Consider the following 55,860-nt stretch of genomic DNA (forward strand, 5'->3'; position numbering starts at 1 on the left):
TCCGGCTCTGTACGCCCGGCGCCCCCGGCGTACCAACTCCGCGCCAACTTCGCGCCCCCGGTTCCGGACTCGAATTTCGCGCGAAATTCGACGACGACGTCCCTGGTCGGGTGACGGTCAGAGGGGGCGCGGGAGTCGTTCCTCGACCGGGGCCAGGGTGACCGGCAGGGCCGGGAGGGTCTGGTACCAGTAGGCCGTCGACGAGACGTCGTCGGAGCGCTTGTTGGCGTGGCCGTGCTCGATGGTGGCCTTGATGGAGCGGTCGAAGACGATCGGGTCCTCGATGTGGAAGCGGTAGTAGGACACCTGCCCGCTCCAGTTCTCCCCGCCCGGCATCGTGATCCCGTGGTAGGGCCCGTGGAACTCCTGGTTCGGGCACCACGCGGTGTTGAAGTAGTCCTCGGTGCCGGTGCCGTGCAGCCGCGGCGGCCAGGGCTCGCCGTCGATGAAGAACATGTCGTCGCCCTCGCCGTACCAGTTCCAGTCGCTGGTCTCGCGCAGGTTGTGCACGTTGAGGACGGTGCCAACGTAGTGCCCGCGCCCCTCGGCCTCCAGCATCACGAAGTTGCCCGCGCCGTCGGTGTTGTGGCCGCCGAAGAGGAACTCCTCGTTGGTCTGGTCGCCCTGCGGGACGCCGTCGGTGGGGTTCTGCCGCCGCCACTGCGCGTGGAAGTAGGCCAGTTCCGGGTCGGCTTCGCCGTAGCTCTCATAGTCGACGTAGAAGTAGAACGTCACCGGCTTGACGCTCATCTCGCTGATCAGCTCGACCCGGGCGCGGCCGGCGAAGGGCATCGCGAACCAGCAGTTGAAGCCCTTGCCGTCCTGCGGGCTCATCTGCAGCGGCGCGGAGGAGAAGTTGGTGCTGTGCGCGTGCCCGACGCCGAAGAAGTCGCCGAGCGGCACCAGCACCGCCGGGTGCGGCTGGTCGTCCCAGGTGATGCGCAGGACCAGCCGCCGCAGGTAGTCGGCCTCCAGCTCGACGGGCTCACCGACGTGGTCGAGCGCGACGGTGCACCAGATGTGGGTGATCACGCCCGGCCCGGTGACGTCGGCGAGCAGCCGGGTCTCGCCCGGCATCACCCGCACGTTGTCCTGGTTGCCTCCGGAGGTGTCCCAGCTGGACACCCGGCCGCGGCGCGTGGCGCGCAGCCTCGGCAGGTCCCGCAGGCTGCTCCCGAAATCCCCGTAACCGGCCACGACGGCCTCCCCAGTCGGCAGACGACAGTGTCGATCATCACTGTCTACCATCCCGGGCGGTCGCGCAGGCGGGGTTCCAGCGCGCCGGAGCGCGAAATGTCACCGGGCGGGCGGGGTGTAGTTCTCGATGCGCCGCAACAGGTTCCGGATGCGGGCGCCGTAGATCGGCGAGAGCGCGTAGCCCGGGTAGCTGGCGAACCAGCTGGCGCTGCCGAGGCTGACGGCGTCGGCCCCGGCCCAGAAGTACTCGCGGCAGTCGTCGAAGCTGCGGATGCCGCCGGTGGCGATGATCGGCAGCGTCACGTCGGCGTCGCGCAGCTCCTTGACCACCCGCAGCCCGATCGGCTTGATCGCGCGGCCGGACAGACCGCCGAATCCGTTCTTCAGCAGCGGCGTGCCGGTCTCCGGGTCCAGCCGCAGGCCCTTGACGGTGTTGATCGCGGTCAGCGCGGACACGCCGTGCTTGGCGGCGAGGCGGGCGTGCGCGACGTAGTCGTAGTCGGGCGAGAGCTTGAGGATCACCGGGTGGTCGCTGCGCGGCACGGCCTCGGCCAGCACGCCCTCGATGATCTGGTTGAAGTCGAAGTTGACGTTATGGCAGGAGACGTTGAACTCCAGCGCGGCGATCTCGCCGGCCGGCACGGCGGCGTTGACCTTGTCGACGAGCGTCACGAACTCCTCGGCGGAGAAGCCGCCGACGGACATGATCGTGTTCTGCGCGCGGGTGCGCGGGTAGTAGTCGCGCAGGTAGGCGTCGATGCCGACGTTGCACCAGCCGAAGGCGTTGAGCCAGCCGCCGTCGACCTGCCGCAGGGCCTGGCCGTAGCGCTTGAGCAGGCCGGGCAGCTCGCGCAGCTCCCAGTCGTCCTTGGTGGTGAAGTGACCTTCGCGGGGTTCGACGGTGACCGTGCGGGTGGTGACGGCGCCGAAGCGCTCCAGCGGCACGAAGTTCGAAATCGGGCTCATGCCGTAGGCCATGACCTTGGCGTTGGCCACGCCGTAGCCGAGCAGGCTCGACGAGGTGACCAGGCGGTTGCGGAGCCGGATGTCACCGAGCCGCACGCCGCGCTCGGCGCTCTCGTCCCGCACCAGATGAAGGTTGCGCTCCTGGGCCACGCTCACGTTCTCCTCCTACCCGCGTCGACGACCTGCGCATCGCAGCGTCGAGGCCCATTGTCCCCCATTCTCAGCGCCCCACCCCAGCGGCCTCGATCACATCGCCTGTTCGCTCCCTTGCGTTCCGCACAGCATTCATGTTCGATCGCAACCGTGGAGAGTTCACAACGCACGGCGGCGATCGTCGAGCGGCTGCGGTTGGCCGAGCGCGTCACGGTCGCCGAGCTTGCCGAGGCGACCGGCTGCTCGGAGATGACCATCCGCCGAGACCTCGACCAGCTCGCCGAGCAGGGCGTCCTGCGCCGGGTGCGGGGCGGCGCGGTGAGCTTCCTGCGCGGCCACTCGGCGCCGTTCCCGCTCCGCGAGCGCGACGAGGTGGCGACCAAGCAGCGGCTGGCGGCCGCGGTCGACGAGCTGATCACCGATGGCGAATCGGTGATCCTCGACTCCGGCACCACGACGCTGGAGGTCGCCAAGCGGCTCGCAGAACGCCAGCTGACCGCGATCCCGCTGGACATGCACTCGGCGAACGCGCTGAGCAACGTGCCGCAGGTGGACCTGCTGCTGCCGGGCGGGCGCGCGAAGCCCGGCGAGCTGTCGTTCATCGGGCACCTGGCGGAGGCGTCGCTGCGCGCGCTGCGGGTGGACACCACGGTCCTCGGCGTGTGCGGGTTGTCCGCCAAGCACGGGCTGACCGCGCACGACTTGGAGGAGGTCCCGGTGAAGCGGGCCGCGGCGGAGGCCGCCCAGCGCGTCGTCGCCGTCTGCCACGGCGCGAAGTTCGCCCGCACCGGCCTGGGCCTGGTCTGCCCCGTCACCGAGATCGACGTCGTCGTCACCGACGCCTCCGCACCGGAGGAAGCGCGTGCCGAGCTCGCCGCGGCCGGGGTGGAGGTCCGCGTTGTCTGAGACCACCACCGTCGCCGTCCCGCAGCGGGCGCGCTGGGCCGTCACGGCCTACTTCGTCAGCACCGGCGCGGCGCTGGGCACCTGGACCGCGCGGATCCCGGCGATCAAGCAGGACCTCGGCCTCGACGACGGGCAGGTGACGCTGGCGCTGTTCGCGGTGGCGGCCGGGTCGGTGCTGGCGATGCAGGCCGTCGGGCACCTCGCCGACCGGTTCGGCAGCGCCCGGGTGCTGGGCCCGACCGGGCTGGCGATGGCCGCGAGCCTGCTGCTGCCGGGCTTCGCCGGGAGCCTGCCGGCGCTGCTCGTGGGCCTGCTGGTGTTCGGTGCCGGGCACGGGACCGTGGACGTGGCCATGAACACCCACTCGATGCAGGTGCAGCGCAGCTACGGCCGTCCGATCGTGAGCACCTTCCACGCGATGTTCAGCGTCGGCGGCCTGCTCGGTGCCGGGGTCGGGGCGCTGGCCGCCCACGCTTCGATCGGCGTGGGAGCGCACTTCGCGTTCGTCGCGGCAGCGCTCGCCGCGGCGCTGCTGCTGGCACGGCGCGAGCTGCTCCCGCCGGAGGTGCGCGCACCGAGCGGCTCTTCGCCGCGGCAGCGCGGGATTTCGCCGGGGATCCTGTGCCTGGGCGTGCTGGCGTTCTTCTGCTCGGTCGGCGAGGGTTCGATGGCGGACTGGTCACCGCTGTACCTGCACGACGTGCTGGAGACCAGCCCGGCGATCGCGGCGGTGGGCTACGCGGTGTTCTCCGCGATGATGGCCGTCTTCCGCTTCCTGGGCGACTTCCTGGTGGCCCGGCTCGGGCCGGTGCTGCTGGTCCGCTGCTGCGGCGCGATCGCGGGCACCGGCCTGGGAACCGCCCTGCTGCTGCGCCACCCGGTGGCGGCGATCATCGGGTTCGCGCTGTTCGGGATCGGCCTGTCGTGCATCATCCCGCAGGTGTTCAACGCGGCGGGCAACCGCGACCCGAACCGCAGCGGCCGGGACCTGGCGCAGGTCAGCACCCTCGGCTACGGCGGACTGCTGGCGGGCCCGGTGGTGATCGGCCTGATCTCCAGCTGGACCGACCTGAGCGTCGGCCTGGCCGTCCCCGCCGCCCTCGCGCTGCTGGTCGCCCTGTCCGCGCCCGCTGTCCGGCCCCGCTGACTGGCTACTCGGCGCCCTCCGGGTAGCCCTGCTTCTCCTTCCACAGCTGGGGCCGGTCGCTGCCCGCGAACTCGTGCACGTACCCGCACAGGTCGCAGATCAGCCCCGTGGCGGAGGCGTTCGCCCACGCCATGTCGAAGAACTCGGCGCCGGTCGAGTTCAGCTTGACCTCCCGGGACCAGAACCAGGGGTGGCCGCACACCAGGCACCGGAACGCCTTCCCCAGCACGGTCGCGAGCTTCGGCTTCGTCTCGAACAGCCCCATGAGAACGATCATGGCACCGAGACGGCCCCGCCCGCTGGCGAGCGCGGAAACCGACCGGAATCGGTTTCCGCACTCGCGAGCACCGTCAGCGGGCTGCCGACACCGCCGCCTCGCAGCGGGCCTGCGCCTCGTCCACCGCCGCGACCAGGCAATCCGGGGCCAGCCCGGCGATCACCTGGTCCACGTCGCGCAGTCCCGCCCTGGCGAGCAGGCGCTTCTCGTTGGTCACCCACTCCCCTCGCGCGGCCAGGACCGCGTGGGCCGACTGGCAGGCCGCCTGGGCGATCGCCCCCGCCGTTTCCGCGAGCCGACCGCGCGGCGCGTGGTTCGCCCGGGCGTAGGCGAGACCGAGCGATGCCTGCTGCCACCAGACCTCCGGTGCGGCGTCGCGCAGCGCCCGCGGGTACTCCGGCCGCGGCAGATCCCCGCGCAGCACGCGGTTGATCGCCAGCTCGGCCAGCAGCAGGTAGCTCGGGATGCCGGCCAGGTGGAACATCAACGGCTGCCACTCGAAGCGTCCGGCGCGGGCTTCGGCGAGCACGTGCTCGACCACGTCGAGATCGCGGTAGTGCACGTCCACCGGGCGGTCGTCGATCCGCAGCCAGGCGCCGCCGTTGAACACGCCGCCGCCCCAGGCGCCGAGCTCGGACACCTCCCCCGGCCAGCCGACGTCGCGCAGGTGCTGCGGCTCGAACCGGCCGCGGTAGTAGATCGCGAAGTCCCAGTCGCTGTCGGCGCGGTGCGTGCCCTGGGCGCGCGACCCGCCGAGGCTCACCGCGCGCACGCCGGGCAGGGCGGCGAGCCGGTCGGCGACGTGGGTTTCGAACTCTGCTTCTTCCAGCACAACGGCTCCTCCAGCGTAGTGCGAACCGGCGCGACCGCGGAACGCGTCGCGCCGTCAGCGGGTGGTGATCACTGCGCGGAGCCCATGCCGCGGAGGTTATCAGCGCTCGCCGACGAAGGTCGGCCAGTGCCGGGAGCGCTCGTCCGCGCCGGTCACCGCGGCGCGGATGGCTCGAAGTCCCCGGGAACGCGGGGTTTCCGCTGAAACCTCGGTCCCTCCACTCGCGCGCGGCACGCCCGCGACCTGGGGTCGTGGTGCTTCGGCCGGGGTGAGCGACGACAATGGCCGGTGAACGTTTCCGAACTTAGGAGCACTTCCGTGAGCAACGAGAAGCCCGTCGTCGAGGCGCCGACCGGCGAGCCGCCGGCGGATCTGGTGATCGAGGACCTCGTCGTCGGCGACGGCGCGGAGGCCAAGGCCGGCGACAAGGTCGCCGCGCACTACGTGGGCATTTCGCACAGCACCGGCGAGGAGTTCGACGCCAGCTGGAACCGCGGCACGCCGCTGGAGCTGCAGCTGGGCGCCGGCATGGTCATCGAGGGCTGGGACAAGGGCCTGCAGGGCATGAAGGTCGGCGGCCGCCGTCGCCTCTCCATCCCGCCGCACATGGGCTACGGCCCCCGAGGCGTCCCCGGCGTCATCGCCCCCAACGAAACCCTCATCTTCGTCTGCGACCTCGTCTCCGCAGGCTGACCTCCCCCAACCCGGAATACGCCGGTAATCAGGACCCCGATTACGCCGGTAATCAGGGTCTGCCACCGAATACCGCCGTAATCGGGTCACTGAGAACGGCCGTAATCGGGGTCGAAGGCCTCGGTTGGGGTTCCGGTTGCGGGTGGGATGCGAAGAACCCCGGTGATCGCTGTCGCGGTCGCCGGGGTTCTTCGTGGTTTCGGGGTGGTCAGGCGTCGATGGTGCGGCGGAGTTCTCGCAGCTCGCGCATGGCGGTGACCGCGTGGTCGCCGTCGGTGGCCTGGATGGCCATGATCGGGACGTACTCGTCCTCCGGGAGCTCCACTCGGGCCCACGGGGCGCCGTCGGGGAAGGTGAGCCCCTGCACCAGCTGCCACGAGATGCGCTGGGACCCGATGACGTTGCGGACCTCCAGCCCCTCCGCGTCGGCGCGCAGCCGGGGCCGGGTCAGCAGCAGCACGCCGGCGGCCAGCAGCACCCCCAGGAAACCCATCGCGATCTGGTCGGCGACGGTGAACACCGCCCCGGTCGGGGTGTCCCGCAGCAGCGTTCCGACCACCGCGAACACCACGACGAGCACGACGGCGATCGGGATCGCCACCCGCCGCACCTTGCGCGGGCGCACCTCCACGGTCCGGGCGCTCACAGGAATCCCCGTTCGCCGTCCCAGCCGCCGCGCAGCTCGCGCAGCACCAGCGCCGTCTCCAGCGCCGCCGCGGTCGCCTCGAAGCCCTTGTCCTCGACCGAGTCGGCGAACCCGGCGCGCGCCTCGGCCTGCTCCAGGGAGTCGCAGGTCAGCACGCCGTTCCCGACGGCCGTGGACTCGTCCAGCGACACCCGGGTCAGCCCCTGGGTGACCGAGTCGCACACGTACTCGAAGTGCGGGGTCCCGCCGCGGATGACCACGCCCAGCGCCACCACCGCGTCGTGCGAGTGCGCCAGCTGCTGGCACACCACCGGCAGCTCGACCGAGCCGGGCACGCGGACCACGGTCGGCTCGGCGATCCCGGCTTCCTTGGCCGCCTCGACCGCGCGGTCGAGCATCTGGTCCACCAGGCGCTCGTGCCAGCGGATCGCCGCGATCCCCAGCTTCAGCTCACCGGCCTGCGGCACCCCGACCCGCGGCCGACCTTCCCCACTCATGAGCGCTCCGCCTCTCCCTGTTCCGCCTCTTCGACAATCCTCATGCCGTCACGCCTGCGTCGCCGTTGATCGAGGAGTCCTCGCCGTCGTCGAGATTGTCCAGGACGTGGCCCATGCGGTCGCGCTTGGTGCGCAGGTAGCGGATGTTCTCCGGGTTGGGGCGGATCGGCAGCGGAACGCGGTCGACGATCCGCAGGCCGTAGCCCTCCAGCCCGATCCGCTTGGCGGGGTTGTTGGTCAGCAGCCGCATGGATTTGATGCCCAGGTCGCACAGGATCTGGGCGCCCTGCCCGTAGTCGCGGCTGTCCACCGGCAGGTCCAGCGCGACGTTGGCGTCGACGGTGTCGGCGCCGTCGTCCTGCAGCTGGTAGGCCTGCAGCTTGTGGATCAGCCCGATGCCGCGTCCCTCGTGGCCGCGCATGTAGAGCACCACGCCGCGCCCGGCCTCGGCGACCTTGGCCATCGCCGCGTCCAGCTGCGGGCCGCAGTCGCAGCGCAGCGAGCCGATGACGTCACCGGTCAGGCACTCGGAGTGCACCCGGACCAGGATGTCCTCGCCGTCGCCGATGTCGCCGTAGACCATCGCCAGGTGCTCGATGCCGTCGAGCGTGCTGTCGTAGCCGACGGTCCGGAACGTGCCGTGCACGGTCGGGATGCGGGCCTCGGCCACCCGCACCACCTGCTTCTCGAAGCGGCGTCGGTAGGTGATCAGGTCGGCGATGGTGATCAGCGCCAGGTCGTGCTCGTCGGCGAAGACCTCCAGCTCGTCGCGGCGGGCCATGTCGCCCTCGGACTTCTGGCTGACGATCTCGCACAGCGCGCCCGCGGGCCGCAGCCCGGCCAGTCGCGCCAGGTCCACCGACGCCTCGGTGTGCCCGGGACGCCGCAGCACACCGCCGTCGCGGGCGCGCAGCGGAACCACGTGACCGGGCCGGGTCAGGTCCTTGGCGGTGGCCTTCGCGTCGGCGAGCACCTGCAGCGTCTTGGCGCGGTCAGCGGCCGAGATGCCGGTGGTCACGCCCTCGGCGGCGTCCACCGTGACCGTGTAGGCGGTGCCCTTGCGGTCCTGGTTGGAGTGGTACATCGGCGGCAGGTCGAGCCGGTCGCAGTCCTCGGCGGGCATGCCGACGCAGATGTAGCCCGACGTGTAGCGGACCATGAAGGCCACCAGCTCCGGCGTGGCCTTCTCCGCGGCGAAGATCAGGTCGCCTTCGTTCTCGCGGTCCTCGTCGTCCACCACGACCACCGGCTTGCCGGCCGCGATGTCGGCCAGCGCCCGCTCGATGGTGTCGAACTTCGTCGTGCTCACCGTTTCCGAAACCTCGTCCTCGGGGTTCATCGCGCCTCCCTGCTGCCGCCATTGTCCCCCGTCACCGCGGGTGCACCAGCGTTCTGACCGGCCAGCTGAGCAGCGGAGAGCCGCTCCAGGTGCTTGGCCAGCACATCCACTTCGATGTTCACTTCGTCACCTGCGGCGCGTCGGCCGAGGGTGGTCAGCTCCTTGGTGGTGGGGATCAGCGCGACGGAGAACCGCGCGGACTCCCCGTCGACGACCTCGACGACGGTCAGGGACACGCCGTCGACGGTGATCGAACCCTTCTCCACCAGGTAGCGCGCGAGCTCCCCGGGCAGGTCGAAGGAGGTCAGCCCGGTGGCCTCGTCGGTGTCGCGGAGCCGGGCGGTGCCGTCCACGTGCCCCTGCACGATGTGCCCGCCGAGGCGCTCGCCCAGCGCCATCGCCCGCTCCAGGTTGACGCGCTCACCTGCGGCGATGTGCTTGAGCGAGGATCGGCGCAACGTCTCGGAGACCACGTCGGTGGTGAACTTCCCGGACTCGGTGGTGACCACGGTCAGGCACACGCCGTTGACCGCGATCGAGTCGCCGTGCTTGGCGTCCTGGGTGACCACCGGACCGCTGATGGTCAGCCGCGAGCCGTCCTCAAGGGGCTCCACGGACTCGATGGTGCCGAGTTCCTCGACGATCCCGGTGAACACTGCTGCCTCCTGCCTGCCCTGCGAGCCCCGCTGCCCGCCGCCCCGGACCTCAGTCCTGCGGGACCGCGCTGATGCGGACGTCCGGGCCACTCATCGTCGTCTCTTCGATTCGCAACCGCCATGCTTGCGAGATGCTTCCCACGCCCGCATCTGCCAGCGCCGCCGGTCCCGCTCCCAGCAGGGCCGGGGCGATGTAGGCCAGCACGCGGTCGACCAGGCCGGCCTGCCAGAAGGCCCCGGCCAGGGTGGGCCCGCCTTCCAGCAGCACGTCGACCACGCCGCGCCCGGCCAAGTCGGCCAGGGCCGCTGCGGGGTCGCCGCCGGGCAGCCGGAGGGTCTCGGCGGCGTCGTCGAGGACCCGCGCCTGCGGTGGGACGTCGCGGTCGCCGATGACCACCCGCAGCGGTTGCCGGCCCAGCAGAGCGCCGCCCGGGTCGCGGGCGGTCAGCTGCGCGTCGTCGGCGAGGATCGTGCCGGTGCCGGCGATGATCGCGTCCATCGCCGCGCGCACCCGGCCCACCTCGGCCCGGGACTCGGCGGAGCTGATCCACTTGCTGGTGCCGTCCGCGGCCGCCGAACGTCCGTCCAATGTGGCCGCGTACTTCCAGGTTACATGGGGCCGTCCGGTGTGGACGAAGTGCAACCACGCCCGCAGCGGGCCTTTCGCGACCTCGTCGGCGAGCAGACCACTGTGGACGTCGATGCCCGCGGCTCGCAGCACGTCGGCGCCACCGGCGGCCGACGGGTTCGGGTCGGAGACGGCGTGCACGACGCGGACCACCCCGGCCGACCGCAGCGCCTCGGCGCACGGCGGGGTGCGGCCGGTGTGCGCGCAGGGTTCGAGGGTGACCACGGCGGTGCCGCCCTCGGCTCGGGATCCGGCCTCGCGCAGGGCGTTGACCTCGGCGTGCGGGCCACCGGGCGGGCTGGTGGCGCCGGTGCCGACGACCTCGCCGCGCGCGTCGAGGATCACGCAGCCGACCGGCGGGTTCGGGCTGGTGGTGCCGCGAACCCGCTCGCTGGCCACGATCGCGGCGCGCATCGCCCGCTGCTCGACCTCAGGGGTCATGGCGTGCTCCTCGGGCGATGCGCGGCGGTGGTGATCAGGCCCGGGCGCGGTCGAACGCCGGGGCGGCGGTGGCGCGCAGGGCCTCGATGGCCTTGGCCGGGTCCTCGGCGTTGTAGACGGCCGAGCCCGCGACGAAGCAGTCCACGCCGGCCTCGGCGGCCTGCTCGATGGTGTCGGCGTTGATGCCGCCGTCGATCTCGACCAGCAGCTTCAGGTGCCCGGTGTCGACGAGCTCGCGGGCCCTGCGCGCCTTGCCGAGGACCTCGGCCATGAACTTCTGGCCGCCGAAGCCCGGCTCCACCGACATCACCAGCAGCGTGTCGTAGTGCTTGAGGACCTCGACGTAGTCGTCGAAGTTGGTGCCCGGCTTGATGGCCAGACCGGCCTTGGCGCCGGCGGCGCGCAGGTCCTTGGCGAGGTTGATCGGGTCCTTGGCGGCCTCGACGTGCACGGTGACGTTGTGCGCGCCCGCCTCGGCGTAGCCGGGTGCCCAGCGGTCCGGGTCCTCGATCATCAGGTGGCAGTCGATCGGGATGTCGGTGGTCTTGAGGATCGACTCCACGACCGGCAGGCCCAGCGTGAGGTTCGGCACGAAGTGCGCGTCCATCACGTCGACGTGGAGCCAGTCGGCCCGCTTGCCGGGCTCCCCGCCGACGGCGGAGATCTCATCGGCGAGCCGGGCGAAATCTGCGGAGAGGATGGAAGGCGCGATCATCGGCTGGTTCGACACATGCGCGAGTTTAAATGCCCACCGACCACAGCGGACCCACGCCCTCCTCCGATGAGGACGTCCCCGGAGCAGGAGGGCTCCCGGGACGCGCCTTTCTCGGTCAAGCCCGCTGCTTGCGGTTGATCACGCAGTAAGCGACCGAGAGCATGACCAGGAAGGGGACGCCTGCCTTCCACGCGGTGTTGAACTGCTCGGTGAACGGGGTCGTCAGCAGCACCGCGGCGACGAACAGCATCGCCAGCACGGTGGTCACCGGCGCGCCCGGCAGCTGCACCGGCGAGGGCTCCAGGCCCTCGGCGGCGCGGCGACGGCGGAACACCAGGTGCGAGCCGAAGATCATCAGCCACACCAGCAGGGCCGCGAACAGCGCCAGGCCGATGAGCAGCGGGAACGCGCTCTCCTCGGTGAACACCGCGAGCGCGGCGGCCAGCGCCAGGCCCGCCGCCGACAGCACCAGCGCGCGGCGCGGCACGCCGTTGGCGCTGACCCCGGCGAACCACTTGGGCGCGTAGCCGTCGAGCGCCAGCGAGTGGGTCATCCGCGCGGTCAGGTAGAGGTTGGTGTTCATCGCCGACAGGGCCGCGGTGAGCACCACGAAGTTCATGATCCCGGCCGCGGCTGGGATGCCGACCATGCTGAACAGGCGCACGAACGGGCTCTGGGTGACGTCCTCGGAGGAGGAGACCTCGTTCCACGGCAGGATCGAGACGACCACGAGCATGCCCATCACGTAGAACAGCGCGAGCCGCAGCACGGTGCTGCGCGCGGCGCGCGGCACGTCGCGGCTCGGGTCCCGGGACTCGGCTGCGGTCATCGACACCGCTTCGGTGCCCAGGTAGGAGAAGGTGACCACGGTCAGCGCGAGCCACACCGCGCCGAGGCCGTTGGGCAGGAACCCGCCGTGCTCGGTCAGCGCGCCCACGCCCGCGGGTGCTTGCCCGGGCAGGCCGAACAGGATGTAGACGATGCCGAGGCCCACGAACACCACGATGGTGACGACCTTGATCATGGCGAACCAGTACTCGAACTCGCCGAAGAAGCGCACGGCGGCGAGGTTGATCGCCAGCATCAGCACCGAGAAGCCCACCACCGGCACCCACAGCGGCAGCTGCGGGTACCAGAACTGCAGGTAGAGGCCGGCGGCGATGACCTCGCTGCCGATGTTGACCACCTGCGCGGCCCAGTACATCCAGCGCGAGATGAAGCCCGGCAGGCCACCCAGGTACTCGCGGATGACGGCGCCGAAGCCACCGGCCTCGGGGTGCACGACGACCATCTCGGCCAGCGCGTAGGCCAGCGCCAGCGCGGCGAAGGCGGCCACGGCGTAGGCGATGATCACCGCGGGTCCGGCGATGGAGATCGCCAGGCCGGAACCGAGGAACAGCCCCGTCCCGATCGCGCCGCCGATGGCGATCATGCCGACCTGGCGCCCGGAGAGCGCCCGGCGCAACCCGGACCGCTGGGCCGCTGCGGTGTCCTCAACCACCTGAACTGCCTCCTGCTCGTCGCCGACCTGTTCGGACGTCCGAGCACCTTACGACGCGCACCGCGCCTGCCACGCCGCGGTTGCCGAAGCGTTGCCTAGCGCGGGAGGTTGAAGGTGATGGGGGTGGACTCCTCGACCGAGCGGCTGACGGTGCAGTACTTCTCGATGGCCCGCTGGACCGCGTCGAGGAGCTTGTCGCGGTCCTCCACGCCGTCGAGGTCCGCCTCCAGCGACACCTGGATCTCGGCGAACTTGTGCTTGTCCTCGGGGTTCTTCGTCCGGTCGGCGTGCGCGACGAGCTCGGCGTCCTCGCCGATCCGCCGGACGAAGAGGTTCTCGCTGGTCACCGCGGAGCACGCGGCGACGGCCGCGAGCAGCAGCTCACCGGGGGTGAACGCGCCGGGCGCTCCGTCGCGACCCACGGCGACCTGGGCGCCGCGCGAGTTGGTCGCGGTGAACGTGTGCTCGCCGGTGCGGGTCACTTCGACCGGAGTGGAGGACATTCGAACCACCTGTCGTCGGATTTCGGGGCCGCCCAACCTTCATCGAGCGGACCTGTCCCGGTCAACCGAGCCGCACCGGCCGATGTTCCCCCTGAGACGACGATCTCAGTCCTCGCCGATGTCCTCGTTCCACAGCCGGGGGTGGGCGGCGATGAAGTCGGCCATCATCCGGGTGCAGCCGGGGTCGTCGAGGACGACCACGTCGACACCGTGCTCGGCGAGCCAGTCGTGGCCGCCGTGGAAGTTGCGCGCCTCCCCGATGACGACCCGGCCGATGCCGAACTGCCTGATCAGGCCGCTGCAGTACCAGCACGGCGAGAGCGTGGTGACCATCGTCGTGCCGCCGTAGGAGCGCTGGCGCCCGGCGTTGCGGAAGGCCGCCGTCTCGCCGTGCACCGACGGGTCGTCGTCCTGCACCCGCCGGTTGTGCCCGCGCCCCAGCACCTGCCCGTCCGGGCCGATCAGCGCCGCCCCGATGGGGATGCCGCCGGAGGCCAGGCCCGCTTCGGCTTCCGCGACGGCGACCTGCAACCACTCCCGGTAGTCCACTTCGGACATCCCTTCGTCAGACCCGGAACAGGGCGCAGAACATCGCGTCCGTGCCGTGCTTGTGCGGCCACAACTGCACGCCGGGGCCGTCGCCGAGGTCCGGCACGTCCGGGAAGTGCTCGCGCGCGTCGAGCTGGGTCACCCCGGTGCGGCGCACTACGTCGGCCACCACGCCCTCGGTTTCGGGCAGGTGCGGCGAGCACACGACGTAGCCGACGATCCCGCCGGGCCGGGTGAGCTCGATGGCCGAGGTGAGCAGTTCGCGCTGCAGCTTGGTGAGCTCGCCGACGTCGCCGGGCTGCCGCCGCCAGCGCGCCTCCGGGCGTCGCCGCAGCGCGCCGAGGCCGGTGCACGGCGCGTCCACCAACACCCGGTCGAAGCCGGACTCCAGGCCCGGCGACCGGCCGTCGGCGGTGTGCACGGTCACCGACAGGCCCTCGGTGGTCTTGCGCACCAGGTCGGCGCGGTGCGGAGCCTGCTCGACGGCGTCGAGCGCGCCGCCGTCGAGGGTGACCAGCGCGCCCAGCAGCCCGGCCTTGCCGCCGGGCCCGGCGCACAGGTCGAGCCAGCGCAGGTCGGAGCCGTCGACCTCGGGCTTGGTGACGGCGAGGCTGACCAGCTGGCTGCCCTCGTCCTGGACGACGGCGAAACCTTCCTGCACCGGCTCCAGGTCGCCCGGGTCACCGGCGCCGGCTTCCAGCCGCACGCCGTAGGGCGAGTAGGGCGCGGGGTCGCCGCCGGTGATGGCGGCGAGCTCGTCGGCGCTGATCTCGCCGGGCCGCGCGGTCAGGTGCACCGCCGGGCGGGCGTCGTCCGCGGCCAGCGCGTCCTCGAGCTCGTCGAGCCCGAGGGCGTCGGCGAAGGCCTGCGCGATCCACTTCGGGTGCGCGTGCTTCATCGCCAGGTACCCGACGGGGTCCTTCGAGCGATCCGGGGCGAGCTTGTCGACCCACTCCTGCTCGTCCAGCTCAGCAGCCCGCCGCAGCACGGCGTTGGCGAAACCGGAGAGCTTGGAACCGTTCTCGAACCGCACGATGTCCACAGTGGAGGCAACAGCGGCGTGCGCGGGGATCCGGGTGCGCAGGATCTGGTACACCCCGACCCGCAGCGCGTCCAGCAGTTTCGGGTCCATTTCGGACAGCGGGCGAGTGCTGCAGTCGCCGATCACCGCGTCCAGCAGCCCCTGCGCCCGGCAGGCGCCGTAGGTGAGCTCGGTGGCCAGCGCCGCGTCCCGGCCGGTGATGCGGCGCTGCTTGAGCAGCGGCGGCAGCGCCAGGTTCGCGTAGGCGTCGCGCTCGCGGACCGCGCGCAGCGTCTCCACCGCCACCAGCCGCACCGGGTCGACGTCCACCGGTCGCGGGTTGGCCTTGCGCTGCGGCGGGCGGGCCTTCGACGGGCGGGAGGGCCGTCGGCGGCGTTCGTTCACTGGAGCTTTTCTCCTTGCTCGATGCGTGTGCCGCGCGCCCAGTCGGTGGCGGCCATGCGCTTCTTGCCCGCGGCCTGCACCTCGCCGAGCGCGACCGCGGTGCTGCCGGTGCCGACGAGGACCCGCCGCTTCTCGGCTTTGATCTCGCCCGGCGGCAGCTGCTCGTCGGTGACGGTGACGGGGCCGAGCTTGAAGCGCTCCTCCCCCAGCCACGCCCACGCCCCGGGGTCCGGGGTGACGGCGCGGATGAGCCGGTCGACGGCGGCGGCGGGCGCGGTGAAGTCGACCTTGGCGTCCTCGACGACGACCTTCGACGCGTAGCTGACGCCGTCGGCGGGCTGCTCCTCGGCGCGGACGGTGCCGTCCTCGATGCCGTCGAGGGTGGCGGTCAGCAGCCCCGCCCCCGAGATCGACAGGCGTTCCAGCAGCTCACCGGCCGTGTCGGTGGATCGGATCTCCTCGGTGACCACGCCGAAGACCGGGCCGGCGTCGAGCTCGCGCATGATCCGGAAGGTGCTGGCGCCGGTGATCTCGTCGCCGTGCCGGATCGCGGCCTGCACCGGCGCGGCACCTCGCCACGCGGGCAACAGCGAGAAGTGCAGGTTCACCCAGCCGTGCTGCGGGATCGACAGCGCCTCCTCGCGCAGCAGGGCGCCGTAGGCGACGACCGGGCAGCAGTCGGGGCCGATCTCGCGCAGCCGCGCCAGGAACTCCGGGTCGGAGGCCTTGGCGGGCGTGAGGACCTCGATGCCGTGCTCGTCGGCGAGCGCGCCGACCGGCGAGCGCACGAGCTTGCGACCCCGCCCGGCGGGCGCGTCGGGGCGGGTGACCACCGCAGCGACCTCGTGCCGGTCGGAGTCGATCAGCGCCTGCAGCGCCGGGACGGCGGGCGCGGGGGTTCCGGCGAAGACCACGCGCATGGTCAGCGGCCTCCGAACAGCGGGTGCGGGTTCTGCTTCATGACCGGGACGTTGCCGTCGAACCAGGAGGCCTGCCGGACCTCGCGCATGGCGGCCTTGCGGGTCTCCTCGTCGAGGCGGTCCAGGAACAGCACGCCGTCGAGGTGGTCGGTCTCGTGCTGGATGCAGCGCGCCAGCAGGTCGGTGCCCTCGACCTCGACGGGCTCGCCGTGCGCGTTCCAGCCGCGCGCGACGACGTGCTTGGAGCGCAGGCAGTCCCAGGACATGCCGGGGATGGACAGGCAGCCCTCGGGCCCGAGCTGGCCGTCGTCGCCGACGGCGGTCCAGGTCGGGTTGATGAGGTGCCCGGCGAAACCGTCGCAGTGGTAGGTGAACACGCGCAGGCTCACGCCCAGCTGCGGCGCGGCCAGTCCGGCGCCGCCCTGGTCCTCCATCGTGTCCCAGAGGTCCTTGACGAGGGTGCGCAGCTCCTTGTCGAAGTCGACCACCTCGTCGGCTTTGGTGCGCAGGACGGGGTCGCCGAAGAGTCTGATCGGCTGGACGGTCACCTGGTCTCCCTGAAACGTCGACTACGACCCGACGAGTCTAGTCGCCGACCCCCGTCCTCCGGCCCACCGCCGCACCCCGAGACGCCCACCACCACACACCGGGGGCGGCCACCGCCCGAACGCACCCCACCGGCGGCACGCGGCCCCGGGATTCGAATTTCGCGCGAAGTTCGAGTCCGGAAGTTCCCGGTCGAATTTCGCGCGAAATTCGAATCACCCACTGGGGTCCGCAGCGTTTCCGCTGGTCAGGGTGTGGGTAGGACGACTCCGGCTGATCCGCCGCCTCGGCGGTGGGGTTCTGCCGCGGCGATCCAGCGTCCGTCGGGGAGCAGTTCGACGCCGGTGGCGGCGCCGATCTCCTCGCTGGTCTTGAAGCGGTGGCCGAGGGCTTCGAGCTTGGCCGCTTCGGGCTGGGCGAGGAAGCCGGGCTCGGCGTCGGTGGTGGCGCTGTTGCGCTGCGAAGCGCGCGGTTCGGCGATCGCGTCGGCCAGCGACAGGCCCCGGTCGAGCCTGCCGGTGAGCGTCTGCAGCACGGTGGTGATGATCGTCGAGCCGCCCGGGCTTCCGACGGCCAGCACCGGCTTGCCGTCGCGCAGCACGATCGTCGGGCTCATCGAGCTGCGCGGCCGCTTGCTCGGCCCCGGCAGGTTCGGGTCCGGCACGCCGGGCGTGACGGGGGTGAAGCTGAAGTCGGTGAGCTCGTTGTTGAGCAGGAAGCCGCGGCCGGGCACGACGATGCCGCTGCCGCCGGTCTGCTCGATGGTCAGCGTGTAGGACACGATGTCGCCGCGCGCGTCGGCCACGGTCAGGTGCGTGGTGTTGGGGCCCTCGTAGGGCTCACCGCCGCCGCGTCCGCCGCCGCAGCCCTGCGGCGCAGCGGGATCACCGGGTGCGGCCGGCGCGGGGAGCACGGCGTCGTCGCTGATCAGGCACTCGCGGGAGGCCGCGAACTCGTCGCTGAGCAGCCCTTCGGTGGGCACGTCGGAGAAGGCGGGGTCGCCCACCCACCGGTTGCGGTCGGCGAAGCCGAGCTTGCTGGCCTCCAGGTACCGGTGCAGGTAGCCGGTCTTGTCGGCCGCGGCGAGGTCGCCGCGTTCCAGGATGTTGAGCGCCTCGCCGACGGTGGTGCCGCCGGAGCCGGAGGGCGCCATGCCGTAGACGTCGAGGCCGCGGTAGTCGGAGTGCGTCGGCTCCTGGTCGATGACCCGGTAGTCGTGCAGGTCGGAGGTGGTCATGGCACCGGGCCGGACCTGCCGCCCGGCGGCCGGGTCGACGGGTGGCTGGTTGACGGTCTTGACGACGTCGGCGCCGATGTCGCCGGAGTACAGCGCCTGCATGCCTTCGGTGCCGAGCCGCCGGTAGGTGTCGGCCAGGTCGGGGTTGCGGTGCACGCTGCCGACGGCGGGCGGCTGACCGCCGGGCAGGAACAGCTCGCGGGTGGCCGGGAACGCGCTGAAGCGCTCCTGGTTGTCGGCGGTCTGCGAGCGGAACGTCTCGTCGACGACGAAGCCCTCGCGCGCCAGCTTCTCGGCCGGGCGCAGGACCGCGCCGAGGTCCTGGCTGCCCCAACGCTCCAGCGCCCGCTGCCAGGTCTGCGGGGTGCCGGGCACGCCGACGCCGAGCCCGCTGGTCACGGCGTCGTCGAAGGGGATCGGCTGCCCGTTCTCCAGGAACAGGTCCTCGCGGGCCGATGCGGGCGCGGTCTCGCGGCCGTCGATGGTCTCGACCTGGCCGGTCGCGGCGTCGTAGTGCACGAAGTAACCGCCGCCGCCGATGCCCGCCGAGTAGGGCTCGGTGACGCCGAGCGCGGCTGCGGTGGCCACGGCCGCGTCAGCAGCCGTGCCACCCCGGCGCAGCACGTCGAGCCCGGCTCGAGTGGCGTTCGGGTCGACGCTGGAGACCGCACCACCGAAACCGACGGCCTCGGCCTGCTTCGGCGGTTCCGGCGGCGCTGCGGACGCCGCCTGCGCCACCGGCACCACCAGCGCGCACACCCCGAGCACGCTCAAGCCCACCCGGGCACTCGATCGCATCTGTTCCGTACCTCCTGCAGTTCAACCGCGAACGAGCTGCGAGGCGTGGAGCACCTCGCAGCGCGCGCCGAGCAAGACGCCCGCTCGAACTCCTTCTAACCCCTCGGCACCAGGGCAGCGTCGTGGTAGCGGCAGTTCGGTGCCCAGAGCAGGAACGAGTTCATCCCGTTGCTGCGCGCGGCGTCGATCTGCGCGGCCACCTCCCCTGGACCGTAGGTCACCCCGAGGCTGAAGTCCTGCAACCACGGGATGATCTGCACGTCCGTGCCCTCGACGACCTTGGCGAACTCGGCCAGCGATCGCTGCACGATGTCGAAGGGCTGGCTGTTGGGGTTGCCGACCCCGAACTCGCCCGCCGCCCAGTGCGACGGGTAGACCATCGGCGCGATGTAGTCGACGTACTGCGACATCTGGCGGATGTCCTGGGCGATCTCGGTCGGCCGGTCGACGGCGATGCCGAACACCGATGCGCCCAGCAGCGCGCCACGCGAGCGGACCTCGGTCTGGGTCTGGCGCAGGAAGTCGGCGATGGCCGCTTCCGGGGTGCCGACCAGGTTCGGGATCCGCATCTGCTCCATGTGGCCGTCCGGCCGGCGCACGTAGTCGTAGAGCACGTCGTCGAAGCCGAGCTGGGCGGCTTCGGCGGCGATGTCGACGTTGTACTGGCGCACCACCGGGTCGGCGAAGTTGGTGAAGGCGAACTGCCCGTACCCGCTGGACCAGGGGGAACCGCCCGAGGTCTGCACGACGCGCTCGGGGTGGCCGCCGTTCCAGGAGGCCGCGCCGAGGACCGGGTCCTTGAACGCCACGAGCCTGCCGACGACCCGCACACCCATCCCGTGCAGCTGGTCGAGGACCTGGCGGGCGTTGTAGTAGCCCTTGACGGCACCGATCTGGTGGGCCATCGGGACCGCGGAGTCGTAGACGACCTCGCCGCTCTCGTCCTTGAGGTCGAGCTCGACGGTGTCGATCTTGCCCTGGCGGGCCATTTCCAGGATCGGCTCGCGCAGCGAGTCGCTGGTCCAGGCCATTCCGGTGACGTGCACGGCTCGCATGCCCGGGTGTTTGATGTGGACGGTCATGGCCCGCTCGGTCCTGTTGCCCGCCACGTCGGTGGCGACGACCTCGACGTCGCGGTCCGGCTTGTCGACCACGACGCTGAACGCGCCCCGCGGATCGGGTGTGACCTGCTTGCCCGCCACTTCGACGCGGTCGGCGCCGTGCGCCTGGCCGGTGACGGTGACCGGCCGGTTGGGCCCGTCGGGCCGCAGCGAGTCGTCGACCCGGAGGTCCGGTGGCGTGTTGTCCACAGTGAACTCGTGACTCGTGGTGTCTGAACCGAGCCAGGAGATGCTGCGCGGTGCGTCGACGACCAACTCGTGCGGACCATCCGGCAGTCCGGCGGGGGCGAGGGTCAAACCGCCCGGGACCTGGCGCGCAGCGACCTCGCGCCCGTCGACCGTGACCTTGGCGTTGTTCACGCCCTGGATACCGACTTCGGCATTGGTGTTCACCGGCTGAGCCAAACCGGTGATCTTGACGTCCTCTGTGGACAGACTTCGCAACAGGAGGAAACCGAAGAGCAGCACCAAGGCGGTACCGACTCCGATCAGGGCATATCTGGGCATTCCGGCGCTGATGGCCTTGATGCGGGCGCGCGCTGAAGCAGCATCCGACATCGGTTTCGCCTCCCCGACTTAGGCGAACTCGCGCGGTGCACGAATTTCCTTGCTGGACAATTGTGTTCCGGCCACTACCGCGCGGCCGGAAATCCACTGTCGCAGTCGGAACGGGCTAGATCAATTGGCCACTTGGAGTATCCCGGGACCGGAACTCGATCTATACCGTTGGTTCCGATGCTGCCTTCCAGAACCCTGGTTCGCTCCGTGGTCCTCGCGATGCTCCTCGCCTCCGCCGCGTGCAGCGCACCCGCCGCGCCCGCCCCTCCGCCGCCGCCTGCCGCTCCCGCAGCACCGCCCGCTCCCCCGCCGCCACCGGATCCGGCGTCGGTCGGGGCCAACGAGCTCGGGGACGTCCCGGTGCTGATGTACCACCGGGTCACACCCACTCCGACCAGCGTCTACGACCGCACTCCCGCCGATTTCCGGGCCGAGCTGGAACGCCTGGCCCGGGAGGACTACGTGCCGGTGACGGCCACCGAGTACGCCACCGGGAAGATCGACATCCCGGCCGGAAAGCACCCGGTGGTGCTGACCTTCGACGACGGCTCGGCCACCCAGTTCACTGTGGACGCTTCGGGCGGGCCCGCGCCGGAATCGGCGATCGGCATCCTGCTCTCCGTCGCCCGGGAGAACCCGGGCTTCCGCCCCGTCGCGACGATGTACGTGTTCAACCCGCCGTTCGAGGAACCCACCGGTCGGCGCAGTCTCACCTGGTTGCACGACAACGGTTTCGAGATCGGCAACCACACGCTCGACCACCCCAACCTCGGCCAGGTCTCCTCGGAGCAGGCGCAGCGGGAGATCGCCGGGATGCAGCGCGTCATCACCGACGCGGTTCCGGGTCTGCGGGTGGACTCGATCGCGCTGCCGCTGGGCATGCACCCCGACGACGAGAAGCTGGCCGCCGACGGTTCGGCCGACGGGGTGACCTACCACCACACGAGCGTCATGCTGGTGGGCTCGAACCCGGCTCCGTCGCCGTTCACCACGGATTTCGACCCGGCGAACATCCCGCGCGTCCGCTCGCAGGGCCCCACCGGCGAGGACGCGAACTACGGCTCGACGGTCTGGCTGGACAAGCTCGCCGCCGACCCGGCGTCGCGCTACACCTCCGACGGGGACCCGACCAAGACCTCGGCACCGAACTCCGCGTCCGAGCAACCCTCCCCCACCGCCCCCAACGTGCACCGGTACTGAGCCCCGGCGGTTCGGCCTGAACCACCGGCAAACCCCCGCTCGCGTTGGGGTGCCCGGATTACTCCGGTAATCGGGTGCCGGGTTGCGGCAGTTTTCCGGCACCGGAATACCGGAGCAATCCGGGCATCCCGCTCTTCGTTGCCCCGCGAGGGGAGAATTTGCTCTTCCGAATGCTGATCGTGACCAACGCGTAAGGCGGGTTGGTATGAACGTGTCACGTGCGTTGACACGGACGCGAAACCGCGACACGCAGGGTTAATCAGCTGCTAGCGTCCCGCCATCATCTTCGCCGCAGAAACCGGAGGGGGTTTCCGCTGGTGACGTCACAGGACGCCGAGACTCATCACCGGACCATCAAGAAGCGGCTGTCGCGGGCGCTCACGCTGCCGATCGTGCTGTTGTCGGTCGTGCTGCTGTCGTCGACCGCGCCGCAGGGGGTCGAATCGTTCGTCGTCTGGCGGATCGGGGTCGCGGCCAAGGAAGCCGCAACCACGGCGATGCGCGGTTTCGCGGCGCTGCAGCACGAGCGGGACCTGTCGGTGCGGGACGGCATCCCGCCCGCGCAGCTGGCCGCCGCGCGGCGCGCGACCGACCACGACGTCGCCGAGCTCAACCGAACGCTGGAGTCGCTGACGGGCTACGCGCCCGCACCGATCGCGGACAAGACCGCCGAGCTGCAGCGGCGGCTGGGGGAACTGCCGCAACGACGGCTGCTCGCGCAGAGCGGTGAGCTCAACCGCCGCGCCACCGTCGACTACTTCAACTCCGCCATCGACGCCGGGATCGACCTGTTCGACACCCAGTCGCGGCTGGCCCACGACATCCAGGTCACCCAGGACGGCATCACCGCCACCGAGCTGCTGCGCGCCTCGGACCTGATGCGGCGGGCGGCCATGGTCGGCGGGTCGGCCGTGGACTCGGGGCGGTTCGAGGCCGGCGAGCACCACGCGTTCACCGAGATGGTGTTCACCTACCGCGGCCAGGTCCGCGCCGAGAGCGCTCACGCCGCCCCGCAGGCGCAGGAGCGCTTCCGCCAGCTGACGGCTTCGCCGGCGTGGCAGCGGCTCACCGCGGCCGAGGACCAGCTGGTCGCGGCCGGGGCGGGCGGCGTGCACGCCCTGTCGCCGGAGCAGCAGCGGGCCTGGCACGACGACGTCAGCACCGTGGGCCGCCAGCTCAACGAGCTGTCGATGGCGCAGTCCGATCACGCGGTCACGCTCGGCATGACGCAGAGCTACGCGAAGTTCGTCTGGACGGTGCTGGTGGTGCTGGTCGCCGTCGCGGTGGTCGGCCTGTGCTGGTGGTACTCGTGGCGCAACATCGGCCTGGCCGAGCAGGTGCTGCAGCGGCTGGCGCGGCTGCGGGACGCGGTCCTGCACCGCACCAACGACCTGCTGCCGCCGATCCTGGAGCGCGCCCGCGAGGGCGAGCGGGTCGACGTGGACGGCGAGCTGGGCGAGCTGGACTTCGGTCGCGACGAGATCGGCCAGGTCGCCGACGCGATGGAGGTCTCGCAGCGCGCCACGATCGACGCCACCGTCAACGAGGCGGGCACGCACGCCGCGTTCCGCAGCGCCATCGCCGCGATCGCCAGCGGGCAGCAGACGCTCATCCAGCAGGCGATCGTGCTCATCGACGCCGCCGAGCACGACGAGCAGGACCCGGCCAAGCTGCGGCGGTTGCTGCAGGTCGACAGCACGGTGACGCGGCTGCGCCGCAAGATCGAGAACCTGCGGGTGCTGGCCGGTGACACGCCCGGCCGCCGCTGGCACGATCCGGTGCCGCTGAGCAAGCTCGTGCAGTCGGCGATCGGCGAGACCGAGCACTACACCAGGATCAACGTGCGCGCGGTGCCCGCGGTGGCGGTCAAGGGCCCGGCGGTCACCGACACGATCCGGGTGCTGGCGGAGCTGATGGACAACGCGACCCGCTTCTCCCCGCCGAACTCCGCGGTGCTGGTGCGCGTCGAGCGCACGACCGGCGACCGGGTGCTGGTGGAGATCGAGGACCGCGGCTTGGGAATGAAGGACGCCGACCGCCGGCGGATCAACGAGACCCTGTCGGCACCACCGGAATTCACCGCCACCTCGGTGCAGGACGACGTCCGGCTGGGGATGGTGGTGGTCAGCAGGCTGGCGCAGCGGCGCGGCATCGAGGTCAGCCTGCACCCCGGCGACGGGTCGGGCACTCGCGCGTCGGTGCTGCTGCCCGGCGACGTCCTCGCCGACGTGCCCACCCAGTCCGAGCGCAGCGGCGACGCCACCGTCCGGATCCGGCGCAGACCACGCAGCGCGCCCGCGGTCCCCGAGCCCGATGACGGCGTTCTGCCGCAGCGCAAGCGCGGCACGACGCTGGCGCGGCTCAAGGCTCGACCCCGGCCGAGCAGGGCGCTGCAGGGCGAGCCCGTGTCCGACGAGCCCGCCGACGGGCAGCGCCCGTCGGGTTCGGTGGCGTTCGTGAACCAGATCCAGCGCGCCCGTTCTCAGCAGGAGGGACGTTCGTGAGCAGCGACGACTTGAGCTGGTTGCTCGAGGATTTCCAACACCAGGTCCCCGACGCGAGGGGGCTGATCCTGTTCTCCGCGGACGGCCTGCCGACCGCGTTCTGCGGCATGACCGAGAACGAGGCCGACGCGCTGGCCGCGCTGGGGGCTTCGATCAACAGCACGGTGGCCAGCGCGAGCGCGCACACCCGCTCCGGCGCCGTGCGGCACACCCTGATCGAGAGCGATGACGCCTACCTGCTGCTCAACCAGGCCGCCGAGCGCACGGGACTGCTGGTGGTCGTCGCGGCCAGCGCGGACCTCGAGCTCACCGCCACGGCGGTCGAGCAGCTGCTGAGGCGCGTGGGAGCGCACCTGGCGACCCCGGCTCGGCGGTGAGGCGGCATGGCCGAGTGGGACGACGAACCCGGGCCGCTGGTGCGGCCCTACGTGCACACCGGGGGCCGCACCGACCTCCACTCCGAGGAGCTGGACGTCTCGGCCCTGCTGCGCGCCACTCCCGAGGCCCGCGAGCACGAGGTGTCGCTGAGCGCGGCCGCGGTGCGGGAGTTGTGCGCGAAACCGGTTTCGCTGGCGGAGATCGCCGCGGAGCTGGAGAGCCCGATCTCGGTGGCGCGCGTCCTGGTCGGCGAGCTCGTCGACCAGGGCCTGCTGCGGGTGTCCGCGCCGCGCACCGACCGGCCTGACGTTTCGTTCATGGAGAGGCTGCGCAACGATGTCCGGAACCTGTGACCCGAACACGACCTCGGCGAAGATCGTGATCGCCGGGGCTTTCGGGGTCGGCAAGACCACGATGATCACCAAGCTCACCGACCGGGAACCGCTGCGCACCGAGGAGATCCTCACCGAGGCGAGCGTGGGCGTCGACGACCTGGCGGGCGTGGAGCAGAAGAAGACCACGACGGTGGCGCTGGACTTCGGTCGCCTGGACCTGCCCAGCGGACCGAAGCTCTACCTGTTCGGAACCCCGGGCCAGGACCGGTTCTGGCCGATGTGGGACAGCATCGCGCTCGGCGCCCTGGGCGCGATCGTCATCGTCGATCCGCAGCGGTTGGGCCAGTGCTTCGCCATCCTCGACTTCTTCGAGGACCGCGGGATCCCGTTCGTGGTCGCGGTCAACGAGTTCGACGGCGCCCCGCGGCACGAACCGGAGCAGATCGCCGCGGCGCTCGACCTCGACCCGGACGTCCCGGTCCTGCACTTCGACGCCCGGAGCAAACCAGCCACCAAGGAAGTCCTGGTCGCCGTCCTGGACCGAGCCATCGAGCACCGGACCGGCCAACCGGGCCCGGTCCGGGCCACGAGCCCCTAGCACTCCGGACGCGGCTTTTACCCGACGGTTACAACTGAGCCTTGTTCATCGGCGGATCAGCTCATACCTTTGTTTGGTATACCGTGCTGGTATACCAAACAAAGGATGATGCAGATGTCCAACACCCGTTGGCGCTTGTTCGGTCTCCTGTTGTTGCTGGTCACCGTCAATTACATCGACCGCGGATCGCTGTCCGTGGCCCTCCCGATGATCAAGACCGAGTTCGGCATCGGGCCCGAGGTCACCGGCGTCCTGCTGTCGGTCTTCTTCTGGGCCTACGCCGCCATGCAGATCCCCGCCGGCTGGCTGATCGACCGGTTCGGCCCGCGCAAGCTGATCACCGCCGCCTGCCTGGGCTGGGGTGGAGCGACCGCGATCTCGGGGCTCGCGCCCAACACCGCGACGATGGCGGTGGGGCGAGCCGCGCTCGGCGTCGCCGAGGCACCCATCATGCCCGCGGGCGGCAAGCTCAACGCCGTCTTCCTCACCGAGAAGGAACGCGGTCGCGGCGCCACCATCCTCGACGCCGGCGCACCGCTGGGCTCGGCGTTCGGCGGCGTCGTGATCACCGGGCTCATCGCGGCCACCGGCAGCTGGCGATGGGCGTTCGTCGCCGCCGGTGTCGCCACGATGCTGCTCGGGTTCTGGGCGTGGCGAGCCATCCGCGACACCCCGGAAGCCCATCCCGGCGTCGACGACGCCGAACGCGCCTACCTCGCCGAGGCCCGGCGCGAGGAGAACGCGCGGCACCAGGCCACCGGCCGCCGGGCCGGTCTCGTGCACTACCTGCGCTACCGCAGCTTCTGGGCGATGTGCCTGGGCTGGCTGGGTTTCAACGGCGTCTTCTACGGCTTGCTGACCTGGGGACCGCTGTTCCTGTCGGAGAGCAAGGGCTTCGACCTCAAGACCATCGGCTGGTCGACCTTCGTCATCTTCGGCGCCGGCTTCGTCGGTGAGATCCTCGGCGGGCAGCTCGCCGACCGCCTCCGCGACCGCGGCTACCGCACCAACCCGGTGATGCGGACGCTGCTCGGGTTCGCCGGGCTGTGCGTGATCGCCGGACTGGTCGGCGTCGTGCTCGTGCCGGGCCCGATCGCCGCGATCGCCCTGCTGTCCACCGTGCTGTTCTTCCTGCGCTGGGTCGGCCTGTTCTGGGCCGTGCCCGCGATCCTCGGCGGCACCGAGGACGCCGGGGTGCTCGGCGGGGCCATGAACCTGGCGGGCAACGTCTCCGGGTTCATCACGCCGATCGCGGTCGGGCTCATCGTCGGCGCGACCGGCGGCTACACCGGGGCACTGCTCTACTTCGTCGGAGCCGGGGTCCTCATGACGATCTCCGTGCTGGTCCTGGACTACAGCACGCGACTGGCTCCGCGCTCCGAGTCCAGCCCGATCCGAGGAGGTGCGGCATGACGCGCATCGGCATGATCGTCCCGTCATCGAACACGACCGTCGAGCCCGCCACCAGGCGTTTGCTGATCGACCGGTCCGATGTGGACTTCGTGTGCACCCGAATTCCGGTGCACGCCATCGCACGCGACGGCTCGGGCGGGTCCTTCGACATCGCGACGATGGTCGACGCCGCTGCGCTGCTGGCCGATGCGGCGGTGGACTGCGTCGTCTGGAACGGCACCGCCGGGTCCTGGCTGGGAGCCGACCACGACCGGCGGATCGTCGAGGCGATCACCGACCGCACCGGTATCCCGGCCACCACCTCGACGCTGGCGATCCTGCGGGCCTGCCGCGCCTTCGGCATCACCGAACTGGCCTGCGCCACGCCCTACACCTCCGACGTGGTGGAGGCGATCGTCGCCGAGTACGCGCAGCACGGGATCAGCATCACCGGACATCACGAGTGGGGCCTGACCGACAACCGCTCCTTCGCCGTCCCCGATTCCGCCGAGGTCGCCGCGCTGCTGCGCGGAGCGATGAGCTCCGGTGGCCAGGCGGTCGGACTGATCTGCACCAACGTCGACGGGGCCGCGGTCGCCGGGTCCGTCGAGGACGAGCTGGGCGTGCCGGTGATCGACAGCATCGCCGCGACGTTGTGGTGGGCCCTGGAAACCGCCGGCGCGCCCGCGCGCATCACCGGCGCCGGGGCGCTGCTCGACCAAGCGGACCTGCGGCACCGGGCCACCGCGATCGTCACCGAGCTCCGCGAGCGCACCGGCTGCGACCGGACCACCCTGCGCGTCGACGACGCGCGCCGGGGCCTGCACGTCGACCTGTGCGCGGCCGAGTCGCGCGCCGCGGGCGTGCGCTCCATCCAGCACGACCCGTCCCTGGACCAGCGCGGCCTCGACACCGTGCGGTGGCTGGACGAGCACCGCCGGGTCCTCGTCCAGCCCGCGTTCACCGAACCGCCCTTCCCGCCGCAGGCGCTGCGCGAGGTCTACGGCGTGTGCGCGCAGGTGCTGGGCCCGGTCGAGCGGGACGGCGACGTCGTGGCGTGGCTGTCGGCGCACAGCATGACCGAACGCGAGTGGTCCGCGTCCGATGTGGAGGCCGTGAACGCCGCGCGGGATGCGGTGTCCGCTCTCCTCGACCAGTGAACCCCCGATGTGGAAAGGGAAGCAACGCATGAAGAAGATCCAGGTCTGCGTCGGCGTCGATGTGGACTCCTGCGCGGGATGGCTGGGCTCCTACGGCGGCCAGAACTCCCCCAACGACATGCAGCGCGGCGTGTTCGCCGGCCAGGTCGGCGTGCCCCGGATGCTCAAGCTGCTGGAACGGCGCGGCATCACCACCACGTGGTTCTGGCCCGGCCACTCGATCGAGACGTTCCCCGAGCAGGCCAGGATGTGCGTCGAGGCCGGGCACGAGATCGGCGCGCACGGCTACAGCCACGAGAACCCGCGTTCGCTGTCGCCGGAGCAGGAGCGCGACGTGATGACCAAGAGCGTCGAGCTCATCGAGGACCTCTGCGGCGAGCGACCGCGGGGGTACGTCGCGCCGTGGTGGGAGATGAGCGAGCACACCGCGGGCATCCTCGCCGAGTTCGGGTTCTCCTACGACCACTCGCAGAACTACCACGACTTCGTGCCGTTCTACGCGCGCGTCGGCGACCGGTGGACCCCGATCGACACCTCGCAGCCCGCGGCGCACTGGATGAAACCGCTTGCCCACGGCCGGGAAATCGATCTCGTCGAGTTCTGCGGGAACTGGTACGTCGACGACCTGCCGCCGATGATGTTCATCAAGTCGCACCCGAACTCGCACGGCTTCGTCAACCCGCGCGACATCGAGGCCCTGTGGAACGACCAGTTCGACTGGGTCCACCGCGAGCTCGACTACGCGGTCATCCCGATGACGCTGCACCCGGACGTCTCCGGGCGCCCTCAGGTGCTGCTGATGCTGGAACGCCTGCTGGACCGGTGGGCGGGCTTCGAGGGCGTCGAGTTCGTGACGATGGCCGAGGCCGCCGACGAGTACCGCCGGCGCTTCCCCTTCGACGCGCCCGCGCGGCCCGACGGCGTGGGCCGGTGAGCAGGTGATTCGGCCGAGCGCACTGCTAGGATCGGGGACGGCATGTCCCGGACAGATCCTCACCCGAACGCGACCGAGAACGTCTTGCTGCGAGGTCGGCTGATCGACACCTTGCGCAACGACGTGATCATCGGTCGCTACCCTCCCGGCTACCGGCTCGTCGAGCGGGACGTCGCCGACACCTACGGTGTCTCGCGGCTTCCCGCCCGGGAGGCGTTGCAGGCGCTGCGCGCCGAAGGTTTCCTCGAGGTCCGCAACTCGCGCGGTCTGGTCGTGCGCACCTGGACCGAGACCGACGTCAGCGAGCTGTTCGACATCCGCCAGGCGCTGGAGGCCGTCGCCTGCCGCCAGGCCGCCGAGCAGCGCACCGACGACGACCTCACCGCACTGCGCGAGGCGGCCGATGACGCCGACGCCGCCTTCAGCTCCGGTGACACGGCCGGTGCGCACGACGCGAACGCGCTGTTCCACCAGCTGCTGGTCACCGCCGCGCACAACCGCACGCTCAGCGAGGTCATCGCGCCCGTCCTCTACCGGGTCCAGTGGCTGGTCCGGCAGATCCCCGACCCGCACTCGGTCTCCGACGACCACCACGCCCTCGTCGACGCCATCGCCGCAGGTGACCCCCGCCGGGCCCAACACCTGGCCACCACGCACGCGGAGCGCAACCGCACCAAGACCCTCCGAGCGATGTTCCCCACCCGCTGAGACCCGGCAGTCATCCCTGGGCGAGCCACTCGTCGCGGGTGAGGGCGTATTCGACGTCGCCGTGCTCGGAGCCTTCGACGGGGCCTTCCGGCCAGGTGGTGAAGAACGTGCGGATGTGGCGGAGGCCCGCTTTCTCCATGACCCGGCGGGATCCGGTGTTGACCGTCATGGTCTGGGCCCAGACTCGGCGCAGGCCGAGTTCGGTGAAGCCCTTGCGGATGAGGGCGATCGCGCCCTCGGTGGCCAGGCCCCGCCCCCAGGTGGAGCGGTGCATCCGGTAGCCGAGCTCGAAGTTGTCGGCCTCGGCCGGCGTGTCCGGGTGGAACTTGAAGAGGCCCAGGAATTCCCCGGTTCCGCGATCGGCGGCGACCCAGTTGCCGTGGCCGTCGAAGCGGGCGTAGCGGTCCAGGTACAGCGGCATGGTCCTGGACCGGACGTCGTCGAACGTGGTCGGCAGGCCGCCGTTGAGGTAGCGCATGACCTCGGGGTCGTTGTTGAGGCGGAAGACCTCGCCGGAATCCTCCTCGGTGAGCTCCCGCAGCACCATCCGCGCGGTTTCCAGGAAGATCCGCACCACTACAGCATCTCCAACGGGTCCAGGCGGACCTGGAGCTCGGTGGCCTTCCTCGCCGCGCGGATCGCCTGGGCGGCGTGCAGGGAGTCGGCGAGCGCCCGGCCTTCGGAGCGGTCGACGCGGACGATGAGGCGCTCCCGCTCGGAATTGCCGTCCTCGTCGACCTCGCCGAGCGGTACCGGCCCGAGGACTTCGGCGCTGGCGGGGAGGTCCGCGGAGTCCAGGAGGGCTTCGATGGCGTCGGGCGTGCCGTCGACGGCGGCGACCCGGCGGGCGGGTGGGAAGCCGAGTTCAGCGCGTTCGGCGAGCTCCTGCGCGGCGTACCAAGCGGGGTCCCAGCGGACCAGGGCCTGCACCGGCTGCAGCGAGGACTCGGCCATCACCACCACGCGCCCGCCTTCGGAAGCGGGCCGGACCAGCGCGGCCGCGGCGAACCACTTGCGCAGCGCGGTCTCCGAAGCGCGCAGCTCCGGTCGTCCGAGCATGGTGCGGCCGTCGAGCAGCAGCGCCGCGCCGTAGCCGCCTTCAGCGACCGGTTCGGCGCCGGGCGTGCACACGATCAGCGCGGGCTTGCCGGGCACGTCGGCGAGGATCTCACCCGCACCGGAGGTGCGCACCGGGAACCCGGGGAACGCGCGCCCCAGCTCCTCGGCGGTACGGCCGGCGCCGACGGCGACCGCGCGCAGTCGGCGCGAACCGCACTGGGGGCACTTGAACGCGGCTTCGGCCGCCCCGCACCACTGGCACGCGGCGGGTTTGGGCATGCCGTCCTCGGTTCCGCCGGGCAGCGCCAGCGGCCCGGCGCACCGTCGGCACCGAGCGCGTTCGCGGCAGTCTCCGCAGGCCAGAGCGGGCACGTAGCCGCGGCGGGGCACCTGGACGAGCACCGGGGCGCCGTTGTTGAGCGCGGCACGGGCGGCCTCGAACCCGACCGAGGGCAACCGGGCGGCGCGGGCGGCCGGATCGCGCGCCAGCTGCGTGTCGTCCTCACCGATGGAGGTGACGCGCGGTGCGGCGCTGCGGACTTCGGTGCGGTGCGCGACGAGTTCGTGCGCCCAACCGGAGTCCACCAGCAGCGCGGCCTCGGCGGTGCGCGCGAACGCGCCGACGATCAGCGCCGCACCGGCGGTGTGGGCGCGCTGGGTGAGCACGTCGCGGGTGTGCGGGTAAGGCACCTGCGGGTAGCTGTGCAGGTCGTCGCCGTCGTCCCACACCACGGCCAGCCCCAGGTCGCGGACCGGCGCGAACATCGCCGCGCGCGTCCCGATGACGACCCGGGCTGCGCCGCGCAGCGCGGCGAGCCAGTGCTTGTAGCGCTCGGCCGGGCCGCTGTCGGCGGTCAGCGTCACCACGTCGTCGCCGAGCAGCGCCGCGCACGCGGAGTGCAGGCGCTTGAGGTCGCGGTGGTCGGGGACGACGATCAGCGCGCCGCGCCCGGCCGACGCCGTGGTCGCGGCGGCCTCGGCGAGCCGGGCCGGCCAGTCCTCCCCCGGCAGCGCCTGCCACACCGCCCGCGCGGGACGACCAGCGTGCAGCGCGTCCACAAAGGACTGACCGTGCTGGTATCGCTGCCACGCGGGCGTTTCCGGGCGCTGCGGTGGCGGGAGCGGCTCGCGGCGCGCGGACTTCTCGGCGGCGGCGCTGCGCGGCGGGATCGCCAGCCGCAGGACGTCGACGAGCATCCCGCCGTAGCGGTGGGCGACGGCCTGGGCCTGGGCGAGCATGTCGGGCGTGAGCACCGGTTCCGGTGAGGACACCCGCTCCAGCCAGGCGAGGTTGCCCTTGAAGTCGGAGGTCTCGACGCGTTCCAGCAGGTAGCCGTCGACGAGCTTGCCGCGGAAGCGCACCCGCACCCGGCAGCCGGGCTGCGCGTCGGCGTCGAGCCGGTCGGGGACGCGGTAGTCGAACGGGCGGTCCAGGTGCACCGGCAGCGGCACGTCGACCAGCACGCGCGCGATGGGGCTGTTCGCCGCCGCCGTGCGCTCGGTCTCCTCCCCCTTCCGCTTCCGGGGCTGCCCTGCTGCCATGCCTCTTCTCTACCATGCACCCCCGTCGTGACCGGTCCCCGGAGTCGACCGGCGAGTTGGTCACGGCGAGCCGGCGCGGCTGAGCCGGTGGGCGAGGTGCGCCGCCGCCTCGCGCAGCTCGGGCGCGTCGATGATGGTGAAGTCCCGGTCGAATGCGGCGAGGTGGACGGCGAGGTCGTGCGGGGTGTCGGCGCCGGCTTCCACCAGGCAGCTCCGCGGGCCGAGCGCGGTGACGGGCCAGGTGACCGGGAGCAGGCCCGCGACCTCCTCCGCCGAGTCGTGGACCTCGACCTCGGCTCGGTAGTTCCACAACACCTGCGCGATGCCCCGCGTGACGAACCCGGTGAAGCCCCCGTCAGGCGGCTGCCTGGGCTCGAAGCGAGGACCGCCCGGGGTGCGCAGCCGCATCCGGTCGACCCGGTAGGTGCGCCAGTCGGCCCGGTCGAGGTCCCACCCGACGAGGTACCAGCGGCGGCCGGTGCTGACCAGGCGGTGCGGCTCGACGTCACGGCTGGTCACGCCTCCTCGCGGACGCGGTAGTCGAAGCGCAGCCGCTCGTGGGCGCGGCAGCCGCGGGCGATCTCGCCGAGGACGTCGGCATCGACGTCGGGACCGGCGACCGCCGCGCTGGTGGCCTGCAACGCCCGCACGTGCTCGCCCAGCCGCGATGGGAGGACCTGCTGCAGCTTGGTGAGCGCGCTGATCGCCCCTTCGGTGCCCGCCGAGCGCAGCGCGAGGGCCACCGCGACCGCCTCGTCGTCGTCGAGGAGCAGCGGCGGCAGCGCAGCACCCGCGCCGAGCCGGTAGCCACCTCCGACGCCCGAAGTGGCGTTGACCGGATATCCCAGGCTCCGCAGGCGTTCCACGTCGGCGCGCACCGTGCGGGTGCTGACCTCCAGGCGCGCGGCGAGCTCGGGCCCCGTCCAGTCCTGGCGGCTCTGCAGCAGCGTCAGCAGGCGCAACAACCGTGCGGCGGTGTCCATCGCTTCATTGTCGTCGACATCGCGGAAGCGCCCTCTCCGCGGTCGGCGCGACGCTGGGGTCATGACGACAGCAGTGGTGACGGGTGGCTCGCGCGGCATCGGCGCGGCGATCGTGCGCAGGTTGACCGCCGGCGGAGCGGAGGTGCTGTTCAGCTACCTCCAGCACGAGCAGGAGGCCGCCGAGCTCGCGGCGCGGACGGGAGCCCGGGCCGTGCTCGCCGACGTCGGCGTCCCCTCTGAGCTCGACGAGCTGTTCTCCCAGGTCGGCGCCCTCGACGTCCTGGTCAACAACGCGGGCATCGCCTCGACGACACCGATGCCGGAGCTGACCGGGCAGGAGTTCGACCGCGTGCTGGCGGTCAACACCAAGGGCCCGCTCCACGCCATGCAGCGCGCGGCGGGCCTGATGCCCCGGGGCGGGCGCATCGTGAACATCTCGACGATGACCACGGTGTGGGCTTCCCCCGGCGAATCCGCCTACGCGGCCAGCAAAGCCGCGCTCGAACAGCTGACGGTCGTGGCCGCGAAGGAGCTCGGTGAGCGGGGCATCACGGTCAACGCCGTCTCCCCCGGCCCGACAGACACCGACTTCCTGCGCGACAACCTGCCGCAGGCGGCGCGGGACGCCGCGGCGGGCATGATCCCGCTCGGTCGGCTCGGCACGCCGGAGGACGTCGCCGACGTCGTCGCCTTCCTCGTCAGCGATGCGGCCCGGTGGGTGACGGGGCAGAACGTGCGCGTGACCGGCGGTCTCGTCTGACCCGTGGTGGGCGCTCCCAGCGGGCGTGTGAAAACATTTTCGAGTGTTTCACGTCGTCTTCTACCACCCCGAGATCCCCGGGAACGCCGGGAACGCGATCCGGATGGCGGCCGGTTCCGGTACCGCGCTGCACCTGATCGAGCCGCTGGGGTTCTCCGTGGAGGATGCGAAGCTGCGCCGCGCCGGGCTGGACTACCACGACCGAGCCGCGCTGCACGTCCACCCGAGCCTGGAGGCCTGCTGGGACGCGCTGCGCCCGGAGCGCGTCATCGCGTTCACCGCGCGCACCGAGACCTCCTACGCCGACGTCGACTACCGGCCGGGGGACGTGCTGCTGTTCGGGCCGGAGTCGGTGGGGCTGCCGGACGAGCTGATCGAGGCGGCGTCGCTGAAGGTGCGGATCCCGATGCTGCCGGGGATCCGGTCGATGAACCTCGCCAACTCGGCCGCGGTGGCCGTGTACGAGGCGTGGCGGCAGCAGGGCTTCAAGGCGCCGTGACGGGTTCGCGGGGCCGCGTCCAGGGCCAGGTCAGCAGCGCCCAGGCGGCCATGCCGACGACGAGCTCCACGGCGAGGTAGGTGGGCCAGCCGCCCATCAGGTCGAGCAGCGACGGGTTCTCCGGCTTGCTGCTGACGAAGCCGTAGTTGGTGCCGGCGGCCTCGTTGAACACCAGCATCGCCAGGCCCCACGTGACGGTGACCCCGCCCGAGACCCAGTAGCCGCGCCAGTCCGGCCGCATCCCGATTCCCCAGGTCAGGAAGGCCGCTGCCCAGATCACGAGCAGGTGCTGGCCCCAGAACTCGATGAAGTTGACGTGCGGGAAGTCGGGCGAGTCCAGCGCGGGCGTGATGATCGCCTGCGGAGTCAGCGTCAGGCCCCAGAAGTAGAGCAGCGCGTGCGGGGTGACTCGCCGCGTCCACAGCGCCCACGCGGCGACCATCCACGCGAGGTCGCACAGGTGCAGCGGCAGCGACTCGGTGACGTCCCACTCCCCCGGCATCAGCCGGAACACCAGCAGCGGAACGTTGAAGGCCAGCACGACCACGGCGAACGCCCGGCACCACCGCTCGACGCCGTCCCCGCGCAACCCCCGCCCGAGCACGACGAGCAGCACCGACCCGGCCACGATGAGCACCAACAGCACCCAGTGCGACAGGCCGTAAGCCTCGAACCGATCCTCAACCGGCCCCACACCCCCAGCGTCACCCACCCGAGGGACCACGTCAATTTCACGTCACCCAGCACGACACGACCAGTTCTGCTGTTGGGCACGAGGTGCGGCTGTCGATCGACGAGGATTCGCGTGTTCTCCGGGGTTTCGTGTTCGAACTCGACCCCGGACCGGCCGGGGCTTCCTAGACTGATCGACATTTCCAGGCCGGCCGCGTCGATGTCGACCGGCCCTGCGCTGATCGATGACCGAGCGGGAGCGACAACGGCAATGGGTGACTGGTTTCAGACGATCGTCGACGTCGAGGTGGGAGCGGAGGACGCGGAGCACTTCGCGGCCGAGGTGCGGGACTGGCTGATTTCCGCGGGGATCGTCCTGTCCGAGCGCACGGATTGCGTGCTGGGGGCCCAGGTCGGTCACCCGCCCGGGCCCGCTGCCGGCCAGGCGCTGGAGGATCCGTCGGAGGACGACGGGTGGCAGCGCCTGTGGACCAAGGGCTTGGACATCACCGTGGGACGCGCGGTCTTCGACGCGGGGCAGGGCGAGGTGGAGGCGGTGACCTGTCCGCACTGCGCGAAGGAGCTCCGGCTCGTCGACGCGTGCTGGCAGCTGATCGACGAGGCCTGGGCCCCGTTCCGCGAAGTCCTCACGGATTGGCCGGAAGGGCTCGACGGTGTCATCGCGTGCCGGTTCTGCGAACGGCCGGTGGAGCCCACCGCCTGGCTCTGGGCGGATGATCACCTCGCCTTGGGCCAACTCGGCTTCACGTTCTGGAACTGGCCGTCGCTGAAGCAGGACTTCGTTGACGAGATCGGCCGGCGGCTGGGCGGCCACCGCACCGCGCTGCTGGCGGGCAAGCTCTGATCAGCGCGAGACCTGGCGGAAATGAAGAGGCGTCTCGGAAACCGGTTCCGAGACGCCTCTTCGATCTCCTGGGTCAGCGGCCCGCTGCGGCCTTGAGGGCGTCGGCGCGGGTGGTGGATTCCCACGGGAGGTCGACGTCGGTGCGGCCGAAGTGGCCGTAGGCGGCGGTGGCCGAGTAGATCGGGCGCAGCAGGTCGAGGTCGCGGATGATGGCGGCCGGGCGGAGGTCGAAGACCTCGTTGACCGCCTTCTGGATCTGGTCCGGGTCGACGGTCTCGGTGCCGAAGGTCTCGATGAACAGGCCCACGGGCGCGGCCTTGCCGATCGCGTAGGCCACCTGGACCTCGATGCGCTTGGCGAGTCCGGCCGCGACGACGTTCTTGGCGACCCAGCGCGTCGCGTACGCCGCGGAGCGGTCCACCTTCGACGGGTCCTTGCCGGAGAACGCGCCACCACCGTGGCGGGCCATGCCGCCGTAGGTGTCGACGATGATCTTCCGGCCGGTCAGCCCGGCGTCGCCCATCGGGCCACCGACGACGAAGCGTCCGGTCGGGTTGACCAGCAGCCGCGTGTCGGCGGTGTTGAGCTCCAGCGACGAGATCTCCGGCTCGACGACGTGCTCGGTGATGTCGCCGGCCAGCTGCCCGTCGAGGTCGATCTCCTCGGCGTGCTGCGTGGACAGCACCACGGTGTCCAGCCGCACGGCCTTCTCGCCGTCGTACTCGATGGTGACCTGGGTCTTGCCGTCGGGCCGCAGGTAGGGCAGCACGCCGTCCTTGCGGACGCGGGTGAGCCGGCGCGACAGGCGGTGGGCCAGCGCGATCGGCAGCGGCATGAGCTCGGGCGTGTCGTCGCAGGCGTAGCCGAACATCAGGCCCTGGTCGCCGGCGCCCTGCTGGGCGATCTCGTCGATGACGCCTTCGACGCGGGTCTCGTGCGCGGTGTCGACGCCCTGGGCGATGTCGGGCGACTGGGAACCGATGGCGACGTTGACGCCGCAGGAGTTGCCGTCGAAGCCCTTGGCGGAGGAGTCGTAGCCGATCTCGAGGATCTTGTCCCGGACGATGGCGGGGATGTCGGCGTAGGCCTCGGTGGTGACCTCACCGGCCACGTGCACCTGCCCGGTGGTCACCAGGGTCTCGACCGCGACGCGCGAACGGGGGTCCTGCGCGAGCAGCGCGTCCAGGACCGAGTCGCTGATCGCGTCGCAGATCTTGTCGGGGTGCCCTTCGGTCACCGACTCGCTGGTGAACAACCGCTGCTGACTCACAACTCTCCTAGGATGAGAACGGCTTGACGCAGTCAAACCCTACTGGTCGGAGAGCCGCCGACCGACCGCGTCCCACAGTGTGGACGCCAGCAGGGACTTGGCCCCGAAGGCGATGCGCTCCTCGGTGCCGTCGTCGCCGAGCAGCCAGCCGGAGTTGTCCTCGACCTCGAAGGCCATGCCCTCGCCGACAGCGTTGACCACGAGCATGTCGCAGCCCTTGCGCGCCAGCTTCGCCCGCCCGTGGTCGAGCACGGACGAGGTCGCATCACCGGTCTCGGCGGCGAACCCGACGACCAGCGAGGCCGAGAGCTTGCCCGCCGACCGGGCTTCGACGATCTCGGCGAGGATGTCGGGATTGCGGGCCAGCGCAACGGGTTCCGGGTCCCGATCGGTCTTCTTGATCTTGTGCTCGACCTGGTTCACCGGTTTGAAGTCGGCCACGGCCGCGGCCATCACGACGGCTTCGGCGCCGTCGGACTCGGCGAGCATCACCGACCGCATCTCCTCGGCGGTCCCGACCTTGATCAGCCGCACTCCGGCGGGCGTGATCAGGTCGGCGGTGTGCGCGGCCACGAGCGTCACGTCGGCGCCCCGGTGCGCGGCGATGCGCGCCAGCGCGTAGCCCTGCCGCCCGGACGAGCGGTTTCCCAGGTAGCGGACGGGGTCGAGCGATTCCCGCGTCCCACCGGCGGAGATGACCACGCGCCGGCCTTCCAGGTCCCACGGCAGCGCGGTCGACGAGGTCAGCAGCAGCCGGGCCAGGTCGACGATCTCGGCCGGGTCGGGCAGCCGCCCCTTGCCGGTGTCCTTGCCGGTGAGCCGCCCGCTGTCGGGCTCGGCGACGACCACGCCGCGTTCGCGCAGCGCGGCCACGTTGTGCCGGGTCGCCGGGTGCTCCCACATCTCGGTGTGCATCGCCGGGACCATCAGCACCGGGCAGCGCGCGGTGAGCAGGGTGTTGGTGAGCAGGTCGGGCGCCTGCCCGGTGGCCGCGCGGGCCAGCAGGTCAGCGGTGGCGGGCACGACGACCACGAGGTCGGCTTCCTGCCCGAGGCGCACGTGCGGCACCTCCTGCACGTCGGTGAACACGCCGGTCTCGACCGGCTGACCCGACAGCGCCTCGAAGGTGGCCTTGCCGACGAAGTTCAGCGCGGCCTCGGTGGGCACGACGCGAACGCTGTGGCCGGTCTCGGTGAGCCTGCGCAGCACCTCGCACGCCTTGTAGGCGGCGATGCCACCGCTGACGCCGAGGACCACCCGCGGGCGGTCCTCGGGCGCTTCGGTCGTCACTCGCCTTCGGTGTGCTCGAGCACGCCGGCGTGGATCTCGCGCAGCGCGATCGACAGCGGCTTCTCGCGCGGGCCGGGCTCGACCAGCGGGCCGACGTACTCCAGCAGGCCCTCGCCGAGCTGGGCGTAGTAGTCGTTGATCTGCCGGGCGCGCTTGGCCGAGTAGATGACCAGCGCGTACTTCGAGCTGACCTGCTCGAGCAGGTCGTCGATCGGCGGGTAGGTGATGCCCTCGACGGTGTTGGTCGACGGGCTGCTGTTGAGCGCAGCCAGCGCGCTAGGGGTGCTCACAGGTGTGGCTCCTGCTCAGTAGTAGGTCGCTCGGGAGGACGGGAAGGGACAGGCGGCCGGGCTCACCCGGGCGTCACTTCTCCTGGCCGAGTATCAATCGTACCAATTCGCTGGTCGCGGACTGCAGGTCGGCGTTGACGACTGTCTCGTCGAACTCCGGTTCGGCGGCCAGCTCGTCCCGCGCGGCGGCGAGCCGCTTCTCGACGACGTCGGCCGCTTCGGTGCCGCGTCCGGTGAGCCGGTCCACCAGCTCCTCCCAGGACGGCGGCAGCAGCATGACCAGTTGCGCGTCCGGCCAGGCTTGGCGGACCTGGCGCGCGCCCTGCAGTTCGATCTCCAGCACAGCCGGTTTGCCCGAGGCGATCGCCTCTTCGACGGGCTTGCGCGGCGTCCCGTAGGAGTTTCCCGCGTAGCGGGCGTGTTCGAGCATCTCGCCGTCGGCGATCATCCGCTCGAACTCCGCGACGGAGACGAAGTGGTAGTGCACCCCGTCGATCTCACCGGGACGCGGAGCCCTGGTGGTCGCGGACACGCTGAAGTACACCTCTGGAACCTCCCGGCGCACTTCGCTGAGCACGCTGGACTTGCCGACTCCAGAAGGCCCGGAAACGACGGTGAGCCGAGGCTCGCCCTGACGGACGGTCCTCGGCTCAGCGCCGGTTTTTGCGTCGATCACTCGCCGCTGAACTCGGTGAGCAGCGCCTTGCGCTGCCGCTCGCCCAGCCCGCGCAGCCGACGGCTGTTAGCGATCTCCAGCCGCTCCATGATCTGCTGCGCACGGACCTTGCCAACGCCGGGAAGGGCCTCGAGCAGGGCGGAGACCTTCATCTTGCCCAAGACCTCGTCGTTGTCGGCGGTCTCCAGGACCTCCGCCAGCGTGGTTCCGCCTCGCTTGAGGCGCTCCTTGAGCTCAGCTCGGGCGCGACGGGCGGCAGCCGCCTTTTCCAGAGCTGCTGCCCGCTGCTCCTCAGTCAGCTGGGGAAGGGCCACCATGTCCTCCGTGATGTGGGGTTTCTCTTGATCGGTGCGGGCGACGGTACCGAGTCCCGAAAGGCGGCTGCCCACGGGGGTCCCGGTTTTGTGGAACGAATCAGTCCGCCCCACCGCCCTGGCCCTTGAAGTTCTACCCGTACAAGGCGTGCACGAGCACGGGGCCGTTGCAAGTCCTATCAACAAAGCCGCTGAAGTGCACTAATCTCGGCAAAACTTATCGGAATGTGTCCGATTTCCGCACAGTTGAGCCACGTGAGGGGCATCTCCGCAGGTCACACCGGCGTAAAACGCTCCCCGAGCGGACGTCGTTCGAGAGCCTGTTCTATGATGGAAGTTGATCTTGATCTGGCAGATTTCTTCCATCCAGCGGAAAGGACGGAGCCGTGATGTCGATCCGAGCAACCCGGGCCAGACGCGACGGAGCCCCGGGCGCGCAGCACCCGAGGCTCCGGCTGGATCGATCCGTTACAGCGTCTTCACCAGGTCTTGGACTCGGCTGACCATCCGCTGCCGGTCGATGGGCGCGATGGTGGTCCACGCCTCGTCGCTGCGGTGGCTGTTCTCGATCATGTACCAGCCCTTGGCGTTGGCGAAGAAGTTGGTGACCATCGGCGCCCGGTACCGCTTGCCCTGGCCGTCCATGACGGCGTAGCCGACCTGCGCGTAGGCGTTGCGCGCCCCACCGGCCATCTCCACCAGCGTCTTGGCCTCCTCGCGGCGAATCCCTTGCCGCGCAAGCCCTTCGGCCATCTCGCGATCGTTGCCTGCCGACTTGGCGGCGGCTTCCATCGCCGAGCTGCGCAGCGACACACCGCGCCCGGGACCGGCCTTGACGTCGTCCGGGAGCACGCTGAGGATCGCCCGCACCATCGAGTCCGCGGGCAGCGTCTGCACGGTCACGGCGTCCTCGGTGAGCACGGCCAGGGTGGCGTGGCCGCGGGTGCAGGCCACCATGCCCGCCACGATGCGCTGTCCGCCGTCGGGCGTGCGCTGCCGGAAGTTGATGTCGAAGGCCCGCTCGTAGCGCGTGAGCGGCAGCAGGGCCCCCTGGATGTCCTCTTCCCGCATCTCGTTGCCGAAACCCAGCGTCTGCAGTTCCTCGCGCGCGCGAGCCTCGACCTGGCGCCGCTCGGTTTCGAGGATGCCTTCGGGCAGGACGTTGAGCACGAGGGGCTTGGTGCCGAGGTTGAAGTAGTTCCACGCCTCGTGGAAGCCCTGCTTCGACAGCTCGATCTTCACCGGTTCTCCCCAGCCAGAAAGTGTGGACGGCACGGTCCCAAGGGCGTCCACGATGTGTTCCGAGTTGTTCACTGATCCGTCCAGTCTTCAGCCGTTCGGAAGCCTTTGGAGCACGGCCGTCCCCCACAGCCTGAGCACTGATCGTCCGTGATGTTGCAAGAGTTAGTGGGCGGCACCGATGCGGCGCCGCCCACTAGCTGATCTGCGATTTCGAGCACTTACCGCTGGTTGTCCCAGTCACCGAAGACCGGCGGCGCGACCTTCGGCAGGTCCTCGTCGAAGACCCCCTGGTCGCCGACGAGGTAGTCGGGGGTCTCGTGCTCGAGGTCGTCCTCGCCTTCCTGACCCCGGCCGCGCGCGCCCGCACCGGCACCAGCACCACCGCGACCGCCGGCGCCACCGGCACCGCCGACCCCGGAACCGGAGGCCCCACCGAGACCGCCCATGCCCGCACGACCACCGGCACCCATGCCGGGCCCGCCAGCGCGGCCACCGGCACCAGCACCCACACCGCGGCCCGCACCGGCACCAGCGCCACCACGACCACCAGCACCAGAACCAGCACCGGGACGCGCACCCGCGCCCGTGCCAGTACCGGGACGGCCGGCACCGAGACCGGGGGTGCCACCGGGGTAACCCGGAGTCCCAGGCCCACCAGGAACGCGACCAGCACCGGGGTTCTGGTTCGAACCCGAGCCGTTGCCGGGCATGTTCGCCCAAGCAGCACCCGTGCCAGCGGACCCACCGCCGTAGCTACCGCCGCCAGCACCACCGGCACCCGCACCGGCGTAGCTGCCGGAGCCGCCCGATCCACCGGCCCATGCGCTGGAGGTGGACGACGGAGACGACGAGCCGACACCACCGACACTGGGGCCGGAGGAGCTGCTCACACCGCCGTCGCCCTGGGCAACAGCCGGCGGCGCTTGGAACTGAGCACTGCCGGACACGTTGCTCTGCGTCGTGTCCTGGTAGGTGGTGAAGGCCTGAACGGCTTCCTGCCGCAGCTGCTCGTTGTGAGCCTTGGCGTCCTCGGCATCCGTCGAGCCGGTCCAGAAGCTGTCCCAGCCCTCTTCGAACCAGCCGTCGTCAGGGACGGACTGTTCTTCCCCCTTGGCCGGGATTGACGTCTGGACCTTCTTGAAAGCTTCGCCCTGCGCAGTCATCTGCTGCGACTGCAGCTTCGCGCTGTCCGCAGTGATTTCGGTCCACAGAACGACCGGCATGGCCTGGTCCTTCATGGCCTCACCGGACTTGGCCTGCATGAACGCACCAACGGACTTCAGCTTGTCCTCAAGCCGAGTCTTCAGGTCCCGCATGTACTGATCTTCGGAGTTCCACAATCCGGACTGTTCGTAGAGTGCCTCAGCACCTGCGCCGCCCTGGACCCAATTGCGCATCTGCGTCAGCTGCGCACCCTCAAAACTAGCGGGTTCTAGATGTCTGTTGTCGGTCACCGCCTACCCCCTCAGGCATTCGGAAGATTCTGAACGACGGCCTCGGCGACCTTCTGCATGACGTCGCAGCCGTTTACCGCTTGGTCCCTTGACAAGCCATACGCCGTGACAGAGCCCTGATCTGAGACGTCAACGACGACTGTGCAGTTCCGACCACTTACCTCAGCTTTCGCCGCCGGGTAGCCAGCAACAGTGATCGGCTGCGTCCCTGGCTTCGACTGCACGAACTGTTGGAAAGTCTGCTTGGTGGTAACCGCAACGAAGGCGTTCCACCCCGCACTCGTCCCTGACTCGCCGGACACGAAGGAACAGCCCTGCATGCCGTTCGACTCCCTCGCCTCGGGAGGCTGATTTGCTCCCAACGCCTGCTGCTGTTCCGGAGTCAACACGCCGCAGGCGTCAGCGACCTGCAACGACTTGGCCGGGGCAGTACGAGAAGAGCTCGGCGGCGCCGGGGCCTCGGTCGGAGCGCCGCTCGGAGGCTCGGGAGTGGCACCGCCACCCGAGCACCCCGCGAGCACGACGCTCGCGAAGACCGCACCGACGGTGAGCCCTTTACGCAAGATTCCTCCTAGAACGCTCAAGACTTGAAGCTGAGAGAAGCCGTGTCGTCGTCCGTGCGGACCTGCTGCGCACTTTGGCGCAACGCATTGGCCGCGTCCCTGAAAACGACAGCGAGCTTCGAGTAGTTCTCCATATAGGCGTTCGGCGCACCCGCACCGACCTGCCCAAAGGTCGTGGCCGCACCGGTGCTGACCGGATCGGTACCCGCCGCCGGAACTTCGGCGAGGAACGTGATGTCGGCCTCTCGATTCTCCAGCCGGTCCGCCTCGTCATCGAAGAAGCGAGCGAGCTCGTCGACCTTCTCTGGTTGGATCCGCATAGATCCGCCAGCAGCCTGCGATGCGGCGTACGCCGTCTTGTCCGCGATGCGATCAACCGTCTCGCCGATCTGACCCCACACGTTCGGAAACATCAGGCCGCGCCTCCCTCGCTACTCACGCTGAACTCCCCTTGTCCACGTGCCGTCGCAACGAGGGCGACGGACATCCACTTGCCAGCGTGGCAAACGTTAGCGCACGGGTCTGCGCGCGTGTAGCGAAGTTGACCAAAACAGGAACCGGCAAACGAGTGAATTGGGTCTCAGATCATCAGCAGGGGCTTCCCAGCGCCTTGATCTTGTGGTCAAGCCCCTACTGACCCCTATCTAACAAGGTCAACTGCGAGACGGTTCCTCGAAGCGACCATTCCGCAGGCCTCGCACAAATCCCAACCACGCCTCGGAGCCGAAAACCAGGTGCTGACCAGCAGGGTTCTTCGAGTCTCGGGTGTGCACGTCGTCGCCAGCGAAGGCGACCTCAACACAGTTCGCTTCGTTAGCGCTCCTAGAACTCTTGCGCCACTGAAGTGCCTGGCCTTCCACAGCAGCCACTGATTCACTCCTTGCGTTTTAAACTAGTCCGTCAGCGATTTCGGTCATCAACGCGATCGAATCCTCCTCAGGCAGTGCGACGGCGTGCAACCGCCGAAGGGCTTCTCGTGCCGCTGCTACGTACTGGGCTTCTTCCAGGAACGCACTGCTCCCGCGGTTCTCCATGAGGACGAGGCTCGGATGGCTGTCGAAGTCGTAGATGACGAACGGCCCGGCGAGACCCGGGTGAGCTCCGACGCTGGCCTCCACGACCCGGACTGCGATGTTGTCCTGTCTAGCTGCGGAGACGAGGTGCCGGAGCTGCTGGTACATCACAGCCGCGTCGCCGATTGGGCGCTCAAGGGTGCTTCGCTCAATCAAAGCTTCGAAGTACGGAGCATTAGCCCTGTTCAACACCGTCTGACGACTCAGTCGAGAGGACACCCGCGTTTCGACCTCAGCGATATTCAGGTCCGGATCGATCCCTCCGACCAGCGCAGCGGCATAACGACCTGTCTGCAACAGGCCGGGGACCAGCATCGTCTCGTAGTTGAAGATGGCTGCAGCTTCACGCTCAAAACGGATCGTCTCCTCCCACATCGCGGGCAGGCGTCCTTCCTGCACCTGCCACCAGTTGGGCATCGACGCGTTCCGGACCAGGCTCAACAGCTCTTCCCGCCGCTTCGCGGGCACCCGGTACAGCCCCAGCAGCGCGGACACGTCGTCGGCCTGCAGTCCCCGCTGCCCGGACTCCATCCGGGACAGCTTGCTCATGGACATGCCGAGCGCCCCAGCGACCTCCTCAGCCCCGAGCCCACTGCGCAGCCGAAGCTCCCGAAGCTCACTTGACACCCGCCGAACCCGAACCGGCACACCCACACGACCGCTCATCAATCCTCCCGATCAAGACCAACAACGCGACCAAGATCGGCACTTGCCCAAACGGCACGTAAGAGGACTCCCCTCGATTCAGCCACCAGGTACAACGAGGCGAACCCAACAGTTTCACCGATCACGCCTGGTGACGGCCACGGCTTCCTTACGATGTCGCCATCCGCGGGGGCGTCTACTAGGGGGAGACTTCTGTGCAGAATCAGCCGGGCTGGAACCAGCACTGGGGACAGCAGCCGCAGCAGAACTGGCAACCGCAACAACCATGGGGGCCACCGCCTCAACCGCCCAAGCGGAAGAAGAAGTGGCCTCGTGTCGTTTTCGCCGTCGTCGGCGTGCTGCTCATCGCCTTCCTGACCCGGCTCGGCTTCGTGATCGTCGAAATGCAGTCCAAGCAGGCCGACGAACCCGCCGGCACGGCCCCCGCTTACCGAGACCCCGTCGTCGCACTCGCGCAAACACCGGGCACCGGAGTCCCTGGCAGCTACGGCGGGACAGCGATGTACGACGCGTGCGAGTTCTTGCCGATGGACGCGCTGGACAATCTGGGACTGCAGCCGACGCCGGAGATGGCCGTGCTGCACAACTACTTCGACGGGGATGTCCCGCCAGGCCGGACCGTTGAGGAAGGCTCGTTGGCTCCAGGCGTGTGCAGTTACGTGTTCCAGAACAAGTCCGGGGTGACCATCGAGGTCTTCCAGCCCCCGTACACCGCCCCGGACCGGATGCAGAACTGGCAGCCCAACCCCAAGGACGGGCCGATCACGCAGGACCGCGGCGTCAGCGTGCAGAACTACTACGACCAGGAGAACAACTGGTGGGACGTGCGCCTCGCCCGTCCTGACCTGGTCGTCAGGGCCACCGTCAAGGGACCGCGCGACAGCGACGGCGGACGCAGCGAGAGCGGCCAGGACGGGAAGCCGATCGCGGATGCCATCGTTCAGCCGATGCTGGCTCGGGCGCTCGCCGGACCGACCCCGCACCGCCAATACGAGTTCACCGGCCCCTACGCCGGTCAGAAGGATGCGTGCGAGATCTTCCCCACCCAAGGTGTCGAAGCCGTTCTCCGCAAACCGGTCAAACCCCAGGCGCTGGCGAGCTACCTGGCCGGCGACGCGGAGATGACCGAGTTCGACCACTCGGTCTCCTACCGCGTCGAGAACAGGTGCACCCGAAACACCCTGACCGAAGGCGGCACGATCGGCGAGGGCCACGGCGAAGCCAAGCTCTCGCTGAGCACCTGGCAAGATGACCAAGGCGCAACCAACCGCCAAACCTCCCTCTGCCGAGACGAGATCATGGGCACCGTCCCGATCCCGATCCGAACCCAGCTCGGCGACGGCCCGGTCTGCGCCTTGAGCAGCCAAGGGGGCACCCGCCTCGCCTTCAAGGTCGGCCACACGACCGCAGAGCTCTCGGCCTCCGACGCCTTCCCAGACCCGACCCAAGAAGCCCAACGCCTCCTCCCCCTGGCCCAAGAAGTGGCAGCAGGCCTGGCCGGCTGAAGCAACGCCCCACGTGCAGCTACGTGCCCCCGAAGCAGGACGGCGTGATCATCGAGGTCATCGAGCCCCCGCACGCCAACCCGGACCGGATGAGTTCCTGGGATCCGCCCCCAAGGACGGACCGATTACGCAGGGTTGCAGCTTCCGACCGTAAACCCGTCGCGGCCCACGCCAAACGCTCAGGGGCGCAGAGTCCGCAACATGACACCCCATGCAACGCCGCCCAAAATGCCTGGTACCGCGAGAAAAGCCAGGAAAGAAAGGATCTCACCGTCGAATTCGGCCGGTGGCCCCAATATTGACGCGGCCGATGTCACCACCATGAGAGCAACCATCGCGGCACCAAAACCGCTCGTCACGACGGCCCCCATCCAGTATGCGAAAGCCGCCCGACGCAGGTTGCGGCAAGAGGTCATGTTGAGTTGCCCAGTCTTCACGCTGGACCTTCCGGCCAACGTCAAGGCTCCGATCAACAGCAGGAACAGGGACGATAGCCCAATCATCCCCGTGACGATGAAGGTCCTCGGATCGTTCACGGTCGGTAGACCGAAGGTCCACGGCATCCCGACGGCGCCAAACACCACAGCGAGAAACATGGAAACCAGACCCACCAGAGTGCACCTTGCCCGAACCCTGCGGAGCGTGTCCTGCGGAACCGACACGTACCAATTGGGCGGCTGCGGCACCACCGGAATCATCGAGCCTCCCAGTTGGACTCATCGCCATCACGGACAGTACCGTCTCCCATTTCCACGTTGTTTTCCGGCTTCCTCCATTTATCTCCGAGCTCATCGACCGTCTTCGCGATGCTCTTGGCCTGCAAATTGATAGGCTGGATGGTCGAAACCAGCGCGTTGATCGCAGAAGTAATGAGGCCGATCACAACGACGGAGACCGACGTCAACGCGACGATCGCAGGAGGTGCTGTAACTACACCCGCAATCCCAGCGATGGCCGCAATGATTCCGCCCACGAACGTGGTAATCGCGATCAAAATGGATACCCAGAAGCTCTCAATTGCGTTGGCCAGAGTGCCGAGCGTGGTAACCATGCTGTCCGCAGCCCCCTTCACGCCGTTGACAGCTTTAACCTGGCCCGGCACCAACGCCTTGTACGCCTCTGCAGCCCTCCCCTCCCATTCGATATTGGTTCGGTGGAAGTCGAGACCCAGTTCGCCAGCGATGTTTCCCAGCTTCCCTGCGACTTGACTCGTCCACCTCTCTGACACTTCACGCAACGCGCCTGGACTCCCCGGTTGAGTCACGAACTGCTTGATCTCCTCGAAGATCTTCATGTGGAACTTGCCGAACTCCTCAATCCCCTTCTTAATCGGGTCGATGAGGTGAACAAACATTTCGGGAACCCAGCTGAGCAGCTGATTGACCCCATCGTACAGCTGATTAACGAGGTCACGCGCTTCGGTCAGCTTCTCGGTAGCCATTTGGATAGTGCTGTCCGCGGCCGCGGTCATAGTTCTCCTCCGGTCACTTATCCTTGCTAAGTTCGTGAACACCGGCTTCGTCGTCGGCTTGGTATTGCTTGGCTGCGGCATCTAGATCATCCGCAATCTTTTCGAAGTACTTCTGCCCTTGCTCAAGCAAATCGCCGACCGCAGTACGCAAAGTTTCGAGCGTTTCACCCAGCCCGGCTTCCATGCTGAAATAGGAAAGGGCGGCACCATCAAGATGCAATGCCCCCAGCTCCCGTTTCGGACCCGACATCGCCTGCGCTTGCCTGCGCCACAATTCAGCGTCCGAACGCATAGCGTCGAGCGAGACCTTGATTCCGTCGCCGCTTCCTTGAGCCATAGTCGCCTCCTACCATGATCGTGGTTCTACGCACTCAGACCAAGACGCCGCAACAGGCGCTGCGGGTCACTTGCCCACGAGTAGAGCTGCGCAATCGCCTGACTTTGAGGACCACTAGCCAATTCAGTCGACGAAGATTTGCACCGAAGATCCTTTAGAACATCAAGAAGCTCGCCTTCAACCTCCGAATTCCGTGCTGCACTGCACCAACGAACGTCGATCTCGATGCCCAACACCTGGCCACGCTTGGCTGTTCCCTGGACATGGCCACCGCCGCTCTGGGCGGACACCACCGTTTCCGCAACCGCAAGCACTTGCCGCTGGAACGCTTCGAGATCAGCAGTAGCCCTCTCGACAAGCTGCAACGCTTCCGCTGATGTAATCGGCGAGTCATCTGGGACTCTTGTTCCGTTCCCTGACGCTTGACCTCCTGAGGACTGTGCTAGCTCGGCCTGAGCTGCCGCAGCCTCAATCGTTGCTGCGTTTGCAGCCGAAACAACCTGCGAGGCAAGGTTCCTCGGATCCACACGGGATTTCCAGGCGTCGGCTAGCTTTACCGAGCGCACCTCCCCTTCCTCAGTCATGTAGACAGCGAGGACCTTCTCTGGATCTTGGCCCACGAGAAGGCCACCCGAAGGATCAGCCTGACTGGCGACTACGTCTTCTGGCGGCTCCTCTTCCCACAGGTCTTCCTCATTGAGATCCCATCGATCACTCATGACCGCGCATCCTACGGACACTCCAGCCGCTCGCGTGGCCATTCGCAATAGCACTACGCATCCGGAGCACACCGCAGCCCATTCAAGTGACGAATCGCATCTGTCTGAACGCAAATGCAACCTTTAGATCCATTGCCAATCCAGAGTCGACAAGTTAGTCACATTGCAACAGGGGGACAGCGAAGGCGCAGTGGGAAGCCCTCGCAGAGCATTACCCGCCGGATCAACGTCGACGACGCAGCAAATGGCAGGCTCAGCTCGATGCCGAAGCTCCTCAGGTGGTACGGCAGGTGCTGACGGCAGCCGGCGATCCGAAATGGGTCCACCGGTAACCAGGCCGTGAACGGCATGTGCGGGCTCAGGACGACGAGAAGGCTTCTTGGGTGGCGTCGTGGGCGAGTTCTACGACGGCGGGGCCGTAGGTGTTGGACTCGACGACTCGCAGGATCAGGCAGAAGCGCTTGCGCAGGCCGTAGGTTCGCATGAGCCGGGCGTAGTTGCGTTGGAGGTAGCGGGCGGCCGCTCGGTTGCTGACCGAGGTTTGGCCGCAGATCAGGAATGCCGGCTTGTCCTGTCCCTCGCGCTGGATCTTGGCCAGCGCCACGTACTCCGACCGGCCCATCTCGGCTGGGAAGTGGTGCTCGCCGACGCTGATGGTGACGCCTTCGGGGTCGTCCTCGAACCGCGCGTGTCGCAGGTTCGGCACTGCGGACCGGAGGTGAGCCGCGGTGCGCTGATTGGCCTCGGGGCCGCCGATGCAGAACTCCGCTTTGTCGACCGCGCCCTGGTAGACGTCGTCGTGGAACACCACCTCCGGCCGCGCCCTGCAATCGCCGAGCACGGCAGTCAGCTCCAGCAGAGCCGCCGCGTCGTTGCGGTGCACGCTGTTGCCGCGGTTCGACGAGGCGTGGCGGGGAACGACCACGAGGCACTCCTCGCCACCGGTCAAGCCGAAGAAGACCTGCATGCGTCGCAGGCGGCGCCAGGCCATCGCCTTGGTCACGAGCCAGACCGTCGAACCCGTGATCACGCTGGCGATGATGTTCAGCGAGACATTCCACGCGTCGCTCGTCACTGCACCCACCCAAGATCGCGTTCGCCTCAGGGGAGGCTACCGGGCAGGGCGTTGCGCTAAACCGCTCTTCGGTCGACTCCACCACGAGAAGCCGCTCTCGCGCGCGACCGATGAGTCCTTCCGGCCGAGCTGGTCTACCAGGACGAGAGCCGCCCATCCGGAGGAGGAGACCGCATGTCGAAGTCGATCCTGTACATGTCGATGTCGCTCGACGGGTTCATCACCGGGCCGGACGACGGCCCGGACAACGGGCTCGGCAACGGCGGCCTCCGGCTGCACGAGTGGCTGGGTGAGCCCGTCTCCGACTACCCGCACTTCGACCCGCCGGGGGTGAGCGGGCAGGTGTTCGCCGAGGTCATGGGCACTGGCGCGGTCGTCGTCGGCCGCAGGACGTTCGACCACGCCGGTCACTGGGGCGGTGACCACCACGGGGTGCCGATCTTCGTGCCCACGCGCGGCACACCCCCGGCGCCGCAGAGCGGCTGGGTCCACTACGTCCCCGACGCCGCGACCGCGATGCGCGAGGCCAAGGCCGCCGCCGGCGACGGGGACGTGATGGTGCACGGTGCTGACCTCGCGCAGTCGCTGCTGCGCGAGGGCCTGCTCGACGAGCTGGAGATCCACCTGGTCCCGGTCGCGCTCGGCGACGGGCGACGCCTGTTCGGCGCAGACCACATCGAGTTCGAGCTGACGCGCGTGCTCAACGCACCCGGCGTCACGCACCTGCACTACCGGGTTCTTCACCAGTAGAAGTGGTGCGGGTTCTCCTGCGCTTCCTTCCGGAGGGCTGGGAGATCGTCGGCGACGAGTCGGGTGTGCCCGCAGCCGAGGCAGGTCACCGCGCTCACGGTGGACAACGGCCTCATCCACATCCGCTTTCCGCGCGGGTGCACACCGACGTACTGCCCGGTGAGCTGGAGGCCGCCGACCTGTTGCCCGCCGCAGAACTCGCATGCGGGAAGTCGTGGCTGTGAAGGTGCGGTCATGAAGCCATTGTCCATTCCACGGCTGGTCAGGCGTGGCGACGGCTCGGCGTTCATGGCTGCTGGTCGTGGAGGTCGAGGTCGACGAGGTAGGCCGCGAACTGCTCGTCCTCGCCCAGGCCGAGGTCGGCGCGATCGTCGGAATCGTGCAGCCACACGAGACGGCCCGAGTGCGGTATCGGGCGCACCTCGCGAGCGGCGATCAGCTCGAAGCGGTGGAGAACGGCGTGAATTCCGGTCACGTGAGCGGGAGTCTTGGGGACGTCCACCCCGCGCCTTCCGTGGAAGACCGCGCTGTGGGTGATCGGAGCACCTGCGTCGTCGCCGAGCCGCTCCCGCACGAAGGCGAGGCCCTTGTCATCGAGGTCGATGAGCGGCCAAGCCACCTCGTCGCCCACGCGAAACGGAGTGCCGCAGCATTCCATCTCCCACCCAGTCAGCCACGCGCGAATCGTCATCCACCCGCTGTACCACAATTCTCGATGCGGAGTGCGGCATTTTTCATGCCGCCGGGAAGCGGTGTCGCGCTGCAGGTGACCCCGGCAGCTATGCGGTGACGTCGACTCCGGAAACCGCCCACTGCGGACACGCACGACGTCCGAACATGGCCACGCAGCGAGGCCGACCGTTGCTGACCATGAACTCTCCGGGAACACCCTGAAAAGTCCATCCCAGGAACCGGTACGAGCTCCAGACTGGATCGCGCAGCAGTACCGCCGAGCGATTGCCGGAGAACGCGCGATGAGCACCGATCTGTCGAAAACCCGCCAGCCCGTGGGGGAAATTCAGGGGACGATCCGCATGTCGGGGAACACCGCGCTCAATAGGCTTTGATCGTCTCATCGAGTTCGCAGCACTAAGACCTCCTAGCGACCAGAAACGGATCAGCATCGTGCGCACCGAGTACATTTCCACGGCCCCACCTCCGGTGACTTCGTCGCGCAGGCGGCTCTCCGCGATCGCAGGCGCGTTGCGCGGCGCGGCAGCGATGTCGTGGGCCGAACCGGAATTGCGCGGCTTGCCGCAACTCGTGCGCGCGGGCGACATCTGCTTCGACATCGGTGCGGCGTACGGGATGTACAGCTTCAGCCTGGCCCAGCTGGTCGGCTCGTCCGGAGCGGTGTACTCCTTCGAGCCCCAGCCGAAACCGCGCCGCGTCCTGCGCACCGGTATCCGCGCATCAGGCCTGGACAACGTGCACGTCATGGGCGCGGCGGTCGGCGACCGGCCCGGCGAGCTGGAGATGGCGCTGCCGGTGAAGTTCGGCATCGCCCCGATCCACGGTCATGCGCACGTCAACGACGGGGTGCGGCAGGACCGGCCGAATTCCGCATTCACCCGCACCCGCAGCTGGCCCACCCCCATTCGGAGCGTCGACGAGTTCTGCGCCGAGAACTCCGTCCCGCGCGTCGATTTCATGAAGATCGACGTGGAAGGCTTCGAACCGACCGTCATCGCCGGCGCCCGCGACATCATCGAGGCGAACCGCCCGACCTTGCTGCTGGAGATCGAAGACCGGCACCTCTCCCGCTATTCCACCAACGCCGAGGAATTCACCGCCACGCTGCGGGAACTCGGGTACCGCATGCACGTGTGGAAACCGGATGAGTGGGTTCCCGCCGGCGAGGTGACCCCGGACCGGCGCAACTACCTCTTCACCTCCGAGGCCCTCCGGCAGCCGTGAGGGTCAGGACGTCACGACGTCGAGGAAGCGGTTGTAGCGGAGCCTCGTGGCGCGTTCGACGGCGGCGAGGACCCCGGCGGTGATCAAGGCGACGTTCGCCCAGGTGGGAAGACTGATCGGGGAGGTGAACGCGCCGACCCGCTCGGCGAGGACCGGGCTGTGGGTCAGGACCTCGACACCGTGGAGGAGGTTCACCACCAGGGCGGCGACGAGGACGACCACCGCTGCCGCGCCGACGAAGGCGCTGGTGCGGGGGAACCGCCGCCCGAACCGGCCCCACAGGCCTTCCTGCGAACGGCGGTGCGGGACCAGCGCCTCCTCAGCGCCGTCGTCGGCGACGAAGTGCATGCGCTTCAACCCGAACGCGGTGGTGGCCACCTCGATGACGCCACCGGGCACCGGGAACGTCGTCGGGAGGTTCGAGCGGGACACCTGCACGCCGTCCCGGTACAGCGCGGCAGGCGCTCTGCCTTCTCCGCCTTCGTGCTGCTGCCTCGTCTTCGCGTCGGCGAGGTACCGGACATCGACCGCGTAGGAACGGCGCGTTCCCTCCAAGGAGGCGAGTTCGATGAAGAACAAGGAGCGGGAGAAGACCTGCCGGGTCTGACCTTGGCGAGCTGCCAGCGCCGCTTGAGCTGGTTGACCATCGCGTGCCTCCCGTCGTCGAGCCGTCCCTGCGGTAGTCAAGGGCGTGCCCTCGGGGCAGGGTCAAGCCACGCCGTCACCCCCGGCGAAACACACCTGATCGCTCGACTTGTTCTGCGTGCGGGTCGTGACACAATCCGCACCATGAGTTACCAGCCACACGATCCCTACGACCGGAACGACCCCGGGCGGTACCCGTACGGGGACGACTACGGCGACCGGCGCCCTCCTCGCCGCCCGGGGCAGGTCGGGGAAACGATTGCCCGGGTCGTGCGGATCGTCGTGTCGATCGTGGTGCTGGTGTTCGCGTTGCACGTGCTGTTCGTGGTGCTGGACGCGAACCAGAGCAACGGCTTCGTGTCGTTCATCTACACGCTCGCGCAGACCTTCGTGCTCGGGCTCGGCGACGTCTTCACCCCCGACGACGCGCTGCTCGGGGTCGTGCTCAACTACGCGCTGGCCGCGCTCATCTGGTTCATCGTCGGCCAGATCATCATCAAGATCGTCCGCAAGTAACGCCAGGCCCTGGTCACCGCTGACCAGGGCCGTTTTGTGCCGCCAGGCAGGCCGACATGGGCTCAGCGAACGCGCTGATCACCTCGGCCGGTGACCGCCGCGAGCAGCGTCAGCTTCTCGGCGCTGTCGGTGCCCGGGTCCGGGTGGAGGATGACGAGCGCTTGACCCGGGCTCCCCTCGACTCCGAGGCGCTCGCGGTTGAGGACCAGGTCGCCGACCTGCGGGTGGTCCATGCGCATCGGGGCGGCCGCGCAGACGAGCACGTCGTGGCGGGCCCAGATGCGGCTGAAACGAGGGCTGGCGAGGCTGAGCTCGCCGACGATCTCGATGTAGCGGGGATCGTCGGTGTCGGTGCCCACCGATTTGCGGAAGCCCGCGACCGCGGCGACCGAGTCGGTTTCCCAGTCCGGGTGGAGGTCCTGCTCGGCCGGGTCCAGGAACATGTCGCGCAGCCGGTTGTTGCCCGGCACCAAGCGCGGTGACAGGGCCGTGCCCAGCTCGTTGGCGGCCAGGACGTCCAGGTAGCGGCTCTCGACGAACGCCGGAAGCCCCAGCGAGCCGAGCAGCTTCGCGGTGCTCGGCCGCAGCTGCTGCGGACGCGGTTCGCGGCGCCTCGGCTTCGCGGCGCCCAAGCGCAGCAGGTGCTCTGTCGCGGGCTCGTCGAGCCGCAGCACTCGCGCCAGGGACTCCAGGACCTGCACCGACGGGTTGCGGTCACGTCCCTGCTCCAGACGCAGGTAGTAGTCGGCGCTGATGCCGGCGAGCATCGCGACCTCCTCCCGGCGCAGGCCCGGGACGCGACGCACGCCGGTCACCGCGATCCCGGCCTGATCGGGGGTGACGAGCTCGCGGCGTGCGCGCACGAACTCGCCCAGCAGGTTCTCCTCGGCCACGACGCCAGCGTAGGCGGCTGCGGGTGGGCGTGCCTGGTCCTGCCAGTCCCAGGGTCGCGGGGGTTCTGGTCGTCCTCGCGCAGCGGCGGCACCGTGATCGGCAGATCCGCTGAAGGAGGCTCGCATGTCCACGTTCCTGCTGGTGCACGGCGCCTGGCACACCGGTCGCGCCTGGGATCGGGTGGTTCCGCTGCTGGCCGGGCACCGGGTGCTGACCCCGACGCTGACCGGGTACGGCGAGACCGCGCACCTGCTCGGCCCGGAGGTCGGGGTGCACACCCACTCCGACGACGTCGTCCGGCTGATCGTCGACGAGGACCTGCACGACGTCGTGCTCGTTGGGCACAGCTACGCGGGCCTGGTCATCTCCGACGCCGCCAACCGGGTACCGGAGCGCATCGCGCGGCTGGTGTACCTCGACGCGATGGTTCCGGAGGACGGCGAGACCGCAGCCGAGGTGATGCCGCAGGCGAAGGCGGCCATCGACCGGGCGTTGAACTCCGAGAGCGGGTTCCGGGTGCCGCCACCTCCCGAAACCGCGGAGGGCCTGTTCGGGGTCACCGACCCCGCCGACCTGGCCTGGTTGCGGTCGATGCTGTCCGACCAGCCCATCGGCGCGCTGCAGCAGGTGGTCCGCCTCGACAACCCGGCCGCGCGTGCGATCCCCCGCGCCCACATCCACTGCACCGACGTCCCGGAGGGCTTCGTCCGACGCCCCGTCCCCGCGGTGCAGCCCAACGGTGAACCCGCGGTCGTGCGGGAGCTGGACACCGGCCACGACTGCATGATCACCACGCCGGAGGAGCTGGTCCGGCTGCTGCTCGACCTCTAGCGCGCGAACGACGGGCACCCGCGGGAGTTCGGCGGAAAACGGGCGAGCGCGTCGGGCGTTCGTCGTACGGTCGGCAGGTGACGATGGACTACGAAGAGCTCTTCCGCATCTCGGAGGAGAACCGCCGCCTGGCCGCTGACATGTTCGCCTCGCTGACCCCGGAGCAGTGGGCGACGCCGAGCCTGTGCGCCGGGTGGACCGTGCGCGAGGTCGCCGCGCACCTGCTCGCTCCGCTGGAAACGCGCCTCAACTGGTTTCGCGTGCTGCGGAACGTGGTTCGCTACCGCGGCGACCTGGACCGCTACGTCGACGAGCAGACCCGGGAGTGGGCCCGCCGCCCCACCGACGAGCTCGTGGCCGGCCTGCGCCGGCTCGCCGGGACCAGGATGGACGTGCCGATCGTCGGACCGCACGGGCCGATGACCGACACCTGCATCCACCTGCGCGACGCCGCCCGGCCGCTCGGCCTCGACGTCAACCCGCCGCCGGGTTCGTGGCGACCGGCGCTGGACTTCCTGGTG

Annotated in this window: 62 protein-coding genes and 1 pseudogene (1 of these 63 cut by a window edge); 21 read left to right on the plus strand and 42 right to left on the minus strand. The window is 69.7% G+C overall.

Translation table 11 applies throughout. From position 1 onward, the window contains the following. Window positions 1-117: 117 nt before the first annotated feature. Complete coding sequence (locus R4I43_RS08745; RefSeq protein WP_324265053.1) at window positions 118-1,197, minus strand: glycoside hydrolase family 172 protein; 1,080 nt, start codon at window positions 1,195-1,197, stop codon at window positions 118-120. 99 nt (window positions 1,198-1,296) lie between these two features. Beyond that, on the minus strand, window positions 1,297-2,319 hold the full coding sequence (locus R4I43_RS08750) for a beta/alpha barrel domain-containing protein (RefSeq protein WP_324265054.1): 1,023 nt from the start codon (window positions 2,317-2,319) through the stop codon (window positions 1,297-1,299). 147 nt (window positions 2,320-2,466) lie between these two features. Between R4I43_RS08750 and R4I43_RS08755 the strand changes: the two genes are divergently transcribed. Beyond that, the gene (locus R4I43_RS08755; RefSeq protein WP_324265055.1) at window positions 2,467-3,222 is read left to right on the plus strand and encodes a DeoR/GlpR family DNA-binding transcription regulator; all 756 of its coding nucleotides are present in this window, start codon (window positions 2,467-2,469) and stop codon (window positions 3,220-3,222) included. Next, window positions 3,215-4,369 carry an MFS transporter gene (locus R4I43_RS08760; protein WP_324265056.1) on the plus strand — a complete coding sequence of 385 codons (1,155 nt, stop codon included), beginning with the start codon at window positions 3,215-3,217 and terminating at the stop codon, window positions 4,367-4,369. Before R4I43_RS08755 ends, R4I43_RS08760 begins: the two co-directional genes overlap by 8 nt. A gap of 4 nt (window positions 4,370-4,373) precedes the next feature. Here the strand turns inward: R4I43_RS08760 and R4I43_RS08765 are convergent, their stop codons facing one another. Beyond that, window positions 4,374-4,634 (minus strand): hypothetical protein, encoded by a 261-nt coding sequence (locus tag R4I43_RS08765; protein ID WP_324265057.1) that lies wholly within the window; start codon window positions 4,632-4,634, stop codon window positions 4,374-4,376. An 85-nt stretch (window positions 4,635-4,719) separates the two neighbouring features. Beyond that, the gene (locus tag R4I43_RS08770) at window positions 4,720-5,475 is read right to left on the minus strand and encodes a nucleotidyltransferase domain-containing protein (RefSeq protein WP_324265330.1); all 756 of its coding nucleotides are present in this window, start codon (window positions 5,473-5,475) and stop codon (window positions 4,720-4,722) included. A gap of 321 nt (window positions 5,476-5,796) precedes the next feature. On the opposite strand from R4I43_RS08770, the gene R4I43_RS08775 reads away from it, so the two are divergent. Further along, the gene (locus R4I43_RS08775; protein WP_324265058.1) at window positions 5,797-6,171 is read left to right on the plus strand and encodes an FKBP-type peptidyl-prolyl cis-trans isomerase; all 375 of its coding nucleotides are present in this window, start codon (window positions 5,797-5,799) and stop codon (window positions 6,169-6,171) included. A gap of 208 nt (window positions 6,172-6,379) precedes the next feature. Here R4I43_RS08775 and R4I43_RS08780 read toward each other — a convergent pair whose 3' ends face one another. From R4I43_RS08780 to R4I43_RS08845, 14 genes are all read right to left on the minus strand, one after another. Further along, window positions 6,380-6,817 carry a PH domain-containing protein gene (locus tag R4I43_RS08780; RefSeq protein ID WP_324265059.1) on the minus strand — a complete coding sequence of 146 codons (438 nt, stop codon included), beginning with the start codon at window positions 6,815-6,817 and terminating at the stop codon, window positions 6,380-6,382. Beyond that, the gene (gene ribH, locus R4I43_RS08785) at window positions 6,814-7,314 is read right to left on the minus strand and encodes a 6,7-dimethyl-8-ribityllumazine synthase (protein ID WP_324265060.1); all 501 of its coding nucleotides are present in this window, start codon (window positions 7,312-7,314) and stop codon (window positions 6,814-6,816) included. Before ribH ends, R4I43_RS08780 begins: the two co-directional genes overlap by 4 nt. Window positions 7,315-7,354: 40 nt before the next feature. Next, entirely contained in the window at window positions 7,355-8,653 is a 1,299-nt protein-coding gene (locus R4I43_RS08790; RefSeq protein WP_324265061.1) for a bifunctional 3,4-dihydroxy-2-butanone-4-phosphate synthase/GTP cyclohydrolase II, read from the minus strand. Then, entirely contained in the window at window positions 8,650-9,309 is a 660-nt protein-coding gene (locus tag R4I43_RS08795) for a riboflavin synthase (protein ID WP_324265062.1), read from the minus strand. Before R4I43_RS08795 ends, R4I43_RS08790 begins: the two co-directional genes overlap by 4 nt. Before the next feature lie 49 nt (window positions 9,310-9,358). Beyond that, window positions 9,359-10,378, minus strand: a complete 1,020-nt coding sequence (ribD, locus tag R4I43_RS08800) for a bifunctional diaminohydroxyphosphoribosylaminopyrimidine deaminase/5-amino-6-(5-phosphoribosylamino)uracil reductase RibD (protein WP_324265063.1) — start codon at window positions 10,376-10,378, stop codon at window positions 9,359-9,361. Between the two features lie 34 nt (window positions 10,379-10,412). Then, window positions 10,413-11,093 carry a ribulose-phosphate 3-epimerase gene (gene rpe / locus R4I43_RS08805; RefSeq protein ID WP_407691221.1) on the minus strand — a complete coding sequence of 227 codons (681 nt, stop codon included), beginning with the start codon at window positions 11,091-11,093 and terminating at the stop codon, window positions 10,413-10,415. Between the two features lie 115 nt (window positions 11,094-11,208). Then, window positions 11,209-12,594: an amino acid permease gene (locus R4I43_RS08810; RefSeq protein ID WP_324265065.1), complete on the minus strand. Its 1,386-nt coding sequence runs from the start codon at window positions 12,592-12,594 to the stop codon at window positions 11,209-11,211. Window positions 12,595-12,689: 95 nt separating this feature from the next. Continuing rightward, window positions 12,690-13,097 carry an OsmC family protein gene (locus R4I43_RS08815; protein WP_324265066.1) on the minus strand — a complete coding sequence of 136 codons (408 nt, stop codon included), beginning with the start codon at window positions 13,095-13,097 and terminating at the stop codon, window positions 12,690-12,692. 105 nt (window positions 13,098-13,202) lie between these two features. Beyond that, the gene (locus R4I43_RS08820; protein WP_324265067.1) at window positions 13,203-13,655 is read right to left on the minus strand and encodes a nucleoside deaminase; all 453 of its coding nucleotides are present in this window, start codon (window positions 13,653-13,655) and stop codon (window positions 13,203-13,205) included. Window positions 13,656-13,662: 7 nt separating this feature from the next. Further along, window positions 13,663-15,072, minus strand: a complete 1,410-nt coding sequence (locus R4I43_RS08825) for an RsmB/NOP family class I SAM-dependent RNA methyltransferase (protein WP_324265068.1) — start codon at window positions 15,070-15,072, stop codon at window positions 13,663-13,665. After that, a complete protein-coding gene (fmt, locus tag R4I43_RS08830; protein WP_324265069.1) occupies window positions 15,069-15,992 on the minus strand; it encodes a methionyl-tRNA formyltransferase in 924 nt (307 codons plus the stop codon). Before fmt ends, R4I43_RS08825 begins: the two co-directional genes overlap by 4 nt. A 2-nt stretch (window positions 15,993-15,994) precedes the next feature. Then, window positions 15,995-16,540: a peptide deformylase gene (gene def, locus R4I43_RS08835; protein WP_324265070.1), complete on the minus strand. Its 546-nt coding sequence runs from the start codon at window positions 16,538-16,540 to the stop codon at window positions 15,995-15,997. Between the two features lie 245 nt (window positions 16,541-16,785). Then, window positions 16,786-18,573, minus strand: coding sequence for a gamma-glutamyltransferase (gene ggt / locus R4I43_RS08840; protein WP_324265071.1), 1,788 nt, complete (start codon window positions 18,571-18,573; stop codon window positions 16,786-16,788). Between the two features lie 95 nt (window positions 18,574-18,668). After that, a complete protein-coding gene (locus R4I43_RS08845; protein ID WP_324265072.1) occupies window positions 18,669-20,252 on the minus strand; it encodes a putative glycoside hydrolase in 1,584 nt (527 codons plus the stop codon). A gap of 177 nt (window positions 20,253-20,429) precedes the next feature. Between R4I43_RS08845 and R4I43_RS08850 the strand changes: the two genes are divergently transcribed. From R4I43_RS08850 to R4I43_RS08890, 9 genes are all read left to right on the plus strand, one after another. Next, window positions 20,430-21,452, plus strand: a complete 1,023-nt coding sequence (locus R4I43_RS08850) for a polysaccharide deacetylase family protein (protein WP_324265073.1) — start codon at window positions 20,430-20,432, stop codon at window positions 21,450-21,452. 317 nt (window positions 21,453-21,769) lie between these two features. Next, a complete protein-coding gene (locus tag R4I43_RS08855) occupies window positions 21,770-23,956 on the plus strand; it encodes a sensor histidine kinase (protein WP_324265074.1) in 2,187 nt (728 codons plus the stop codon). Continuing rightward, window positions 23,953-24,333, plus strand: coding sequence for a roadblock/LC7 domain-containing protein (locus R4I43_RS08860; RefSeq protein WP_324265075.1), 381 nt, complete (start codon window positions 23,953-23,955; stop codon window positions 24,331-24,333). Before R4I43_RS08855 ends, R4I43_RS08860 begins: the two co-directional genes overlap by 4 nt. A gap of 6 nt (window positions 24,334-24,339) precedes the next feature. Next, window positions 24,340-24,687: a DUF742 domain-containing protein gene (locus R4I43_RS08865; RefSeq protein WP_324265076.1), complete on the plus strand. Its 348-nt coding sequence runs from the start codon at window positions 24,340-24,342 to the stop codon at window positions 24,685-24,687. After that, on the plus strand, window positions 24,671-25,267 hold the full coding sequence (locus R4I43_RS08870) for a GTP-binding protein (RefSeq protein ID WP_324265077.1): 597 nt from the start codon (window positions 24,671-24,673) through the stop codon (window positions 25,265-25,267). The genes R4I43_RS08865 and R4I43_RS08870 overlap by 17 nt, the downstream gene beginning before the upstream one ends. A 114-nt stretch (window positions 25,268-25,381) precedes the next feature. After that, window positions 25,382-26,680, plus strand: a complete 1,299-nt coding sequence (locus tag R4I43_RS08875) for an MFS transporter (RefSeq protein WP_324265078.1) — start codon at window positions 25,382-25,384, stop codon at window positions 26,678-26,680. Continuing rightward, window positions 26,677-27,819, plus strand: a complete 1,143-nt coding sequence (locus R4I43_RS08880; RefSeq protein ID WP_324265079.1) for an aspartate racemase/maleate isomerase family protein — start codon at window positions 26,677-26,679, stop codon at window positions 27,817-27,819. Before R4I43_RS08875 ends, R4I43_RS08880 begins: the two co-directional genes overlap by 4 nt. A 28-nt stretch (window positions 27,820-27,847) precedes the next feature. Next, entirely contained in the window at window positions 27,848-28,753 is a 906-nt protein-coding gene (locus tag R4I43_RS08885; RefSeq protein ID WP_324265080.1) for a polysaccharide deacetylase family protein, read from the plus strand. A gap of 42 nt (window positions 28,754-28,795) precedes the next feature. Then, complete coding sequence (locus R4I43_RS08890; RefSeq protein WP_324265081.1) at window positions 28,796-29,461, plus strand: GntR family transcriptional regulator; 666 nt, start codon at window positions 28,796-28,798, stop codon at window positions 29,459-29,461. Window positions 29,462-29,471: 10 nt separating this feature from the next. Here R4I43_RS08890 and R4I43_RS08895 read toward each other — a convergent pair whose 3' ends face one another. The 3 genes and pseudogenes from R4I43_RS08895 to R4I43_RS08905 all read right to left on the minus strand — a co-directional run bounded on the left by R4I43_RS08895 (window position 29,472) and on the right by R4I43_RS08905 (window position 33,045). After that, the gene (locus R4I43_RS08895) at window positions 29,472-30,038 is read right to left on the minus strand and encodes a GNAT family N-acetyltransferase (protein ID WP_324265082.1); all 567 of its coding nucleotides are present in this window, start codon (window positions 30,036-30,038) and stop codon (window positions 29,472-29,474) included. Beyond that, the gene (locus tag R4I43_RS08900) at window positions 30,038-32,062 is read right to left on the minus strand and encodes a primosomal protein N' (protein ID WP_324265083.1); all 2,025 of its coding nucleotides are present in this window, start codon (window positions 32,060-32,062) and stop codon (window positions 30,038-30,040) included. The genes R4I43_RS08895 and R4I43_RS08900 overlap by 1 nt, the downstream gene beginning before the upstream one ends. A gap of 60 nt (window positions 32,063-32,122) precedes the next feature. After that, window positions 32,123-33,045, minus strand: a pseudogene (locus R4I43_RS08905) (helix-turn-helix transcriptional regulator). 61 nt (window positions 33,046-33,106) lie between these two features. Between R4I43_RS08905 and R4I43_RS08910 the strand changes: the two are divergent. Next, window positions 33,107-33,805 carry an SDR family oxidoreductase gene (locus R4I43_RS08910; RefSeq protein ID WP_324265084.1) on the plus strand — a complete coding sequence of 233 codons (699 nt, stop codon included), beginning with the start codon at window positions 33,107-33,109 and terminating at the stop codon, window positions 33,803-33,805. Window positions 33,806-33,848: 43 nt separating this feature from the next. Continuing rightward, entirely contained in the window at window positions 33,849-34,304 is a 456-nt protein-coding gene (locus R4I43_RS08915) for a tRNA (cytidine(34)-2'-O)-methyltransferase (RefSeq protein ID WP_324265085.1), read from the plus strand. On the opposite strand, the gene R4I43_RS08920 is transcribed toward R4I43_RS08915, so the two are convergent. Beyond that, window positions 34,291-34,998 carry a YwaF family protein gene (locus R4I43_RS08920; protein ID WP_324265086.1) on the minus strand — a complete coding sequence of 236 codons (708 nt, stop codon included), beginning with the start codon at window positions 34,996-34,998 and terminating at the stop codon, window positions 34,291-34,293. The genes R4I43_RS08915 and R4I43_RS08920 overlap by 14 nt on opposite strands. Before the next feature lie 249 nt (window positions 34,999-35,247). On the opposite strand from R4I43_RS08920, the gene R4I43_RS08925 reads away from it, so the two are divergent. After that, a complete protein-coding gene (locus tag R4I43_RS08925) occupies window positions 35,248-35,841 on the plus strand; it encodes a hypothetical protein (protein WP_324265087.1) in 594 nt (197 codons plus the stop codon). Between the two features lie 73 nt (window positions 35,842-35,914). Here R4I43_RS08925 and metK read toward each other — a convergent pair whose 3' ends face one another. From metK to R4I43_RS08980, 11 genes are all read right to left on the minus strand, one after another. Then, window positions 35,915-37,111: a methionine adenosyltransferase gene (gene metK, locus R4I43_RS08930; RefSeq protein ID WP_324265088.1), complete on the minus strand. Its 1,197-nt coding sequence runs from the start codon at window positions 37,109-37,111 to the stop codon at window positions 35,915-35,917. Between the two features lie 39 nt (window positions 37,112-37,150). Then, a complete protein-coding gene (gene coaBC, locus R4I43_RS08935) occupies window positions 37,151-38,401 on the minus strand; it encodes a bifunctional phosphopantothenoylcysteine decarboxylase/phosphopantothenate--cysteine ligase CoaBC (protein WP_324265089.1) in 1,251 nt (416 codons plus the stop codon). Further along, window positions 38,398-38,691, minus strand: a complete 294-nt coding sequence (gene rpoZ / locus R4I43_RS08940) for a DNA-directed RNA polymerase subunit omega (RefSeq protein ID WP_010310991.1) — start codon at window positions 38,689-38,691, stop codon at window positions 38,398-38,400. The genes coaBC and rpoZ overlap by 4 nt, the downstream gene beginning before the upstream one ends. 73 nt (window positions 38,692-38,764) lie before the next feature. Beyond that, a complete protein-coding gene (gene gmk, locus R4I43_RS08945) occupies window positions 38,765-39,367 on the minus strand; it encodes a guanylate kinase (protein ID WP_324265090.1) in 603 nt (200 codons plus the stop codon). Next, window positions 39,364-39,681 carry an integration host factor, actinobacterial type gene (gene mihF / locus R4I43_RS08950; protein WP_093154362.1) on the minus strand — a complete coding sequence of 106 codons (318 nt, stop codon included), beginning with the start codon at window positions 39,679-39,681 and terminating at the stop codon, window positions 39,364-39,366. Before mihF ends, gmk begins: the two co-directional genes overlap by 4 nt. Window positions 39,682-40,149: 468 nt before the next feature. Continuing rightward, window positions 40,150-40,923 carry an ESX secretion-associated protein EspG gene (locus tag R4I43_RS08955; RefSeq protein WP_324265091.1) on the minus strand — a complete coding sequence of 258 codons (774 nt, stop codon included), beginning with the start codon at window positions 40,921-40,923 and terminating at the stop codon, window positions 40,150-40,152. Window positions 40,924-41,141: 218 nt separating this feature from the next. Further along, window positions 41,142-42,239, minus strand: coding sequence for a hypothetical protein (locus R4I43_RS08960; RefSeq protein WP_324265092.1), 1,098 nt, complete (start codon window positions 42,237-42,239; stop codon window positions 41,142-41,144). Between the two features lie 149 nt (window positions 42,240-42,388). Beyond that, window positions 42,389-42,898 carry a DUF3558 domain-containing protein gene (locus R4I43_RS08965; protein WP_324265331.1) on the minus strand — a complete coding sequence of 170 codons (510 nt, stop codon included), beginning with the start codon at window positions 42,896-42,898 and terminating at the stop codon, window positions 42,389-42,391. A 59-nt stretch (window positions 42,899-42,957) separates the two neighbouring features. Further along, window positions 42,958-43,353, minus strand: coding sequence for a PE domain-containing protein (locus R4I43_RS08970; RefSeq protein WP_324265093.1), 396 nt, complete (start codon window positions 43,351-43,353; stop codon window positions 42,958-42,960). A 240-nt stretch (window positions 43,354-43,593) separates the two neighbouring features. Further along, complete coding sequence (locus R4I43_RS08975; protein ID WP_324265094.1) at window positions 43,594-43,809, minus strand: DUF397 domain-containing protein; 216 nt, start codon at window positions 43,807-43,809, stop codon at window positions 43,594-43,596. 18 nt (window positions 43,810-43,827) lie between these two features. After that, a complete protein-coding gene (locus R4I43_RS08980; protein WP_324265095.1) occupies window positions 43,828-44,679 on the minus strand; it encodes a helix-turn-helix domain-containing protein in 852 nt (283 codons plus the stop codon). A 194-nt stretch (window positions 44,680-44,873) separates the two neighbouring features. Between R4I43_RS08980 and R4I43_RS08985 the strand changes: the two genes are divergently transcribed. After that, window positions 44,874-46,184 carry a hypothetical protein gene (locus R4I43_RS08985; protein ID WP_324265096.1) on the plus strand — a complete coding sequence of 437 codons (1,311 nt, stop codon included), beginning with the start codon at window positions 44,874-44,876 and terminating at the stop codon, window positions 46,182-46,184. A gap of 179 nt (window positions 46,185-46,363) precedes the next feature. Here R4I43_RS08985 and R4I43_RS08990 read toward each other — a convergent pair whose 3' ends face one another. The 5 genes from R4I43_RS08990 to R4I43_RS09010 form a co-directional block, all read right to left on the minus strand. Then, on the minus strand, window positions 46,364-46,795 hold the full coding sequence (locus R4I43_RS08990) for a hypothetical protein (RefSeq protein WP_324265097.1): 432 nt from the start codon (window positions 46,793-46,795) through the stop codon (window positions 46,364-46,366). Between the two features lie 83 nt (window positions 46,796-46,878). Beyond that, window positions 46,879-47,655, minus strand: a complete 777-nt coding sequence (locus tag R4I43_RS08995; RefSeq protein ID WP_324265098.1) for a WXG100 family type VII secretion target — start codon at window positions 47,653-47,655, stop codon at window positions 46,879-46,881. Between the two features lie 13 nt (window positions 47,656-47,668). Then, a complete protein-coding gene (locus tag R4I43_RS09000) occupies window positions 47,669-47,992 on the minus strand; it encodes a hypothetical protein (RefSeq protein WP_324265099.1) in 324 nt (107 codons plus the stop codon). Between the two features lie 26 nt (window positions 47,993-48,018). Then, entirely contained in the window at window positions 48,019-48,711 is a 693-nt protein-coding gene (locus R4I43_RS09005) for a hypothetical protein (protein WP_324265100.1), read from the minus strand. A 358-nt stretch (window positions 48,712-49,069) separates the two neighbouring features. Then, window positions 49,070-49,786: a hypothetical protein gene (locus R4I43_RS09010; RefSeq protein ID WP_324265101.1), complete on the minus strand. Its 717-nt coding sequence runs from the start codon at window positions 49,784-49,786 to the stop codon at window positions 49,070-49,072. Window positions 49,787-49,960: 174 nt separating this feature from the next. On the opposite strand from R4I43_RS09010, the gene R4I43_RS09015 reads away from it, so the two are divergent. Beyond that, entirely contained in the window at window positions 49,961-50,536 is a 576-nt protein-coding gene (locus tag R4I43_RS09015; protein ID WP_324265102.1) for a dihydrofolate reductase family protein, read from the plus strand. Here the strand turns inward: R4I43_RS09015 and R4I43_RS09020 are convergent. Together R4I43_RS09020 and R4I43_RS09025 are read right to left on the minus strand one after the other, a co-directional pair. After that, the gene (locus R4I43_RS09020; protein WP_324265103.1) at window positions 50,527-50,772 is read right to left on the minus strand and encodes a hypothetical protein; all 246 of its coding nucleotides are present in this window, start codon (window positions 50,770-50,772) and stop codon (window positions 50,527-50,529) included. The two genes, R4I43_RS09015 and R4I43_RS09020, sit on opposite strands and share 10 nt — an antisense overlap. A gap of 50 nt (window positions 50,773-50,822) precedes the next feature. Further along, the gene (locus tag R4I43_RS09025; RefSeq protein WP_324265104.1) at window positions 50,823-51,227 is read right to left on the minus strand and encodes a DUF6578 domain-containing protein; all 405 of its coding nucleotides are present in this window, start codon (window positions 51,225-51,227) and stop codon (window positions 50,823-50,825) included. A 434-nt stretch (window positions 51,228-51,661) separates the two neighbouring features. Between R4I43_RS09025 and R4I43_RS09030 the strand changes: the two genes are divergently transcribed. Next, the gene (locus R4I43_RS09030) at window positions 51,662-52,453 is read left to right on the plus strand and encodes an FkbM family methyltransferase (RefSeq protein WP_324265105.1); all 792 of its coding nucleotides are present in this window, start codon (window positions 51,662-51,664) and stop codon (window positions 52,451-52,453) included. A 3-nt stretch (window positions 52,454-52,456) separates the two neighbouring features. On the opposite strand, the gene R4I43_RS09035 is transcribed toward R4I43_RS09030, so the two are convergent. After that, window positions 52,457-53,032, minus strand: a complete 576-nt coding sequence (locus R4I43_RS09035; RefSeq protein ID WP_324265106.1) for a hypothetical protein — start codon at window positions 53,030-53,032, stop codon at window positions 52,457-52,459. A gap of 210 nt (window positions 53,033-53,242) precedes the next feature. Here R4I43_RS09035 and R4I43_RS09040 point away from each other — a divergent pair, with 210 nt between their 5' ends. Then, window positions 53,243-53,614 (plus strand): hypothetical protein, encoded by a 372-nt coding sequence (locus R4I43_RS09040; RefSeq protein WP_324265107.1) that lies wholly within the window; start codon window positions 53,243-53,245, stop codon window positions 53,612-53,614. Between the two features lie 62 nt (window positions 53,615-53,676). Here the strand turns inward: R4I43_RS09040 and R4I43_RS09045 are convergent, their stop codons facing one another. Then, window positions 53,677-54,507, minus strand: coding sequence for a helix-turn-helix domain-containing protein (locus tag R4I43_RS09045; protein ID WP_324265108.1), 831 nt, complete (start codon window positions 54,505-54,507; stop codon window positions 53,677-53,679). Between the two features lie 124 nt (window positions 54,508-54,631). Here R4I43_RS09045 and R4I43_RS09050 point away from each other — a divergent pair, with 124 nt between their 5' ends. After that, on the plus strand, window positions 54,632-55,339 hold the full coding sequence (locus tag R4I43_RS09050; protein ID WP_324265109.1) for an alpha/beta fold hydrolase: 708 nt from the start codon (window positions 54,632-54,634) through the stop codon (window positions 55,337-55,339). An 83-nt stretch (window positions 55,340-55,422) separates the two neighbouring features. Next, window positions 55,423-55,860, plus strand: the 5' portion of a protein-coding gene (locus R4I43_RS09055; protein WP_324265332.1) for a maleylpyruvate isomerase family mycothiol-dependent enzyme. 210 nt of this gene lie beyond the right edge of the window; the window shows 438 of its 648 coding nt (coding positions 1-438); its start codon is at window positions 55,423-55,425; its stop codon lies beyond the right edge, outside the window.

The sequence above is a fragment of the Saccharopolyspora mangrovi genome (assembly GCF_035320975.1).
Classification (GTDB): domain Bacteria; phylum Actinomycetota; class Actinomycetes; order Mycobacteriales; family Pseudonocardiaceae; genus Saccharopolyspora; species Saccharopolyspora mangrovi.

Coding starts and splice junctions, on each gene's coding strand:
- R4I43_RS08765 (WP_324265057.1), bottom strand. CDS start 4,634: ATGGGGCTGTTCGAGACGAAGCCGAAGCTCGCGACCGTGCTGGGGAAG.
- ribH (WP_324265060.1), bottom strand. CDS start 7,314: ATGAGTGGGGAAGGTCGGCCGCGGGTCGGGGTGCCGCAGGCCGGTGAG.
- R4I43_RS08790 (WP_324265061.1), bottom strand. CDS start 8,653: ATGAACCCCGAGGACGAGGTTTCGGAAACGGTGAGCACGACGAAGTTC.
- ribD (WP_324265063.1), bottom strand. CDS start 10,378: ATGACCCCTGAGGTCGAGCAGCGGGCGATGCGCGCCGCGATCGTGGCC.
- rpe (WP_407691221.1), bottom strand. CDS start 11,093: ATGATCGCGCCTTCCATCCTCTCCGCAGATTTCGCCCGGCTCGCCGAT.
- R4I43_RS08815 (WP_324265066.1), bottom strand. CDS start 13,097: ATGTCCTCCACTCCGGTCGAAGTGACCCGCACCGGCGAGCACACGTTC.
- R4I43_RS08820 (WP_324265067.1), bottom strand. CDS start 13,655: ATGTCCGAAGTGGACTACCGGGAGTGGTTGCAGGTCGCCGTCGCGGAA.
- fmt (WP_324265069.1), bottom strand. CDS start 15,992: ATGCGCGTGGTCTTCGCCGGAACCCCCGCGCCCGCCGTCCCGGCGCTG.
- ggt (WP_324265071.1), bottom strand. CDS start 18,573: ATGCGATCGAGTGCCCGGGTGGGCTTGAGCGTGCTCGGGGTGTGCGCG.
- R4I43_RS08845 (WP_324265072.1), bottom strand. CDS start 20,252: ATGTCGGATGCTGCTTCAGCGCGCGCCCGCATCAAGGCCATCAGCGCC.
- R4I43_RS08850 (WP_324265073.1), top strand. CDS start 20,430: ATGCTGCCTTCCAGAACCCTGGTTCGCTCCGTGGTCCTCGCGATGCTC.
- R4I43_RS08865 (WP_324265076.1), top strand. CDS start 24,340: ATGGCCGAGTGGGACGACGAACCCGGGCCGCTGGTGCGGCCCTACGTG.
- R4I43_RS08870 (WP_324265077.1), top strand. CDS start 24,671: ATGTCCGGAACCTGTGACCCGAACACGACCTCGGCGAAGATCGTGATC.
- R4I43_RS08875 (WP_324265078.1), top strand. CDS start 25,382: ATGTCCAACACCCGTTGGCGCTTGTTCGGTCTCCTGTTGTTGCTGGTC.
- R4I43_RS08880 (WP_324265079.1), top strand. CDS start 26,677: ATGACGCGCATCGGCATGATCGTCCCGTCATCGAACACGACCGTCGAG.
- R4I43_RS08885 (WP_324265080.1), top strand. CDS start 27,848: ATGAAGAAGATCCAGGTCTGCGTCGGCGTCGATGTGGACTCCTGCGCG.
- R4I43_RS08890 (WP_324265081.1), top strand. CDS start 28,796: ATGTCCCGGACAGATCCTCACCCGAACGCGACCGAGAACGTCTTGCTG.
- R4I43_RS08900 (WP_324265083.1), bottom strand. CDS start 32,062: ATGGCAGCAGGGCAGCCCCGGAAGCGGAAGGGGGAGGAGACCGAGCGC.
- R4I43_RS08910 (WP_324265084.1), top strand. CDS start 33,107: ATGACGACAGCAGTGGTGACGGGTGGCTCGCGCGGCATCGGCGCGGCG.
- R4I43_RS08925 (WP_324265087.1), top strand. CDS start 35,248: ATGGGTGACTGGTTTCAGACGATCGTCGACGTCGAGGTGGGAGCGGAG.
- R4I43_RS08960 (WP_324265092.1), bottom strand. CDS start 42,239: ATGCGGGACCTGAAGACTCGGCTTGAGGACAAGCTGAAGTCCGTTGGT.
- R4I43_RS08970 (WP_324265093.1), bottom strand. CDS start 43,353: ATGTTTCCGAACGTGTGGGGTCAGATCGGCGAGACGGTTGATCGCATC.
- R4I43_RS08980 (WP_324265095.1), bottom strand. CDS start 44,679: ATGAGCGGTCGTGTGGGTGTGCCGGTTCGGGTTCGGCGGGTGTCAAGT.
- R4I43_RS08995 (WP_324265098.1), bottom strand. CDS start 47,655: ATGACCGCGGCCGCGGACAGCACTATCCAAATGGCTACCGAGAAGCTG.
- R4I43_RS09000 (WP_324265099.1), bottom strand. CDS start 47,992: ATGGCTCAAGGAAGCGGCGACGGAATCAAGGTCTCGCTCGACGCTATG.
- R4I43_RS09005 (WP_324265100.1), bottom strand. CDS start 48,711: ATGAGTGATCGATGGGATCTCAATGAGGAAGACCTGTGGGAAGAGGAG.
- R4I43_RS09015 (WP_324265102.1), top strand. CDS start 49,961: ATGTCGAAGTCGATCCTGTACATGTCGATGTCGCTCGACGGGTTCATC.
- R4I43_RS09020 (WP_324265103.1), bottom strand. CDS start 50,772: ATGACCGCACCTTCACAGCCACGACTTCCCGCATGCGAGTTCTGCGGC.
- R4I43_RS09025 (WP_324265104.1), bottom strand. CDS start 51,227: ATGACGATTCGCGCGTGGCTGACTGGGTGGGAGATGGAATGCTGCGGC.
- R4I43_RS09040 (WP_324265107.1), top strand. CDS start 53,243: ATGAGTTACCAGCCACACGATCCCTACGACCGGAACGACCCCGGGCGG.
- R4I43_RS09050 (WP_324265109.1), top strand. CDS start 54,632: ATGTCCACGTTCCTGCTGGTGCACGGCGCCTGGCACACCGGTCGCGCC.